At 72.6% G+C, this 50,927-nt stretch carries 44 protein-coding genes, 2 tRNA genes and 2 pseudogenes; 17 read left to right on the top strand and 31 right to left on the bottom strand.

What is annotated here, in order from left to right; genetic code table 11:
• Positions 1–116 precede the first annotated feature (116 nt).
• On the bottom strand, positions 117–824 hold the full coding sequence (locus ACWDAK_RS30840) for a DedA family protein (RefSeq protein ID WP_344639250.1): 708 nt from the start codon (positions 822–824) through the stop codon (positions 117–119).
• Positions 825–1,166: 342 nt separating this feature from the next.
• On the opposite strand from ACWDAK_RS30840, the gene fbaA reads away from it, so the two are divergent.
• Complete coding sequence (gene fbaA / locus ACWDAK_RS30835) at positions 1,167–2,189, top strand: class II fructose-bisphosphate aldolase (RefSeq protein ID WP_344639195.1); 1,023 nt, start codon at positions 1,167–1,169, stop codon at positions 2,187–2,189.
• Positions 2,190–2,359: 170 nt separating this feature from the next.
• On the opposite strand, the gene ACWDAK_RS30830 is transcribed toward fbaA, so the two are convergent.
• Positions 2,360–2,779, bottom strand: a complete 420-nt coding sequence (locus ACWDAK_RS30830) for a DUF3151 domain-containing protein (protein WP_344639194.1) — start codon at positions 2,777–2,779, stop codon at positions 2,360–2,362.
• A 192-nt stretch (positions 2,780–2,971) separates the two neighbouring features.
• On the opposite strand from ACWDAK_RS30830, the gene ACWDAK_RS30825 reads away from it, so the two are divergent.
• Positions 2,972–3,889: a DUF3152 domain-containing protein gene (locus ACWDAK_RS30825; RefSeq protein ID WP_344639193.1), complete on the top strand. Its 918-nt coding sequence runs from the start codon at positions 2,972–2,974 to the stop codon at positions 3,887–3,889.
• 69 nt (positions 3,890–3,958) lie between these two features.
• Here ACWDAK_RS30825 and ACWDAK_RS30820 read toward each other — a convergent pair whose 3' ends face one another.
• The 5 genes from ACWDAK_RS30820 to purS all read right to left on the bottom strand — a co-directional run bounded on the left by ACWDAK_RS30820 (position 3,959) and on the right by purS (position 9,992).
• A complete protein-coding gene (locus ACWDAK_RS30820; RefSeq protein WP_427395421.1) occupies positions 3,959–5,722 on the bottom strand; it encodes a hypothetical protein in 1,764 nt (587 codons plus the stop codon).
• 82 nt (positions 5,723–5,804) lie between these two features.
• The gene (locus tag ACWDAK_RS30815) at positions 5,805–6,629 is read right to left on the bottom strand and encodes a maleylpyruvate isomerase family mycothiol-dependent enzyme (protein ID WP_344639191.1); all 825 of its coding nucleotides are present in this window, start codon (positions 6,627–6,629) and stop codon (positions 5,805–5,807) included.
• Between the two features lie 158 nt (positions 6,630–6,787).
• Entirely contained in the window at positions 6,788–9,043 is a 2,256-nt protein-coding gene (gene purL, locus ACWDAK_RS30810) for a phosphoribosylformylglycinamidine synthase subunit PurL (RefSeq protein WP_344639190.1), read from the bottom strand.
• Complete coding sequence (gene purQ, locus ACWDAK_RS30805) at positions 9,043–9,741, bottom strand: phosphoribosylformylglycinamidine synthase subunit PurQ (RefSeq protein ID WP_344639189.1); 699 nt, start codon at positions 9,739–9,741, stop codon at positions 9,043–9,045. Before purQ ends, purL begins: the two co-directional genes overlap by 1 nt.
• Positions 9,738–9,992, bottom strand: coding sequence for a phosphoribosylformylglycinamidine synthase subunit PurS (purS, locus tag ACWDAK_RS30800; RefSeq protein WP_344639188.1), 255 nt, complete (start codon positions 9,990–9,992; stop codon positions 9,738–9,740). The genes purQ and purS overlap by 4 nt, the downstream gene beginning before the upstream one ends.
• A gap of 466 nt (positions 9,993–10,458) precedes the next feature.
• Here purS and ACWDAK_RS30795 point away from each other — a divergent pair, with 466 nt between their 5' ends.
• From ACWDAK_RS30795 to ACWDAK_RS30765, 7 genes are all read left to right on the top strand, one after another.
• On the top strand, positions 10,459–10,776 hold the full coding sequence (locus ACWDAK_RS30795) for a histone-like nucleoid-structuring protein Lsr2 (protein ID WP_030304494.1): 318 nt from the start codon (positions 10,459–10,461) through the stop codon (positions 10,774–10,776).
• Between the two features lie 154 nt (positions 10,777–10,930).
• Positions 10,931–11,003, top strand: a tRNA-Gly gene (locus ACWDAK_RS30790).
• Positions 11,004–11,039: 36 nt separating this feature from the next.
• Positions 11,040–11,112: transfer RNA gene (locus ACWDAK_RS30785), tRNA-Gly, on the top strand.
• A gap of 236 nt (positions 11,113–11,348) precedes the next feature.
• Positions 11,349–12,347 carry an ABC transporter ATP-binding protein gene (locus tag ACWDAK_RS30780; protein ID WP_427395420.1) on the top strand — a complete coding sequence of 333 codons (999 nt, stop codon included), beginning with the start codon at positions 11,349–11,351 and terminating at the stop codon, positions 12,345–12,347.
• Positions 12,344–13,171: an ABC transporter permease gene (locus ACWDAK_RS30775; protein ID WP_344639186.1), complete on the top strand. Its 828-nt coding sequence runs from the start codon at positions 12,344–12,346 to the stop codon at positions 13,169–13,171. Before ACWDAK_RS30780 ends, ACWDAK_RS30775 begins: the two co-directional genes overlap by 4 nt.
• A gap of 101 nt (positions 13,172–13,272) precedes the next feature.
• Positions 13,273–14,526 carry a sensor histidine kinase gene (locus ACWDAK_RS30770; RefSeq protein ID WP_427395419.1) on the top strand — a complete coding sequence of 418 codons (1,254 nt, stop codon included), beginning with the start codon at positions 13,273–13,275 and terminating at the stop codon, positions 14,524–14,526.
• Positions 14,523–15,176 (top strand): response regulator transcription factor, encoded by a 654-nt coding sequence (locus ACWDAK_RS30765; RefSeq protein ID WP_344639184.1) that lies wholly within the window; start codon positions 14,523–14,525, stop codon positions 15,174–15,176. The genes ACWDAK_RS30770 and ACWDAK_RS30765 overlap by 4 nt, the downstream gene beginning before the upstream one ends.
• 145 nt (positions 15,177–15,321) lie before the next feature.
• Here ACWDAK_RS30765 and ACWDAK_RS30760 read toward each other — a convergent pair whose 3' ends face one another.
• The 4 genes from ACWDAK_RS30760 to purD all read right to left on the bottom strand — a co-directional run bounded on the left by ACWDAK_RS30760 (position 15,322) and on the right by purD (position 21,573).
• The gene (locus ACWDAK_RS30760; RefSeq protein ID WP_427395418.1) at positions 15,322–16,221 is read right to left on the bottom strand and encodes a phosphoribosylaminoimidazolesuccinocarboxamide synthase; all 900 of its coding nucleotides are present in this window, start codon (positions 16,219–16,221) and stop codon (positions 15,322–15,324) included.
• Between the two features lie 202 nt (positions 16,222–16,423).
• On the bottom strand, positions 16,424–17,962 hold the full coding sequence (locus tag ACWDAK_RS30755; RefSeq protein ID WP_344639182.1) for a N,N-dimethylformamidase beta subunit family domain-containing protein: 1,539 nt from the start codon (positions 17,960–17,962) through the stop codon (positions 16,424–16,426).
• 179 nt (positions 17,963–18,141) lie between these two features.
• Complete coding sequence (locus ACWDAK_RS30750) at positions 18,142–19,713, bottom strand: hypothetical protein (RefSeq protein ID WP_344639181.1); 1,572 nt, start codon at positions 19,711–19,713, stop codon at positions 18,142–18,144.
• A 609-nt stretch (positions 19,714–20,322) separates the two neighbouring features.
• On the bottom strand, positions 20,323–21,573 hold the full coding sequence (gene purD / locus ACWDAK_RS30745) for a phosphoribosylamine--glycine ligase (RefSeq protein WP_344639180.1): 1,251 nt from the start codon (positions 21,571–21,573) through the stop codon (positions 20,323–20,325).
• A gap of 463 nt (positions 21,574–22,036) precedes the next feature.
• On the opposite strand from purD, the gene ACWDAK_RS30740 reads away from it, so the two are divergent.
• Positions 22,037–22,822: an SLATT domain-containing protein gene (locus tag ACWDAK_RS30740; RefSeq protein WP_425557795.1), complete on the top strand. Its 786-nt coding sequence runs from the start codon at positions 22,037–22,039 to the stop codon at positions 22,820–22,822.
• A 94-nt stretch (positions 22,823–22,916) separates the two neighbouring features.
• Here ACWDAK_RS30740 and ACWDAK_RS30735 read toward each other — a convergent pair whose 3' ends face one another.
• The 3 genes from ACWDAK_RS30735 to ACWDAK_RS30725 all read right to left on the bottom strand — a co-directional run bounded on the left by ACWDAK_RS30735 (position 22,917) and on the right by ACWDAK_RS30725 (position 25,559).
• Positions 22,917–23,564: a hypothetical protein gene (locus tag ACWDAK_RS30735; protein ID WP_344639179.1), complete on the bottom strand. Its 648-nt coding sequence runs from the start codon at positions 23,562–23,564 to the stop codon at positions 22,917–22,919.
• A gap of 44 nt (positions 23,565–23,608) precedes the next feature.
• Positions 23,609–24,556, bottom strand: coding sequence for a GntR family transcriptional regulator (locus tag ACWDAK_RS30730; protein ID WP_344639178.1), 948 nt, complete (start codon positions 24,554–24,556; stop codon positions 23,609–23,611).
• Positions 24,557–24,761: 205 nt separating this feature from the next.
• Positions 24,762–25,559 (bottom strand): carbon-nitrogen family hydrolase, encoded by a 798-nt coding sequence (locus tag ACWDAK_RS30725; RefSeq protein WP_344639248.1) that lies wholly within the window; start codon positions 25,557–25,559, stop codon positions 24,762–24,764.
• 184 nt (positions 25,560–25,743) lie between these two features.
• Between ACWDAK_RS30725 and ACWDAK_RS30720 the strand changes: the two genes are divergently transcribed.
• Together ACWDAK_RS30720 and ACWDAK_RS30715 are read left to right on the top strand one after the other, a co-directional pair.
• On the top strand, positions 25,744–26,565 hold the full coding sequence (locus ACWDAK_RS30720; protein ID WP_344639177.1) for a maleylpyruvate isomerase family mycothiol-dependent enzyme: 822 nt from the start codon (positions 25,744–25,746) through the stop codon (positions 26,563–26,565).
• A 198-nt stretch (positions 26,566–26,763) separates the two neighbouring features.
• The gene (locus ACWDAK_RS30715) at positions 26,764–27,600 is read left to right on the top strand and encodes a BRO-N domain-containing protein (protein ID WP_427395417.1); all 837 of its coding nucleotides are present in this window, start codon (positions 26,764–26,766) and stop codon (positions 27,598–27,600) included.
• A 118-nt stretch (positions 27,601–27,718) separates the two neighbouring features.
• Here the strand turns inward: ACWDAK_RS30715 and ACWDAK_RS30710 are convergent, their stop codons facing one another.
• The 3 genes from ACWDAK_RS30710 to ACWDAK_RS30700 all read right to left on the bottom strand — a co-directional run bounded on the left by ACWDAK_RS30710 (position 27,719) and on the right by ACWDAK_RS30700 (position 31,838).
• Complete coding sequence (locus tag ACWDAK_RS30710; RefSeq protein ID WP_425557794.1) at positions 27,719–29,062, bottom strand: MFS transporter; 1,344 nt, start codon at positions 29,060–29,062, stop codon at positions 27,719–27,721.
• Between the two features lie 98 nt (positions 29,063–29,160).
• Positions 29,161–30,309 carry a M64 family metallopeptidase gene (locus tag ACWDAK_RS30705; RefSeq protein WP_344639175.1) on the bottom strand — a complete coding sequence of 383 codons (1,149 nt, stop codon included), beginning with the start codon at positions 30,307–30,309 and terminating at the stop codon, positions 29,161–29,163.
• Positions 30,310–30,602: 293 nt separating this feature from the next.
• Positions 30,603–31,838, bottom strand: coding sequence for a benzoate/H(+) symporter BenE family transporter (locus ACWDAK_RS30700; RefSeq protein ID WP_344639174.1), 1,236 nt, complete (start codon positions 31,836–31,838; stop codon positions 30,603–30,605).
• 206 nt (positions 31,839–32,044) lie between these two features.
• Here ACWDAK_RS30700 and ACWDAK_RS30695 point away from each other — a divergent pair, with 206 nt between their 5' ends.
• Positions 32,045–32,677, top strand: a complete 633-nt coding sequence (locus tag ACWDAK_RS30695) for a hypothetical protein (protein ID WP_344639173.1) — start codon at positions 32,045–32,047, stop codon at positions 32,675–32,677.
• A gap of 78 nt (positions 32,678–32,755) precedes the next feature.
• Here the strand turns inward: ACWDAK_RS30695 and ACWDAK_RS30690 are convergent, their stop codons facing one another.
• The 3 genes from ACWDAK_RS30690 to pdhA are packed head-to-tail and all read right to left on the bottom strand — an operon-like array spanning position 32,756 to position 36,333.
• Complete coding sequence (locus tag ACWDAK_RS30690; protein WP_427395416.1) at positions 32,756–34,189, bottom strand: dihydrolipoamide acetyltransferase family protein; 1,434 nt, start codon at positions 34,187–34,189, stop codon at positions 32,756–32,758.
• A 15-nt stretch (positions 34,190–34,204) separates the two neighbouring features.
• Positions 34,205–35,179, bottom strand: coding sequence for an alpha-ketoacid dehydrogenase subunit beta (locus ACWDAK_RS30685; protein ID WP_425557793.1), 975 nt, complete (start codon positions 35,177–35,179; stop codon positions 34,205–34,207).
• The gene (gene pdhA / locus ACWDAK_RS30680) at positions 35,179–36,333 is read right to left on the bottom strand and encodes a pyruvate dehydrogenase (acetyl-transferring) E1 component subunit alpha (protein WP_425557792.1); all 1,155 of its coding nucleotides are present in this window, start codon (positions 36,331–36,333) and stop codon (positions 35,179–35,181) included. Before pdhA ends, ACWDAK_RS30685 begins: the two co-directional genes overlap by 1 nt.
• Positions 36,334–36,690: 357 nt before the next feature.
• Here pdhA and ACWDAK_RS30675 point away from each other — a divergent pair, with 357 nt between their 5' ends.
• Together ACWDAK_RS30675 and ACWDAK_RS30670 are read left to right on the top strand one after the other, a co-directional pair.
• Positions 36,691–37,350, top strand: coding sequence for a response regulator (locus ACWDAK_RS30675; protein WP_427395415.1), 660 nt, complete (start codon positions 36,691–36,693; stop codon positions 37,348–37,350).
• A gap of 57 nt (positions 37,351–37,407) precedes the next feature.
• Positions 37,408–38,496 (top strand): phosphotransferase, encoded by a 1,089-nt coding sequence (locus ACWDAK_RS30670; protein ID WP_344639169.1) that lies wholly within the window; start codon positions 37,408–37,410, stop codon positions 38,494–38,496.
• A gap of 174 nt (positions 38,497–38,670) precedes the next feature.
• Here the strand turns inward: ACWDAK_RS30670 and ACWDAK_RS30665 are convergent, their stop codons facing one another.
• The 4 genes from ACWDAK_RS30665 to ACWDAK_RS30650 form a co-directional block, all read right to left on the bottom strand.
• Complete coding sequence (locus tag ACWDAK_RS30665; protein ID WP_344639168.1) at positions 38,671–40,506, bottom strand: protein kinase domain-containing protein; 1,836 nt, start codon at positions 40,504–40,506, stop codon at positions 38,671–38,673.
• A gap of 110 nt (positions 40,507–40,616) precedes the next feature.
• The gene (locus ACWDAK_RS30660) at positions 40,617–42,155 is read right to left on the bottom strand and encodes a protein kinase domain-containing protein (RefSeq protein WP_344639245.1); all 1,539 of its coding nucleotides are present in this window, start codon (positions 42,153–42,155) and stop codon (positions 40,617–40,619) included.
• A 364-nt stretch (positions 42,156–42,519) separates the two neighbouring features.
• On the bottom strand, positions 42,520–43,143 hold the full coding sequence (locus ACWDAK_RS30655; RefSeq protein ID WP_344639167.1) for a bacterial proteasome activator family protein: 624 nt from the start codon (positions 43,141–43,143) through the stop codon (positions 42,520–42,522).
• A 158-nt stretch (positions 43,144–43,301) separates the two neighbouring features.
• The gene (locus ACWDAK_RS30650; RefSeq protein WP_344639166.1) at positions 43,302–44,207 is read right to left on the bottom strand and encodes a hypothetical protein; all 906 of its coding nucleotides are present in this window, start codon (positions 44,205–44,207) and stop codon (positions 43,302–43,304) included.
• 403 nt (positions 44,208–44,610) lie between these two features.
• On the opposite strand from ACWDAK_RS30650, the gene ACWDAK_RS30645 reads away from it, so the two are divergent.
• Both ACWDAK_RS30645 and ACWDAK_RS30640 read left to right on the top strand, forming a co-directional pair.
• Positions 44,611–44,886, top strand: coding sequence for a hypothetical protein (locus ACWDAK_RS30645; RefSeq protein ID WP_427395414.1), 276 nt, complete (start codon positions 44,611–44,613; stop codon positions 44,884–44,886).
• Positions 44,887–45,465: an ATP-grasp domain-containing protein gene (locus tag ACWDAK_RS30640; RefSeq protein WP_427395423.1), complete on the top strand. Its 579-nt coding sequence runs from the start codon at positions 44,887–44,889 to the stop codon at positions 45,463–45,465.
• 105 nt (positions 45,466–45,570) lie between these two features.
• On the opposite strand, the gene ACWDAK_RS30635 is transcribed toward ACWDAK_RS30640, so the two are convergent.
• The 7 genes and pseudogenes from ACWDAK_RS30635 to ACWDAK_RS30605 form a co-directional block, all read right to left on the bottom strand.
• Positions 45,571–46,548 (bottom strand): NAD(P)H-quinone oxidoreductase, encoded by a 978-nt coding sequence (locus tag ACWDAK_RS30635; protein ID WP_344639164.1) that lies wholly within the window; start codon positions 46,546–46,548, stop codon positions 45,571–45,573.
• A gap of 115 nt (positions 46,549–46,663) precedes the next feature.
• Complete coding sequence (locus ACWDAK_RS30630; RefSeq protein ID WP_427395422.1) at positions 46,664–47,947, bottom strand: molybdopterin molybdotransferase MoeA; 1,284 nt, start codon at positions 47,945–47,947, stop codon at positions 46,664–46,666.
• Between the two features lie 5 nt (positions 47,948–47,952).
• The gene (locus ACWDAK_RS30625; protein ID WP_425557791.1) at positions 47,953–48,249 is read right to left on the bottom strand and encodes a DUF6457 domain-containing protein; all 297 of its coding nucleotides are present in this window, start codon (positions 48,247–48,249) and stop codon (positions 47,953–47,955) included.
• Between the two features lie 178 nt (positions 48,250–48,427).
• Positions 48,428–48,991, bottom strand: a pseudogene (mobA, locus tag ACWDAK_RS30620) (molybdenum cofactor guanylyltransferase); the annotation flags it as partial.
• Between the two features lie 33 nt (positions 48,992–49,024).
• Positions 49,025–49,993 carry an MBL fold metallo-hydrolase gene (locus ACWDAK_RS30615; RefSeq protein ID WP_344639163.1) on the bottom strand — a complete coding sequence of 323 codons (969 nt, stop codon included), beginning with the start codon at positions 49,991–49,993 and terminating at the stop codon, positions 49,025–49,027.
• Between the two features lie 194 nt (positions 49,994–50,187).
• Entirely contained in the window at positions 50,188–50,574 is a 387-nt protein-coding gene (locus ACWDAK_RS30610; RefSeq protein WP_344639162.1) for an EamA family transporter, read from the bottom strand.
• Positions 50,575–50,669: 95 nt separating this feature from the next.
• Positions 50,670–50,927: pseudogene (locus tag ACWDAK_RS30605) on the bottom strand (dolichol-phosphate mannosyltransferase); the annotation flags it as partial.

The following is a 50,927-nucleotide window of genomic DNA, read 5'->3' as shown; positions in this document are numbered from 1 at the left end:
GTCAGAGGCAAGGTGGCGACGGCTCCCACCAGCAGCAGAGCCGCGGAAGCTATGAGCCAGCCCCGGACCCCGCTGCGGTGAAACACCGGCCGTCGCCGTCGTCCGGGCCGCCCCGTTCAGACCTTGCGGTGGCGGCCGCCCCCGGTGACCGGCTCGCTGCCCTCGGTGGCCAGGCCGGCCTTCTTCTTCTTGCGCTCCCGCAGCACCTCGACGATGATCGGCGAGACCGAGATCAGGACGATCAGCGCCATCGCCGGGATCAGGTACTTGTCGATCACCGGCGCCATCGCGTCACCGAAGAAGTAGCCGATCGCCAGCATGGACTCGGTCCACAGCACACCGCCGACCACGTTCCAGGCGAAGAAGGTCTTGGCCGGCATCTCCAGCGTGCCCGCGACCGGGTTGAGGAAGGTCCGCACGATCGGGATGAAGCGGGCCATCACCACGGCCTTCGCCGGGCCGAACTTGTCGAAGTACTCCTCCGCCTTGACCACGTACTCCCGGCGGAAGATCTTCGACTCGGGCTTGTCGAACAGCCGTGGTCCGACCTTGGCGCCGATCAGATGGCCGAGCTGCGCTCCGGCGACGGCGCAGATCGGCGCGCCGAGGAAGAGCACCGCGGCCGGGAGCCTGGCGCCCTCGCCCAGCACCGTGGAGGCGGCGCTGGAGGCGGCCACTCCGGCCAGGATCAGCAGGGAGTCGCCGGGGAAGAAAAACCCGACCAGCAGGCCCGTCTCGGCGAAGATGATCGCGAGCAGCCCGATGGCACCCAGCGACGAGATCAGCGACTTTGCGTCGAGCACGTTGACGGCTAGCTGGTTCATGGTGTCCACGCGCGCAGGATAGCGTTCCGGGCTGGCGAAGAGCTGAAGACACCGGTACGGCGGGGCCCCGGCAGCGCCTTCGCGGCCCGCTTCGAAGGGCTCCGTCCCAGGTGGTGGGCCGCTGGGTGACCCCGGGGGACGAGTCTGGGAAGATGGCACGGGTGTCCGCCTCGCGGTCATGGAACCACCCTCGTCCCTCGTACCGCGGTCGGCACCGTCGAACCGGGTGCCGGAGCCGCAGCGCAGCGTCGCGCCGGCCAGCAACTGCCTCATTTCGACCCAGGCGTACCGCGTCTCGGACAGAGTCGTCCGAGCGCCCCACACCGACAGGAGCGGATTCGCATGCCCATCGCAACTCCCGAGGTCTACAACGAGATGCTCGACCGGGCCAAGGCGGGCAAGTTCGCCTACCCGGCCATCAACGTCACCTCGTCGCAGACGCTGCACGCCGCCCTGCGCGGTTTCGCCGAGGCCGAGAGCGACGGCATCATCCAGATCTCCACCGGTGGCGCGGAGTTCCTCGGCGGCCAGCACAAGAAGGACATGGTGACCGGCGCCGTCGCGCTCGCCGAGTTCGCCCACATCGTGGCCGCCAAGTACGACATCACCGTCGCGCTGCACACCGACCACTGCCCGAAGGACAAGCTGGACGGCTACGTCCGCCCGCTGCTGGCGATCTCCGCCGAGCGCGTGGCCAAGGGCCAGAACCCGCTCTTCCAGTCGCACATGTGGGACGGCTCCGCCGAGACCCTGAGCGACAACCTGAGCATCGCCCAGGAGCTGCTCGCCCAGGCCGCCGCCGCCAAGATCATCCTTGAGGTCGAGATCACCCCGACCGGTGGCGAGGAGGACGGCGTCTCGCACGAGATCAACGACGAGCTGTACACCACCGTCAACGACGCCGTCCGCACCGCCGAGGCCCTGGGCCTGGGCGAGAAGGGCCGCTACCTGCTGGCCGCTTCCTTCGGCAACGTCCACGGTGTCTACAAGCCGGGCAACGTGGTGCTGAAGCCGGAGCTGCTGCGCGAGCTGCAGGACGCGATCGGCAAGCAGTACGGCAAGACCGACCCGTTCGACTTCGTCTTCCACGGCGGCTCCGGCTCCACCCCGCAGGAGATCGCCACCGCGCTGGAGAACGGCGTCGTGAAGATGAACCTCGACACCGACACCCAGTACGCGTTCACCCGCCCGGTCGCGGACCACATGTTCAAGAACTACGACGGTGTGCTGAAGGTCGACGGCGAGGTCGGCAAGAAGAGCACCTACGACCCGCGCACCTGGGGCAAGCTGGCCGAGGCGGGCATGGCCGCCCGCGTGCTCGAGGCCGCCCAGCAGCTGCGCTCGGCCGGCAACCGCATCAAGTAAAGGCCCGGCCGAATCGGGTGGGTCCCGGCCCACCAGGCAAGGTCCCTGCCCACCGGGCAAGGCCCCGGCCCACCGGGCAAGGCCCCGGCCCACCGGGCAAGGCCCCGAGAGCACCAGGGGGTGCCCTCCGCGACGGCGGAGGGCACCCCTTCGGCATGAGCGGCGGGCGGCTACTGCTTGAGCTCGGCGTAAGCCTCCGCGCTGCTGTCGCGCAGGAACTGCCAGCAGCGCTCGGCCTCCTCGGTCTCCTTGATCGCGTCCGCCGCGCGGGCCAGGCCGGCGAGGCAGCGCAGGAATCCCCGGTTGCCCCGGTGCTCCCACGGCACCGGGCCGTGGCCCTTCCAGCCGTTGCGGCGCAGCGCGTCCAGGCCCCGGTGGTAACCGGTGCGCGCGTAGGCGTACGACTCCACCACGCGACCGGCGTCGAAGGCGTCGTCGGCGAGCATCGCCCAGGCCAGCGAGAAGGTCGGGAACGCCGCCGCGACCTGGGTCGGGGACGCCGACTCCTCGCCGAGCATCCGGTACGGCTGCTCGTCCTCGGGCAGCAGGGTCGGTTCCGGTCCGCCGAGCAGGTTCTTGTAGTTGGTCATGCAGTGAAGTCTGCCATCCGCGCCCCCGCACACGGTCCGGAGGCGTTCGGGCACCATCCGTGGCATCGGGGGTCTTGCGCTCCGGTCGAATTGAGAGTATGTGGACAGCCCGCCGCGCGGCGTGCAAGGGTGGTCGACACCGTCAACTAGTTGACGGTGCATCACCCTGTCGGGCGACCAGAGAGCGTACGCGTGCGAGCAACCACGAAGGGCCGTTCCCAGGCCGCCCCGAACCGCCGGCAGGCCAGACGCCGCCGACAGGCCAAGCGACGCAGACTGGCCATTCAGCTCGCACTGCTGGGCGGAGGCCTCGCCGCGGCCGCCGCACTGGTGGTACCCGGCGGCGGCAGCGACAGGCCGACCGCCGGTCCGACCGCCCAGGCCCGGGCGGTCCCGTCGATGAGCGAGTCGCCCGCCGCCGGCGGTTCGGACAGCCCCAGCGGCCGCGTGGAGACGCCGAGTTCACCCGGCGCCACGTCCTCGTCCTCCTCGTCGCCGTCCTCGCCCTCGGCCCCGCCCCCGGCGAGCAGTTCGGCCGACCCCGGACCGGCCAAGGGCAAGGGCACCTTCACCACGGCCGTCGCCGACGGCGCCGCCGCCGGGCAGGGCAACATCCGCCGCTACAAGGTCGAGGTCGAGGACGGCATCGGGATCGACGCCCAGGCCGCCGCCAAGCAGATCCACAACATCCTTTCCGACAAGCGGAGTTGGACCACCAACGGCAAGGACGGCTTCCAGCTGGTGTCCGACGGCAAGTACGACTTCACCATCAAGATCGCCTCACCGGCCACCGTCGACGCGATCTGCGCGACCGGTGGACTGAACACCGGCGGCGAGGTGAACTGCGACGTCGGCCCGCAGGTCGTGGTCAACCTCAAGCGCTGGAACACCGGTTCGCCGCAGTTCACCGGATCGATCGACGACTACCGCGCCCTGATCATCAATCACGAGGTCGGCCACCGGATCGGCCACGGCCACGAAGGCTGCCCCGGCAAGGGCAAGCTCGCCCCGGCGATGATGCAGCAGATCTACGGCCTCAACGGCTGCCTGCCCAACGCCTGGCCGTACACCGCCGACGGCACCTACATCAGCGGTCCGAGCGTGCCGTAACCGCGGGGCCCCGTCCCACCGGGCCGCGCGAGCGGCCCCGGCAGCCCACGCGGTCCCCCGCGCTTCGGGTCAGTACTCGATCGCGGCGATGCCGTCCGAGGTGCCGAGGACCAGTCGGCCGTCGGCCAGGGTGAGGGCCCAGACCTGGGAGCCAAGGCGCAGGTCCAGCGGCTCGGAACGGTGCGGCGCGCTGATCCGGACCAGGCCGTCGGCCCAGGCGGCGGCGAGCACCAGGCCGGCCGGGGTCCCGGCCGCGGCGACCGCGTTGACCGGCCCCTGACGACGGGCCGACGGCTCGGCCTGCGGCGCCGTTCCGGGCCACCAGGCCCGGACGGTCCCGTCGAAGCCACCGCAGACCAGCACCGGGCGCCCGTCCACGACGGCACCCGCGAGGGCCGTCACCGGGCCGGTGTGCAGCCGCTCGGTGAGTACCGTGCCGTCCTGGTACCAGTGCACCGAACCGGACTCGTCGGCCACCGCCGGCGCCGAGCCGGGCAAACCGGGGACGGTGGCCAGCGCGCTCAGGCCGCCCTCGGCCGCACCGCGCAGCGCGTCCAGCGGACCCGCCGTCGCCGAGGGCTGTTCGGCAGTACCCCCGGGAGCCGGTACCGCCTCCAGGCCGCCCGAGGCGTCCAGCAGCAGCACCTCGCCGTCGGCGGTGACGGCGAGCGCCCGCAACGGCTCGGGACCCGGCGTGGCCACCCGGGCCAGCGGGACACCGGTCTCCGCCTGGACGGTGCGGATGGTGCCCCCCGGGTCGGCGAGCAGCAGCTGGCCCGCGTAGGCGCCCGCGCCGAGAGCCAGCGAGGCCACCGGACCGGGCCAACCGATCGAGGAGTTGGGCCAGAGCGCCCAGGCCCCGCGCCAGGGCGCGGGCACGGTGGCGAGCCGCTCGGCGGCCCGGTCGTCCAAGCCGATCAGCCGGGTGCGCAGCAGGGTGGCCCGTACGCCGGGGTCGGGTTCGGCGATCAGCGCCGGCCCGGCCGCGTCCCAGGCGGCCGGGATCGGGCCGCCGATGTCCTCCAGGGCGGCGGTCACCGCGACCGGCCCCGCACAGGTGAGCATGGCCGGATCGGCCAGCAGCCCGACGGTGCCGCCCTCGCGGGTGGTCGCCGTCCAGAGTTCGGAGAGCACCCGCTCGTCGGCGGTGGTCGGGTCGAGGCCGCCGTCACCGCGGCGCGGCACCCGGGCGGCCAGTTGGGCCACGGTGACGGGGGCTTCGGGCCGGGTGTGGCCGAGCGCGGCACCCGGGCTCGGGTAGCCGGCGGAGTCGGCGTTCAGGCCCGCGCACCAGTGCTGGTAGCGGGCCTGGTCGGTCCACTGCGGCAGATCGAGGTCGAGGACGGCGGGCTGCTCGACGGCGGTGAGGCCGAGCGCCCCGGGGCTGCCCTCCGGGGCCTCCACGATCAGCCGGACCCGGGGCAGGCGCAGCAGCGGGTCGAGGAGTTCGGCGACCAGCCGGGCGGGGTCGGCGGCCCGGTTGAGGCCGGGCAGGCAGACGACCGTCCGACCGTCGCTCTCGGCCAGCGCGCTGAGCAGGTCGCCGGGAGTGCGGGCGACCACGCCGAGTCGGCGGCCGAGCGCCCAGACCACGCCCCGTACGCTCGTGCCGTCGGCCGGGACCACGGCGTGCAGCCGCCGCCGCTCCGGGGCCCCTTCACCGCCGCAGGCCTGGACCAGCCACTCCAGCAGGTGGGTCTTGCCCGAGCCGGGTGCTCCGGCGATCCGGCAGAGCCGGGGGGCGCGGTCGTCGTCCAGCCAGCCCAGCAGCGCGGCCCCGGCCGGGCGTCGTCCGGCCCGCAGCGGCGGTATCGCGTGGCCCTGCCCGGTCATGCCCACTCCCCCATCGTCCTTGCCTCTCCGGCCGGTTGGTGAGCTTACTTGGCCCTCCGCGACGGCTCGGCGCAGGCGTCCGTCAGCCCATGACGGGCAGGTACCCGGAGAGGTCGCTGCGCTCCCCGCTGGCCGAGACCGCGGTGGACTCGACCGCGGCGGCCCAGTCGGTGCGTCCGGTGGCGAGGCGGATCCAGCTGAGCGGGTCGGTCTCGACGACGTTCGGCGGGGTGCCCCGGGTGTGCCTCGGCCCGGGTACGGCCTGCACCACGGCGTACGGGGGGATCCTCAACTCCACTGATCCTCCGGGGACCTGCGCGGCGAACGCGTCGGCCAGCAGCCGGGTGACGGCGGCCACCGCTTGCTTGACGTGCGGGAAGCCGGCCAGGCCGAGCGCGTCCGCGAGGTCGTCCGCGTGCACCACGGCCTCGACCAGGCGGGTGACCAGTACGTCGGTCATCAGTATCGGGCCGAAGCGGCTCGCGAACTTCCGTCCGGGCTCGGCGACTTCGGGGCGGTCCAGGGCGCTCAGCAGTGCGTCGGCGGCCCGGTCGAACTCCCGGGCCACCTCCTCGGGAGTGCCCCCGAAGGCCTTCCGCGCGTGCTCCTCGACCATCTCCTCGACCGCCGCGGCCGCGGTCCGCGTCAGGCCCACCCACTCGACCAGGGGCAGCGGATCGCCCCCCGGCACCGGGCCGTCGAGCCGCCCGGGCAGCATCTCCAGCGCCTGGCCGAGGTGCGCGACCAACTGCCGGACCTTCCAGTCCCCCAGCCTGGTAGGCCGGTTGAGCATCTCCTCGGCATCGGGACGGGCGCAGAGCTCGCGGACCGCGCCGCGCAGCACCTCGGCCTGCCCGGCGAGGGCGGCGCGGACCTTGACGGGGTCGTACACACGGGGCTTGGTCATACCCGGCAGGCTAACGAAGCGCCGGTGTACGGAACAGCGGCCCGGCCGAGCGGGCGCACGGCGGGGTTGAGTACCGGCCGCGACAGTGGTCAGGGGCGCGGTTCCCCGCGCCCCTGACCACTGTCGCGCCGCCCCGGACGGGGCCGCGTGCGAACGGACTAGGCGAGCAGCGCCTCGATGACGCCGGTGTGCGCGTCCTTGAGCTCGGTCAGCGAGACGCTGAACTGGCCCTGGACGTCGAGGGTTTCGCCGTCCACGACACCGATGCGGGTGGCCGGGAGACCGCGCGCACCGCACATGTCGTTGAACCGGACCTCCTCGCTGCGCGGCACCGCGACCACCGCGCGCCCAGCCGACTCGGAGAACAGGAACACGAACGGGTCCATGCCCTCCGGCACCACGACCCGGGCACCGTTGCCGCCCTTGAGGCAGCTCTCCACCAGCGCCATGCCCAGACCGCCGTCCGAGAGGTCGTGCGCGGCGTCGATCATGCCGTCGCGCGAGGCGGCGATCAGGATCTCGCCGAGCAGCCGCTCGCGCTCCAGGTCCACCTTGGGCGGCAGGCCGCCGAGGTGGTCGTGGATGACCTGCGACCAGGCGGAGCCGCCCAGTTCGTCGGCGGTGTCACCGAGCAGGTAGAGCAGCTGGCCGGACTCGCCGAAGCCGATCGGGGTGCGCCGGTTGACGTCGTCGATGACGCCGAGCACCGCGACCACGGGGGTCGGGTGGATGGCGACCTCGCCGGTCTGGTTGTAGAGCGAGACGTTGCCGCCCGTGACCGGGGTGCCGAGCACCTGGCAGGCGTCGGCCAGGCCGCGGGTGGCCTCGGCGAACTGCCACATCACGTCCGGGTCCTCGGGGGAGCCGAAGTTGAGGCAGTCGGAGACGGCGAGCGGCTTGGCGCCGCCGGCCGCGACGTTGCGGTACGCCTCGGCCAGAGCCAGCTGGGCACCGGTGTACGGGTCCAGCTTGGTGTAGCGGCCGTTGCCGTCGGTGGCGAGGGAGACACCGAGGTCGGTCTCCTCGTCGATCCGGATCATGCCGGAGTCCTCGGGCGAGGCGAGCACCGTGTTGCCGAGCACGAAGCGGTCGTACTGGTCGGTGATCCACGCCTTGGAGGCCTGGTTCGGCGAACCGACGACCTTCAGCAGGTCCGCCTTCAGCGCCTCGCCATCGGCGGGCCGGGCGAGCCGGGACCCCGTCGGCGCGTCGGCCTGAAGCGCGTCCTGCCAGCTCGGGCGGGCGTACGGGCGGTGGTAGGTCGGACCCTCGTGGGCAACGGTGCGCGGCGGTACGTCCACCACCAGCTCACCGTGCCAGAAGATCTCCAGGCGCTCGCCGTCGGTCACCTCACCGATCACGGTGGCGATGACGTCCCACTTCTCGCAGATCTCCAGGAAGCGGTCGACCTTGTCGGGCTCGACGATCGCGCACATGCGCTCCTGCGACTCGCTCATGAGGATCTCCTCCGGCGAGAGCGTGTGGTCGCGCAGCGGCACGGTGTCCAGCTCGATCCGCATACCGCCCGAGCCGGCCGAGGCCAGCTCGCTGGTGGCGCAGGACAGCCCGGCGCCGCCGAGGTCCTGGATGCCCTTGACCAGCTTCTCGGCGAAGATCTCCAGGGTGCACTCGATGAGCAGCTTCTCCTGGAACGGGTCGCCGACCTGGACGGCGGGGCGCTTGGCCGGGCCGGTCGCGTCGAAGGTCTCCGAGGCCAGCACCGAGACACCGCCGATGCCGTCGCCGCCCGTCCGGGCGCCGTACAGGATGACCTTGTTGCCGGCGCCGGAGGCCTGCGCGAGGTGGATGTCCTCGTGCTTCATCACGCCCACGCAGAGCGCGTTGACCAGCGGGTTTCCCTGGTAGCAGGAATCGAAGACGACCTCGCCGCCGATGTTTGGCAGGCCCAGGCAGTTGCCGTATCCGCCGATGCCCGAGACGATCCCGGGCAGCACGCGCCGGGTGTCCGGGTGGTCGGCCGCGCCGAAGCGCAGCGGGTCCATCACGGCGACCGGCCGGGCGCCCATCGCCAGGATGTCGCGGACGATGCCGCCGATACCCGTGGCCGCGCCCTGGTAGGGCTCGATGTACGACGGGTGGTTGTGCGACTCGACCTTGAAGGTGACCGCGTAACCCTGGCCGACGTCCACAACGCCGGCGTTCTCGCCGATACCGACCAGCATCGCGTCGCTGTCCGGCTTCTTCTCGCCGAACTGCTTCAGGTGCACCTTGGAGCTCTTGTACGAGCAGTGCTCCGACCACATGACGGAGTACATCGCCAGCTCGGCGCCGGTGGGGCGGCGGCCGAGGATCTCCCGGATCCGGGCGTACTCGTCTTCCTTCAGACCGAGCTCGGCCCAGGGCTGGGCGGCGTCCGGGGTCTGCTCGGCGTTCTTGACGGTGTCGAGGGACATCAGGTGTTCACCAGCTGCTTCAGAACGGAAGTGAAGAAGCCCAGACCATCGGTTCCGCCGGTGCCGACCAGCGGTTCGACGGCGTGCTCCGGGTGCGGCATCAGACCGACGACGTTGCCGGCGGCGTTGCAGATGCCGGCAATGTCATTGAGCGAACCGTTCGGGTTACCCACCTCGCCCGGGCCACTGGCCAGGTAGCGGAAAACGACCCGGCCCTCGGCCTCGAGCTCGTCGATGGTGCGGGCGTCGGCGGTGTAGCGGCCGTCCATGTTCTTCAGCGGGATGTAAATCTCCTGTCCCGCCTGGTAATCAGACGTCCACGCGGTACCCGCATTCTCCACGCGCAGCTTCTGCTCACGGCAGATGAAGTGCAGGTGGTTGTTGCGGAGCATCGCACCGGGCAGCAAGTGCGACTCGGTGAGCACCTGGAAGCCGTTGCAGATGCCGAGGACCGGCATTCCCAGCTTCGCCTGCTCGATGATGGTCTGCATCACGGGCGAGAAGCGGGAGATGGCACCGGCCCGGAGATAGTCGCCGTAACTGAATCCGCCCGGCAGGACGACCGCGTCGACCTGGTGGAGATCCTTGTCACGGTGCCAGAGGGCAACCGGCTCGGCGCCGGCCAGGCGGACCGCGCGCTGGGCGTCGCGGTCGTCGAGAGAGCCGGGGAAAGTGACTACGCCTACGCGGGTCGTCACTTCGCCTCCTCCTCGATGCGGACGGTGAAGTCCTCGATCACGGTGTTGGCGAGGAAGGTCTCGGCGGCTTCGCGGATGCGGGCGAGCGCGGCGTCGTCCACCGGCCCTTCCAGCTCCAGTTCGAAACGCTTGCCCTGACGGACATCGGCGATCCCGTCGAATCCCAGACGGGGCAGTGCACGCTGCACCGCCTGTCCCTGGGGGTCGAGGATCTCCGGCTTGAGCATGACGTCGACTACGACGCGTGCCACTTGCACTCCCGGTGGTGTGGTGCGTGAAGGCGGGGGACCTTCAGACTACCGGGGCTTTCGGCCGAGTTTGCCTGCCGGTCAGGGCAACGCGCGTAGACCAACGCCCCTTACGTACCAAGGGTTCCAGGGCGCTCAGCCACCTCTTGGAGTGCCCGCTTTCAGCGGCTTAAATCCCCCTTGTGGAGCATCCACGGGAACGTCCGAATACCGGCACTCCGGACAGATCGACCACCCGTATCGGGACTATCCGCCAAGCGTGAAGACCGATGAAAATTCGGAAAAAGAAAGCATGGAGGCCTTCGATTTCCACCCGCTTCGGGTGCAGAATAGGGCGACCGGCAACGGAGAGTCGGGCGTATCGGCATGGGCCGATGCCGTCCGCCTGCTCATCATTCCCAGCCGGTGCACGGGGTCGGCGAGCGCAGCCCGCGCCCGACGGCCGAATTGCCCGAGAGGATTGACACCCATGGCTCAGCGTGTAGTTGTCACGCTCTCCGACGACCTGGACGGCGGCGCCGCGGCGGAAACCGTCCACTTCGGCGTAGACGGGAAGTCGTACGAGATCGACCTGTCCGTGGACAACGCGGAGAAGCTGCGGGAGGCCCTCGCTCCGTTCGTCGCCGCCGGGCGGCGCCAGAGCCGTACCGGCAAGTCCTTCCGTCGCACCGCGCTCACCCCCGACCCGGCCGCGGTCCGCGCCTGGGCCCAGTCGCGCGGCATGGAGCTGCCCGCCCGCGGCCGCATCCCCAAGCACGTCTACGAGGCTTTCGCCGAGGCGAACTGACCCGCCCCGGCAGACCCGTCGCCCCCGCCCCGACCGCGTCGGCGGGAAGGGTGGGGCGACCACCCCGAAAGATGGGGTAGAGTATTCCTCGTCGCCGCAACGGGGAACCGGAGAGGCGGCTGGTGCACCAGACGGAAACGTCGAAACGCACCGTGCGGACGTGGCTCAGTTGGTAGAGCATCACCTTGCCAAGGTGAGGGTCGCGAGTTCGAATCTCGTCGTCCGCTCGTAGTACTCTCGCAGTACTCATAATTGAAGATCGTGCGGACGTGGCTCAGTTGGTAGAGCATCACCTTGCCAAGGTGAGGGTCGCGAGTTCGAATCTCGTCGTCCGCTCCGGTTGCGAAGGCCCCCTCAAGCGAGGGGGCCTTCGCCGTCTCCGTCTCCCGCCGCCCCGTCCGTGGCCGTCGTCTCCACCCCGGCCGGCTTTTCCCAGGCGTTCTCCGCCGGCCGCGCGCATCTCCACCGTTCCTCCACTCATGACATTTGTCATCGCCGGTCCGTGGATCCGCACCGGCCTTCGATGACGGCACGCACTGCCCCCGCAGCCCGGCCGACGGGAGGCTGAGGGCATGAAGAACAGCAGCTCCTCCGAGCAGCAGCCCGCCATCGAGGTCCGCGGCCTGCAGCGCCGCTACGGTCCCGCCGGACCGGCCGGTTTCGACGCCGTCCGCGGCATCGACCTCACCGTCCGCCGGGGTGAGCTCTTCGCCCTGCTCGGCACCAACGGCGCGGGAAAGACCTCCACCATGGAGCTGATCGAGGGCCTGGCCGCCCCGACCGGGGGAACGGTCCAGGTGCTCGGCCACGACCCGTACCGGGCGCGGGCGCTGGTCCGGCCCCGGATCGGGATCATGCTGCAGGAAGGCGGCTTCCCCTCCGAGCTCACCGTCGCCGAGACCGGCCGCACCTGGTCCGGGCTCACCAGCGGTGCCCGCCCGGTGGACGAGGCGCTCGACCTGGTCGGCCTGCTGGACCGGCGCCGGGTACGGGTCAAGCAGCTCTCCGGCGGCGAGCGGCGCCGGCTCGACCTGGCCATGGCGCTGCTCGGCCGTCCCGAGGTGCTCTTCCTGGACGAACCCTCCACCGGCCTGGACCCGGAGGCCCGGGCCGCCGTCTGGCGGCTGGTCCGCGAGCTGCGGGCCCAGGGCACCACGGTGCTGCTGACCACGCACTACCTGGAGGAGGCGCAGGAGCTCGCCGACCGCCTCGCCATCATGCACCGGGGCCGGGTGGTCACCGGCGGCACCGTCGCCCAGGTGATCGCCGACCGCCCGTCCAGGATCACCTTCGAACTGCCCGAGCGGCACGGCCGCCACCAGGACCTCAGCCTGCCGCCGCTGGACGCCGAGGTCAGCGCCGAGGGCCGCCGGATCACCCTGCGCACCCCGCGACTCCAGGCCACCCTCACCGAGTTGCTCGGCTGGGCGGCACACCACCAGATCGAGCTCGGTGGGCTGGACGCCCGCAGCGCCTCGCTCGAGGAGGCCTTCCTGGCGATCGCCGCGGAGGCCGACAACGACAACGACAACGACACCGACACCCCCGCTCTGATCGGATCTGCCCGATGACCACCCTGACCGCCACCGCCGCTCCGGCCCGGACCTCGTCCTTCGGCCGGCTGATCGCGCTCGGCCGCGCCGAGACCACCCTGCTGCTGCGCAACCGCACCGCGCTGTACATGGCCCTGGCGATGCCGGCGGCGATGGTCCTCGTGGTGCACTCCATGCTCAAGCAGATGGCCACCCACAAGCCGGATCTCGACCAGCACGCCACCTTGATCAGCGCGGTGGCGGGGATGATCCTGATGTTCGTCGTCTACTACAACCTGACCGCCGCGTACGTCGGCCGCCGCATCGCCCTGGTGCTCAAGCGGATGCGCACCGGCGAGGCGACCGATCTGGAGATCCTCGGCGGGACGGCCGTACCCTCGGTGATCCTCGCGCTCGTGGAGTGCGTCGTCCTGGGCGTCGGCGGGGCCGTGGTGCTGAAGCTGCCGGCGCCGGTGAACCCGGTCCTGCTGGTGCTCGGGCTGGTGCTCGGCATAGCCCTGATGGTCGTTCTGGCAGCCGCCACCAGCGCCTTCACCAAGACCGTCGAGAGCGCCGGGATCAGCACCCTGCCGATCATGCTGCTCGCACAGCTCGGCTCCGGAATGATGATCCCCCTGGAGATCCTGCCGCACCAGCTCGCCACCTTCTGCCGCGCGCTGCCCACCACCCCGGCCTTCCAGCTGGTGCGGATCGGCTGGTTCGGCACCGACGGCAGCTCCGCCGCCACCGACTTCCTCGGTACCTGGGCCAAGGCCCTCCCGCACCTCGGGCTGGCCGTGCTCTGGATCGCCGTCGCCGTCTGGGCCGCCCGCCGCTGGTTCCGCTGGGAGCCGCGCGGCTGAGGCCGGTTCATTTCGCCCGCCCCCCAGTTCAGTTCGCCCACGCCCTTGACTGATAGGAAGACAGCACAATCATTGATTCGGGGGAACGGGGCGAGAAGAACGTGGATCTGAGCAGACCGGTGCGACGCTGGCGGGCCACCGGGAAACCGCAGCGCACGGAGATCTACTTCCGCTGGTCGATGTATCTGACCGAGCTGATCCAGCCGCTGATCGCACTGAACTCCGTCACCAGCCTGCACCCCCGCTCCCCGGTCCTGCTTCCGGCCGCGATGACGGCCTCCATAGCCGGCGCCGTGCTGGCCATCTGCACCCTGCGCGCCACCCTGGAGCACTACGTCGGCCGCCGCGGCAGGCCCACCGGGTGGCTGGTCGCCAACGGACTGCTGCTGACCGCCGCCGTCCCGGTGCTCCTGCTGGCCGCCCCGGCCCACGCGTACGACCGGCTCCCGGCCACCGCCACCGCGATCGCCTACCTGGTGACCTACAGCCTCGCTCCGGTGTTCGTCGCACTGCCGCTCCGCTCCGGCATCCTGACCTGCGCGGCGGCCGTGGCGCTGATCGGCCCGGTGGGGTACTTCACCGGGTGCTCCCTCCCCGCCACCATCGGGGTGTTGATCATCACCGCCCTGTGGACCGCCTTCATGGCCGCCGCCTGGCGCATCTCGGCCTGGGTCATCAAGGTGGTCTGGGAGCTGGACGCCGCGCGGGAGAGCCAGGCGCAGCTGGCGGTGGCCGAGGAGCGGCTGCGGTTCTCGCGCGACCTGCACGATGTGATGGGCCGCAACCTGACCACCATCGCGCTGAAGAGCGAGCTCGCCGTCCAACTGGCCCGCCGGGGCCGCCCGGAGGCCGCCGACCAGATGGCCGAGGTGCAGCGGATCGCCCAGGAGTCGCAGCGCGAGGTCCGCGAGGTGGTGCGCGGCTACCGGGCCGCGGACCTCCGGGTCGAACTGGCTGGCGCGCGCTCGGTGTTGCGCTCCGCCCAGGTCGAGTGCACCGCCGAGCTGGCCCCGGACACCGGCGCCCTGCCGCCCACCGACCAGTCGGTGCTCGGCTGGGTGATCCGCGAGGCGACCACCAACGTGCTGCGGCACAGCGACGCCAGGTACTGCTCGATCCGGCTGGAACTGACCGGTGGACAGGCCGTGCTGGAGATCGAGAACGACGGTGTGCCCACGGTCCCCAAGCCCAGTACGGGCAGCGGCACCGGGCTGGCCGGACTCCGCGAACGGCTGACCGCACTCGGCGGCGAACTCACCTGCCGCAAGCCCGGCACCGGGCGGCACCGGCTCACCGCGATCCTGCCCCTTGCCGACGGCCGTACCGACACCGCCCTGGAGGAGACCACCGGATGACCAGGCCCACCACCGGAGCCCCAGCCTACGCAACGCCGCCGCCGGGCATCTGCGTCCTGCTCGCCGACGACGAGCACCTGATCCGGGGCGCGATGGCCGCCCTGCTGGCGCTGGAGGAGGACATCACCGTGGTCGCCCAGGCCGCCTCCGGGCCCGAGGCGCTGGCGATGGCCGAGGCGCACCGGCCTGACGTCGCCGTGCTCGACCTCCAGATGCCCGGTCTGGACGGTATCGAGGTGGCGGCCGAGCTGCGCCGGCGGCTGCCGGGCTGCCGCGCCATGATCGTCACCGGTCACGGCCGCCCCGGCTACCTGAAGCGCGCGCTGGAGGTCGGGGCGCGCGCCTTCCTGCCCAAGACCGTCTCGGCCGAGGAGCTGGCCGGGATCATCCGCACCGTCCGGGCCGGCGGCCGGTACGTGGATCCCGAGCTGGCCGCCGACGCGATCAGCGCCGGGGAGAGCCCGCTGACGCCCCGGGAGACCGACGTGCTGGAGCTGGCCGCCGACGGCACCTCGATCGCCGAGATCGCCGAACGGGCCTCGCTCTCCCCCGGCACGGTACGCAACTACCTCTCCTCCGCCGCCACCAAGCTGGGTGCGGAGAACCGCCACGCGGCGGTCCGGGTGGCGCGCGAGCACGGCTGGATCTGACCGCCGGTCAGGGCGGCGGCGCGACGGGGGTGTGCCGTCCGGCCGCCCCGGCGCACGCCGTCGGGCCGTTCGCGCCCCTGGGGCAGGGGGGACTCCAGGAGCGCGAACGGCCCGGAGTGCGCGGGACTCCGGCGGCCTTCGGCCCTCAGGCCCAGTTGAGACCGGTCAGGCGCTCGTAGGCTTCGACGTACTTGGCGCGGCTGCGCTCGACGACGTCGGCGGGCAGCGCGGGCGGCGGGAGCTCGCTCCCACGGTCCCAACCGGACTCGGGCGAGGTCAGCCAGTCGCGGATGAACTGCTTGTCGAAGGACGGCTGGGCGCGGCCCGGCTCCCACTGGTCGACGGGCCAGAAGCGGGAGGAGTCCGGGGTGAGCACCTCGTCGCCGATCACCAGTTCGCCGTTGCGCAGGCCGAACTCGAACTTGGTGTCGGCGAGGATGATCCCCCGCTCGCGGGCGATGTCCCGGGCCCGGGAGTACACGGCCAGCGTGGTCTGCCGCAGGGTGGCGGCCAGCTCGGAGCCGATCCGGCGGGCGGTCTCCTCGTAGGAGACGTTCTCGTCGTGCTCGCCGACCTCGGCCTTCAGCGCCGGGGTGTAGATCGGCGCGGGCAGTTCGGAGCCGTTCTCGAGCCCCTCGGGCAGCGCGATGCCGCAGACCGTACGGTCCGCCTGGTACTCCACCAGACCGGAACCGGCCAGGTAGCCGCGGGCCACGCACTCCACCGGGACCATGTCCAGGGCACGGCAGACCAGGGTGCGGCCCTTCCAGTCGGCGGGCGCGCCGGCCGGGACCTCGGTAGAGATCACGTGGTTGGGCACGATGTCGGCGATCCGCTCGAACCACCACAGCGAGAGCTGGGTGAGGATCCGGCCCTTGTCGGGGATGTCGGTCGGCAGCACCCAGTCGAAGGCGGAGGTCCGGTCACTGGCCACCATCACCAGGTCGCCGTTCTCCGCACGGTAGAGATCGCGCACCTTGCCGGTGTGCAGGTGGACCAGGCCGGGTACCTGGACCGGCTCGGGCTTGGTGACAAATCCGCTCAAGGTGTCTCAGTCCTCAGGGTGGTTCTCGCCCCGGTTCGGCGAGAAAGGGGAGGTCACTGGCCCCGAGTCTGTCACGAAGCCCCCTCCCAGCCTGTTCCACGCGCGTAGCTCCCACCCCTTACCAGCACGGGCCCCGCCGGCGTGGAAAACCCCCGTGACGGCGCACCGCGGACGCCCTCCCGCCCGCCCCACCGGACAGGCCCTAGCCCTCCTTGCAGACGTGGTCGAGCAGGTTGGCCGTCGCCCGCTGGATGCGCTCGTCGGTGTGGCCGGGGCGGTCGAGGGCCGGGGACCAGGCGAAGGTGCCGGCCGCGAAGACGTACGCGCCGCTGGGGGCCCGGTAGAGCGAAGTCTCCTGGTGGCGGGGTTTGCCGAGGACGTCGCGGTACGGGGAGTGGGCGAGCAGGATCCGCTCGGTGTTCTCCGGCAGGGCGACCCTCGGGAAGTAGCAGTCCGCCTCGCCCGCGACCAGCCCGGGCAGCTGCTCCCCCTCCCGCAGACCGGTTCCCTCCCAGAGCCAGTGCGAGGTGTTCCGGGCCACCAGCGGAACGGGCGTGGGCACGCTCCCCGCGTACTGGACGCCGAGGAGGTGCTGCTCCGGCTCGCCCGCGTCCCGCCACAGCGCGCTCTGGCTGCCGGGCACCCCGGCTGCCGGCTGCCCGGCCGGAACCCGTTGGCGCTTGCGGCAGTTGAGCAGCCGGTTCGGCTCACCGGACGGACCGGCCGTCAGCTCGACCCGCCAGTACATGGTGTTGGCGGAGAGGAAGACCAGCGAAGTCCCGTTGTCCCTGGCCCGCTCGACCGTACGGCGCATCGGCTCGGACCAGTACTCGTCGTGCCCGGGGAAGATCAGCGCCTTGTGCCGGGCCGGTTCGACCAGGCCGGCGTGCAGGTCCGAGGCGGTGGCGTAGGAGAGGTCGTAGCCGTAGCGCTCCGCCCAGCGGATGAAGTCGTAGGCGTGGCCGACGTGCAGCGGCAGCCCGGCACCCGCGTGCGGCCGGTCGAAGGAGACCGTGACGGCGGCCTCCCGCTCGCCCAGCAGCCGGCCCCCGTCGTCCCAGGCGTGGTAGAGGCTGGCACCGCGGTGGCCGTCCTCCGGGAAGAGGTTGTACGCCTGCCAGGTCACGTCGGGCAGCACCAGCAGCAGCTCGCACGGGTGCCCGGACCCGGCGAAGTCCCGCACGGTGAAAGGGATGTGGCTGCGGTGCAGGTTGTCGGCGGTGGTGAGCACCGCGACGTACGCGCCCGGTCTCCAGGCCTGCGGGATCTGCAGCCGCCAGGACTGCCACCAGTGGTGGCATGAGACGGTGCGGCTGACCACCAGCGGCGCTGCCTGGGCCACGCCCGCGATCAGCGGGCTCGACGTCATGTGGTGGGCGCCGTCGCCGTTGTAGTGGCCGATCCGGTAGACGTCCACGGTGAACTCGCGCGGCGGGTTCACCGTGACCCGGAAGTCCACCGACCCGCCGGGGCGGACCACACCGGCCGAGGCGAAGCCCTTGATCTGCTGGTTCACGTCCTCCGAGGTGGTCGGGGTGCCGACCGGCGGTTTGGGCGGCGGGGTGGCCAGCGGCTGCTGGCCGGGTGCGTCCACGCTGACGTACCAGGGGATGGTGCCCCCGGCCCCGGCCACGTACTGGTCCGGACTCCGCAGCCAGGGCAGCGGCCCTTGCCCGAAGGGGTCGGAGACACCGTGTGCCAGCGTGCCCGACTCCCAGCGGCGGTTGAGTTCCGTCCCCACGCGCCCCTCCCACAGTTGCCGGGACCGGCCCGGCGCCCCCGCCTGGTGGCATGTGCCACAAGTATGTGCGTGCTGCGGACTAGCACACCACAAATTGCTGGCGCTGCGTCACCCCACGGTAGCAACAAGTGCTGTTGGAGCCCGGTGCTCCGCCGTGACCTCCGGAAACCCCGCCTGACTCACAGACGTACAGGGCGCTCGAGCCGGACCCCCGCGCCCTCCAGCCAGCCGCGCAACGGGGCGTCCTTGCCCTGCTCCACCGCCTGCGCCACCGGGCCGGCAGGGTCGGGCCCGCGCTTGCCGTCCAGCAGCAACACCGGGCCGTCCAGCCAGTCCAGGCCCGGGGTGCCGGTACCCGAGTCCATCGCCTCGCAGCAGACCAGCGCGGTCGCGTGCTCGACCAGCAGATCGCGACCGGTGCGCACGGGCTGCAGCGGGGGCACTCCCCGGCCGCCGCGCGCCAACTGGGTGGCCAGCGCGGCGGACAGCACCTCGCCCCCGCCCTCCGCGAGCCGGGCCAGCAGGCCGGTCAGCGGCGGCCCGTTGGTGCGGCTCCGCCGAGTACCGCCGTGGCGCGCCGCGCCGCGCCCGGCGCCGCCCGCGCCCGGTGCCGCCGTACCGTCCAGCGCGGCCTGCAGGGCGGCGGCCTGGGTACGCCAGCCGAGGTCCACCACCTGCGCGGGGTAGTCCGCCCAATCGAGGTCCTGCCAGTCGGTGGTCGGGGTGCCGAAGAACAGCTCGGCGGCGAGCAGCGAGACGGCCGCGTCCACCTGGCCGGGCTCCTCCAGCAGGTCGCAGGCGGGGCGGTCGCCGAGCCGGGACTCGTACCCGCCCGCGAGGCGGTCGCGGCGGGAGAGCTCGGTCAGCGCGGACACCACGCCGGCGTTCAGGTGGGTGGGCATCCGGCCGAGCCGCCAGGCGGGCAGCGCAACCCGGTTGAGCAGCCGGTCCCAGCCCGCGTAGGCGAGGCCGACCTGCTCCTGGGCGGCGATCCGCAGCCCGTAGTCGACCGCCTTGGCGTGGTCGGAGGCCCAGGCGGCCACCGAGCGCTCCAGCTCCGACGAGTGGTCGCGGCAGGCGGCGAGCAGCCATCGGGTGATCCCGTCCAACAGCGCGGCCGGGCCGGTGCGCCGGCCGGTGCCGGAGGTGTCCAGTGCGGCGTCCAGGCCGCGGACGAAGCGGCGGGCGGCGGCGATCTCGGGATCGGCGGCGGCGGCCGTACCCGCCACCACGGGTGCGAGCAGGGCGCGCAGCTCGCCCGCCCGCATCCACCACAGGAAGGGCGAGCCGATCACCAGCACCGGCGCGGACGGCTCGGCGCGACGGCGGGCGAACAGCCGACCGTCCGGATGGGCCTCCTCCAGCCAGCTGTCGCAGTCGGGGGTGAGCGCGATGCCGGAGGGAGCCGGCACCTCCAGGCGCTCGGCCAGCTCGCCGATCAGTCGGTACAGCTCCGGAGCGGAGGCCGGCGCCACCGGCACGGCCGGAGTACGCGGTGGGACGGCCCTGGCGTGGGACCTGCCGACCAGCGCGGCCAGTGTCAGGACCACCACGGCGACCACCCCGGTGACCCAGCGGGCGGTGTCCCACGCCGCCGTGTCGGCGGCACCCGGTGCGCCGATCCGCCCGGTGAACCGACCGGCCAGCAGCACCACGGCGAGGGCGGCGGGCAGCGCGGCGAGGGCCACCCCGAGCCCCCGCACCCGCAGCAGCGCCTGGGCATGTGCGCGGGCGGCTTCCACAGCGGCCATGCGACGCGGCACCCCCTTCGGAGCCCGAGGTCGGTGATCGCGACGCCCCACGAAGGAGGTCCGCAGCGGTCCGGACACCCGAGCCGACTCGAAATGATCAGTTCAGACCGGGCATCGGCCTGCGCCAACGCCGGTTGTGCATCCTGCCTGGCACTTCTGACAGTCTTGACGCCAGCGTGCGGGCGAGTGTTCCGGGTCGGTCCGCTTTCCACCCGTCCTGGTGACGGTGCACGCCTTCAGCATCCCCCTGACCGCGCCGGACGCCACCCGGCACGGCGCACGGCGGCCCGGACCGGGCCGCCACGATCCGGCACGATCCAGCGCACCATAAGGCCCGGCCGCCGGCCGCGTCAGCCGGATGGCGACTTGGTCACCCGAAGGGCTGGAATCCCGGCTTCTTCCGGTGTGGCGTGGGCCTGCCCTCATCGCGGACGCACTGCCCGAGGGGGATACCTCCGGCCGAGCGCAAAACGCGCCGCGCGCCCCGGGGCCGTGCAGTGAACAGAGACCGGGCAGAACAACAGAGACCGGGCAGCGAACGGGCGCCGGGCAGAAGACGACAGGGGCGCGGTGCTCTGCCCCGCGCCCCTGTCGACCGTCTCCGTCCGGCTACCGCCCGGCGGCCTTGAGAGCGATGTCGCTGCGGTGGTGGGAGCCCTTGAGGGTGATCCGCCCGACGGCCCGGTAGGCGCGCTCGCGGGCCTCGGCGAGGTCGGTGCCGGTCGCGGTGACCGACAGCACCCGGCCGCCGGCGCTGAACACCTGCCCGTCCTCGTCGGCCCGGGTGCCGGCGTGCAGCACGTGGACCGAACCGTCGGCGGACTCGGCCTCGGCCAGGCCGTCGATCGGGTCGCCGGTGCGCGGCGCGGCCGGGTAGCCCTCGGAGGCGATCACCACGGTGACGGCCGCGCCCTCGTCCCAGCGCAGCGGCTCCAGCTCGTCCAGGGTCCCCTCGGCGGCGGCCAGCAGGACACCGGCCAGCGGGGTGCGCAGCCTGGCGAGCACCACCTGGGTCTCCGGATCGCCGAAGCGGGCGTTGAACTCGATCACCCGGGTGCCGCGCGAGGTCAGCGCGAGGCCGGCGTAGAGCAGGCCGGAGAACGGGGTGTCCCGGCGGCGCAGCTCGTCCACGGTGGGCTGCAGGACGGTCCGCAGCACCTCCTCGACCAGGCCCTCGGGGGCCCAGGGCAGCGGCGAGTAGGCGCCCATGCCGCCGGTGTTCGGGCCCTCGTCGCCGTCCAGGGCGCGCTTGAAGTCCTGAGCGGGCACCAGCGGGAGGACGGTGGTGCCGTCGGTGATCGCGAACAGCGAGACCTCGGGGCCGTCCAGGTACTCCTCGACGACCACGCGCTCGCAGGCGGCCGCGTGGGCCAGCGCGGCCTCGCGGTCGGCGGTGACCACGACGCCCTTGCCCGCCGCGAGGCCGTCGTCCTTGACCACGTACGGGGCGCCGAAGGCGTCCAGCGCCTCGGCGGCCTCCTCGGCGGTGGTGCAGACGTAGGAGCGGGCGGTGGGGACGCCGGCTTCGGCCATCACGTCCTTGGCGAAGGCCTTGGAGCCCTCCAGCCGGGCCGCCTCGCCCGAGGGGCCGAAGACCGCGAAGCCGGCCGCGCGCAGCGAGTCGGCGACGCCGGCCACCAGCGGGGCCTCCGGGCCGATCACCACGAGATCGGCGGCCAGTTGCCGGGCCAGTTCGGTGACCTGGTCGCCGTTCAGCTGGTCGACCGGGTGGACCGTCGCCACCCGGGCGATCCCGGCGTTGCCCGGGGCGCAGTGCAGCTCGGTGACGGCAGGATCTTGGGACAGGGAGCGGCACAGGGCGTGTTCGCGGGCGCCGCCGCCGATGACGAGGACCTTCACGCCGCACAGGGTAGTCGGTGACCTCCCGGCGCCCGGCGCCCGACCCCGTCGAAAGCTCCAGATCGGGACGGAGATCGGCGCCATCCCGTTGTAGGAACATCCAAGAATTGGCCCACCTCGGGGGCCTTCCACTGCCGGGTCAGGTCGGAGCGTCGCGGACCGCTCCCTCGGAAGGGTGAAATCTCACCACCCGCCGAAACCCTCCCACCTCGGCATACCGAGGCGAAATCCGATAACGATCACCCCGGAACCGGCCCCACGCTCAGCCATTTGGCGGTAAGAGTTTGTCTTGGAGAACCACCGGCAAAGCCCGGTGCACGGCACCATTGGGCGGCCCAGACCCGCACACGGCGCCGGGCCGGTCCGATGAAACGTCACAGGACCTGGCGTCAGACCGACGCCCGGTCAGTCCCGGCACCCCGCCGGGGCGTCAGCAGTCCGCCCGCCACAGGGAGCCCCACAGGTGAGCCAGCCGGAAATGCAGCCCGAGGAGAGCCCCTGGGGCAAGGAAGTCGGCGAGGAGGACCAGCCCGTCACGCCCTCCCCGGAGCGCACGCCCTCGCGGCGCCGTACCGACCTGAGCGCCCGCCAGTTCCCGCTCGGGGACTGGGGCGAGCCCGCCGAGCGGCTGGAGGAGCTCTACCGGTGGTCCGAGGAGCGGGCCGTCGAGGCGATCGAGTGGTACCGCCAAGACCGGGTGTGGAAGCGCCGCTGGGCCCGGCTGCTGCGGTTCGGCGCGGCCGGTTTCGCGGTCGCCGGGGTGACCGCTCCCCTGGTCTCGCTCACGGGCCTCGCCGGGCAGGCCGCGGACTGGGGGTACATCGGGCTGGTGTTCTCCACCGCCTGCCTGGGCGCGGACCGGGCGTTCGGGCTGACGTCCGGCTGGATGCGCGACATCAGCACCGCGCAGGCGCTGCAGCGACGGCTGGAGGCGTTCCAGTTCGACTGGGCCTCGGAGTGCGTGCGCGAGGTGCTCGGGCCCACCGAGGGCACGGCGGGGGAGGCCGCCGAGCGCTGCCTCGGAGTACTGCGGCGGTTCTGCGAGGACGTCTCGGACATGGTCCGCAGCGAGACCTCCGAGTGGATGCTGGAGTTCCGGGCCGGCATGACCCAACTGCCCACCCAGGCCCCCGGCCCCTGGGGCGGGCGCAGCGAGGGCGGCGCGGGCGCCCAGGTCCGCGTGCTGCCCTCCCCGGGCGCCCGGCCCACCATGCCGCGCCAGCGGCCCCCGGAGGGACCCCTGCGGTGACCCCCGCGCCCGGCGGGCCGGGAAACGGCCCGACAAAGTGCCCGGGGCGCACCCGTCCGCTCCCGAGCGGTGCCGCCGCTCCCCGCGACTGCCGTCAGGCGAAGACGATCATGGCACCCTGAGTGACGCTGCGGGTCGCCGCCGCGTAGAGACCGGCCCAGGCGTGGCGTTCGCGGGCATAGGGGTGGACGTCGTCCAGCGGCGGGCCGAAGGGCTGCTCCAGGCCGGTCGGGCCGAGCGGGCGGGTGGGGGCCGGCGGGTTGTAGACGTCGATGCCCAACACCGGGGCGACGGCCTGGAGTTCGCGCAGCAGCCCCTGCGAGGACCCGAGCGGCCCGCCCGCCTCCAGCAGGTTCTCGGCCACCACCGGAAGCAGGAAGTCGATCGGCACGTACGCCCCGGCATGGTCGAAGTGCCAGACCAGGTGCGACTGCTCGGCCGTGCTCTCGAACATCTCCAGCAGCTGCTCGTAGTCCCCGCCGAGTTCGTCCACCGGCGTGACCTCGAACCCGGTCAGCCCCAACAGGTAGGCGCGGCGCAGGAAGTGGAGCGAGTTGTAGTCGAACGCCGCCACCGGTTCGACCTCGCCGGTTATGCCCGGCGCGTACGCGTACACGGGCACCTCGGGCAGGCCCTGGGCGGTGAGCGCGAGGTTGTAGCGCTGGAGGTCGTCCCGGAACGGGTTCTCGGGGCTGTGGGTCAGCTTGTCCACGAGCGGGACCAGCCAAAGGTCGCAGGCCATCGGCCGGCTCTTCCTCTCCGGAGGGCGGGCAACGACGGCCCACCCTATCGGCCCGGTGCGGGCTCCTCGCTCCCCGGCCGGAACACCCGCACCGGCCCGCCGAACCTTCCGGGTGTCCCCTTCGGCGGGACGAAGCGCGGCAGCGGCACCAACCCGAGGCCGACCTCCGCCACCTCGCGCGCCTGGGTCTGGGGATCTTGACCCGCCGGGGCCGGCGGCGGTGCGGACGAGGAGTCCTCGGCCAGGTGTTCGTGGAGCAGCGACAGCACCGCGACCGACTCCAGCGGCTGCCCGGCGAGCGAGGCCAGCAGTTCGACGGTGAACAGGTTGTACTCGTTGACCAGCCGGTGCGTCCCGCCCAGGTCGCGGGCCTCGATCCGGTCCACCAGTTCGTTGTGCCCGGACCAGCAGACCCCGGCGAGGTTGTCCGCCGAGCGCAGGTAGGGCGCCGCGAACATCCAGGACTGCACCCGCAGCCAGTCCAGGTAGTCGCCGATCCGGCGGTTGCCCGCCAGCAGGCCGACCTCCTGCCAGAACCGCCGGTCGCAGCCGACCAGGACGTCCAGCTGACCGGCCCGCGAGGCGCGGACGGCGGCCTCGGCCCGGCGGCGCAGCGAGGGCAGCCGGGCCCAGTCGTACCCGGGCGCGGCCGCGCCGCCCCGCCGGGTGGCGAGCCGGCGCAGCGAGCTGTCGGTGAGCAGTGTCCTGGCCTCGAAGATCTCCAGGAAGTCGGCCCAGGTGAACTCCGGCACCGTGAACCCCCGGTGGTGCTCCGCGCGGAGCAGCCCCTGGGCGGCCAGGTCGACCAGCGCCTCCCTGGCCGGGGTCGCCGAGACTCCGTACTGCTCGGCGATCTCCTTGACGGTGAAGTTCTGGCCCGCCGCGAGGCGTCCGGCCATCATCTCCTCGCGCAGTGCGCCCGCGATCTGCTCCCGCAGGCTGTTGCGCTGGATGGCGGGGTGGCCGCCCCCGGTCCCGAGGGAGCTGGACATTCCGGCCATGACTCCCCCTTTCGGACTAGGCTGTCGCGACGGCGGCCCATCTTCTCAAAAAACGGCCGTCGGGTGCGCAAGAACCTTGTTCCCGGCCATACCGGGGCAGCGGCGGGGTCCGCCCGCCGCCGGGTGGCCGGTGAACGGTCCCCGCCGTCCGGTGAGCGGTCCCCGACGGGATACGGTCAGCGGCCCCGCCGTCCGGTCAGCGCTGCACCGGCGCCGGGATGCCGAGCAGGCGGTCGCGGTGCACCGGGAACTCGGCACGGGCCCTGGCGACCTCGCCGGGATCGAACTCCACCGTGATCACCTCCTCGTCCGCGCCCGCCTCGGCCAGCACCTTGCCCCACGGGTCGACCACGATGCTGTGGCCCGCCTGCTCCACCCCGCCGTGCGTCCCGGCGTTGTTGCAGGCCAGTACGTAGGCCTGCTCCTCGACCGCGCGGGCGCGGGCGAACAGCGTCCAGTGCTCACGGCGGCGGGCCGGCCAGGCGGCCGGGACGACCAGCAGCTCGGCCCCGGCGTCCAGCAACGCCCGGAACAGCTCGGGGAAGCGCAGGTCGTAGCAGGTGGCCAGGCCCAGGGTGCCGAAGTCGGTGGCGGCGGTGACGATCTCCTGGCCGGCGCCCATCGCGACCGCCTCACCGCTGTCGAAGCCGAAGCGGTGGATCTTGCGGTAGGTGTGCTGCAGCTCGCCGTCGGGGGCGAAGAGGAGCGAGGTGTTGTAGATGGGCCCGTCCGGGTCGCGCTCGACGATCGAACCCGCGTGCAGCCACACCCCGGCCGCCTTGGCGGCGGCCGACATCACCTCGGCGGTCGGGCCGTCCAGCGGCTCGGCACCGCCGGACCAGGCGTCGTACGAGAATCCCCCGAGCGGCCACAGTTCGGGGAGGACGACCAGGTCGGCCCCCTCCTGCGCCCGTACCAGCGCGGCGACCCTGGCCCGCCGCTCCTGAGGCGGCTCGGCGTCGGAGACCGCGAGTTGGATCAATGAAGCGCGCACACTACCACCGTCCATGGCACCCGTCCTACGATCGTCACCCGAAAGCGCTGCCCAGCTGTCATCCGGCAGCGTAACGTGCGGGTAGCGCGTCCGCCCGGAAGCCTGGACACCTCGTCCACCGGACTCCGGTCCACCCGGAGGCGGACGAGCGTGGCGAGAACCTGACGGAGAGCCGGAGATACCCGTGACGGACAATCAGACCGTGCAGGCCTGCATCGACGCCTGGACGCAGTCCATCGAGTCGATATCCGAACTGCTGGCCGCACTGCCGACGGACTCCTGGAACCGGGCCACCGAGTGTCCCGGCTGGTCCGTCCGCGACGTCGTCTCACACGTCATCGCGGTCGAGTCCGAGCTGCTCGGCGATCCCCGGCCGATCCACTCGCTGCCGCGCGATCTGCGGCACGTCACCACCGAGTTCGCCCGCTACGTCGAGCTGCCGGTCGACAAGCGGCGCTGCCACACCCCCATCGAGCTGACCAGCGAGCTGGACTACATCGTCATCCGCCGCTCGCGCGCGCTGCGCGACTCCAGGTACGAGCCGGGCGACCTCGTCCGCACGCCCGCCGGGCCGCTCGCCCGCGACCTGCCGTACTGGGCGCTGCTGCGCGAGCGGGTGCTCGACGTCTGGGTGCACGAGCAGGATCTGCGGCGCGCCATCGGCGTCCCCGGCAACCTCGCCTCCCCGGCCGCCTTGATCACCCGCGACCTCCTGCTGGAGGGACTCCCCAAGGCCGTCGCCCGGCTGGCCGGCGCCCCCGCCGGGACGGTGGTCTCCTTCGACGTGACCGGTGAGGTGGAGTTCCTGCGCACCGTCCGGGTGGACGCCGACGGCCGCGGCACCCTGGACGAGCGGGTCAGCCTCGCCCCCGGCGTCCAGTTCACGATGGACTGGGAAACGTACGCCAGGCTCGCCTGCGGCCGCGGCCGCCCGGGCCCGGTCAAGGCCGAGGGCGACCAGGAGCTGGCCGCCCGGGTGCTGGCCAACTTCGCACTGACGCCGTGACGGTCCGTGAGCTTCCCGATGGCCTTCTTGACCACTTGATGTACACGGAGAAGCGTTACAGCTGAGCGGAAGCACGTCTCCGTGGCGTACGCGGGTGGCGCGCGTCGCGCTTCCGTGTGTCCGACTGGCACCGGCACATCACCCGTTCGGCCTCGTAGTCCAGGGCGGCCCATCACCGAGAGTGAAGGAGCGGCGGTCATGGACGACGAAGCCGGCATGGTGCTGGTGCGGTCCAGCTTCCCGGTCACCGGCCAGCCGATCAGGGTGGTCATGATCAACGGCGAACCGTGGTTCGTCACGGCGGACGTGTGCAGGATCCTGGGGCGGGAGAACCCGAGCCGTGCGAACAAGACTGTCGGCTCGGGGAACGCACGAGTCGTCAACAGCCAGCAGATTTCACGTACTTTCAGTACGTGTAATGACGTTTCCGCAGGTGGTAAGCCCTACAACCCCGGCAACCCAATGATCAACCTGATCAACGAGGCCGGCCTCTACACGCTCGTCATGCGCTCGAACAAGCCAGCCGCGCGCCCGTTCCAGGAGTGGGGCACCGGAGAGCTGCTCCCGTCGATCCGACGCGGTGACACCGACGTCCCCAAGCAGCAGCAGCGGATGGCGGAGACCCTCGCCGAGGCGATCGGACAGCAGGTGCAGATCCTGGCCCAAATCGACCAGGAGGACGGGCCGGGCGTCCACATCCGCTCGGACGGGACGGTGCACTGCCGGCACGGCGAGATGGAGTTCCGCGTCCCGAGCAGGCAGGACGACAGCGGACCGCCGTTCGGCGCGTACTTCCAGTGCCCGAGCGTCGAGCACGTGGGGATCCGTGGTGGCAAGGCGATCCCGCGCTGCCCGAGGCTCAAGCTGGTCGACCTGATCCGCAGCCTCGCCAACCACCCGACCGACCCGGAGAATCCGCAGCCGCAGCCGCCCTCGGCCTCCTCCGACGGCCTGGTGTGCGAGGTCGGCTCCGCCCGGATCCACGGAACGGTCCAGCAGATCGCCGACCTGCTGCGCGCACTCGGCGACAGATGAGCACGAGACCGTCGTAACCCTATGCCTGGCATAGGGTTACGACACTTATGACCTCGGTAACCCTCACTTCGAGTGAGGGTTGCGCGCGTTTTCACAGGTCAGAACCCCTACAAAAACCCTACGCCCGCCCCAGCTCCCGCCTCAGCCGGACGATCATCCCCGTCCCCACCGCCAGCGGCACGTACTGCCAGCAGAAGGCCCACCGGTACGTCTCGGCCGTGTGCCCGGCGGGCCCGGAGAGGGAGTCGAGCAGCAGGCCGATGCCGAAGAGGGTGATCACCGTGCCGATGAAGCCGCCCATGTTGGCGATGCCGGAGGCCGTGCCGAGGCGCTCGGGCGGGTTGTGGGCGCGGGCGTAGTCGAGGCCGACCAGGGATGCGGGGCCGTTGCTGCCCATGACGACGAGCAGCACCACCAGCAGCCAGAGCGGCGGCCGCCCGCCGGGCCAGGCGAGCACCGCGGCCCAGCAGGCGGCCGTGGCGCCGATGACCGTGAAGGTCACCGGGATCCGGGCGGCGGGGTACCGGGAGACCAGCCGCCCGAAGACCAGGCCGAAGGCCATGTTGCTGAGGACGAGCAGGGTCAGCAGCCCGCCCGCCTCGTCCCGGCTCATGCCCTGGCCCTCGACCAGGAAGGGCATGCCCCAGAGCAGGCCGAAGGCCGCGCCCGGGAGGGCGGTGGTGAAGTGCACCCACAGGCCGAGCCGGGTGCCGGGCTGCCGCCAGGCCTGCCGGATCTGCTCGCGTGCGGGCGGCCGCCCTCCGGTCGCCGGCACGACGGTGACGCCCGCCGGGGCCTCCTTGAGCAGCAGTGCGACCATCCCGAAGGCGCCCACGCCGAGCAGGGCGATCAGGGCGAAGGTGAAGGTCCAGCCCTCGCGGTGCAGCGCCTGGGCGAGAACGGCGGTGGTCACCAGGTTGCCGCCGGTACCGACCAGTCCGGTGAGCTGGGCGACCAGCGGGTTCCTGGCCGCCGGGAACCAGCGGGCGGCGACCCGCAGCACGCTGATGAAGGTCATCGCGTCGCCGCAGCCGAGCACCGCACGGGCGGCCAGCGCGGGTCCGAACGAGGAGCTGAAGGCGAAGGCGAGCTGTCCCGTACTCAGCAGCAGGATGCCGAGCAGCAGTACCCGGCGCGGCCCGAACCGGTCGATCAGCAGGCCGACCGGCACCTGCATGGCCGCGTAGACCAGCACCTGCAGGACGGCGAAGGTGGAGAGCGCCGAGGCGCCGATGCCGAACCTGGCCACCGCGTCCAGGCCGGCCACACCGAGGCTGGTGCGGTGGATCACCGCGAGGACGTAGACGCCGACACCGATCGACCACGCGGCCCAGGCGGCCCGGCCGCCGGGTGGTGCGGGGGCGTGCTCGGAGCGCTCGGAGGGTTCGGATCCGGGTTGTGGCGGGAGTCGAGGACCGGGAACTGGACGGGATGCGACTGGGCTGTCTGGGTCCACGGGCACGACGACCAGACTAGTCATCCCATCAAATGACCAATCTGCCCGGGTTGCCTGCCGGGAGCGGGGGCAGGGACTCGAAGGAACCCCGTGCCCCAAGGGGCTCAGCCCTTGAGCGTCCAGGTCACCGTCCTGGTCATGCGCTGCTCGCGGAACGCCTCGTCGCGCACCCAGTCGGTGGTGTCCCGCACGGTCGCGGTGACCTTCACGTCCTTGCCGGAGGGGATCTGCAGCAAGGAGGTGTCCAGCCAGGTCGGATCCGCTCCCTGCGGAGTGGTCAGCACGCCGTCGACCTTCCACACCACGTCCAGCTGCCGGTCGCCGGCCAGCGGCAGCGGGCGGACGTGCAGCCGGGGTCGCCCGGCCACCGTGCCCGCGGCGGGCTCCGGCGGGTCCATCGGGCCGACCCGGCGGTAGATCTGTTCGAGGATCGCCTCCCGGGAGGGGAGGTTGTAGCTGCCGCCGAGGGTCCGCATGACCGAGTCGACGGTCGGCCGGTAGATGCCGTTGGCGCTGCGGTACGCCCCGACGGTGCCACCGCCGTCCGGGGACTCGGCGCCGAGCCAGCGCCACCACTTCACACGGGTGCGGGCCATCTCGTCGGCGTTCACCGTGGAGAGGTTGGGGTAGTCGGCGTCGTCGGGGGCGCTGTCGTACTCGTCGCCGAGGTCGCCGACGGTGTGGCCGATCTCGTGCTGGATGATCCGTCCGGCGTCCGGGCTGCCGCCCGCGAGGGTGGTCACCGCGGTACCGCCGGCGCCGCCGTACTCGCTGGAGTTGGCGAGGGCGATCACGTACTGCGGTCCGTCGCCGTTGCCCGCGTACCGAGCGGTGGTGGGCTCGTCCGCACAGAGCAGCCGGGCGGTGCCGTCGCACCAGAAGTGCATCCCCAGCGGGGTGCCCGTCCGGTGGCTCTGGCCCTCCGACTCGGCTATCCCGGCGACCGGGGAGACCACGTCGACCCGCCTTATGTTGAAGTAGCCCTGGTAGCTGCGGAACGGCTCTATCTCCATCAGCGCGTGCCAGGCCCGGTCCGCCTGTTCCTGGAACAGCTCCTGCTGGTCGGCGGTGTAGCCGTCGCCTATCAGCACCAACGTGATCCGGTCGGCGGGGTCTCCGGTGCGGCGTATGTCCACCGTGGGCGCGGGCTGGGGCGACCGCGGCGCGGCACCGCCGGTGCCGTGCAGAGGTAGGGCACGGTCCGGGGAGGGCGCCGGAGCGCCGATCGTTCCGAAGGGTGGCGGGGATGCCACCTCGAGAACGGTCGGCAGAGCCGCGACCGAGAGCAGGCTGAGCGCCGCCGCGCTCCGGACGATTCGGCCAGACCTACCGTTCGGCATACGGTGCGTCCTCCGGACTCCGGTCACCCGGCCTGGAGCTCGGGTGGGGGGTCGCCAAGACGTACCCGGCCCGCCGGACAGACCCGACCTCGTGGGGAGCGACTTCGCCGGACCGGGCCACCGCGGCGGGGCATCCGGCGCAATCCGCAGGCGCGTCACCCGCAACGGCCGTACAGGGGCCGGGCCGCTCGCCCGACCGGGGCGGCTCAGCGGCGACGCAGCAGCAGGTGCGTACCGATTCCCAAGAGCAGGCCCCAGAAGGCCGAGCCGATGCCGAACAGGCTCATCCCGGAGGCGGTGGCGAGGAAGGTCACCACGGCGCCGTCACGGCCGCCTTCATCGGCGAGCGCGCCGGCCAGGCTGCCCTGGAAGGACGCCAGCAGCGCGACCCCCGCGATCACCGCGATGAGCGCCGCCGGCAGGCCGGTGAACAGGCTCACCAGTACTCCGCCGAAGCTGCCGACCAGCAGGTAGAGGAATCCGGCCGACATCCCGGCGACGTAGCGGCGGTCGGGGTCGGGGTGGCTCTCCGGGCTGGTGCAGATCGCGGCGGTGATGGCGGCCAGGTTGATCCCGGGCGAGCCGAACGGCGCCAGCAGGACGGAGAGCGCGCCGGTGGCTCCGATCAGCAGCCGGTCGTCCGTCCGGTAGCCGGAGGCGTGCATGATGGCGAGGCCGGGCGCGTTCTGCGAGGCCAGCACCACGATGGTGAGCGGCAGCGCCAGTCCGACCATCGCGTGCCAGCCGAAGGCGGGTGCGGTCAGCACCGGACGGACCAGCCCGCCGTCCCCGAGGTGCAGCGGCAGTCCGACGGTGCCGGCCGCCAGCACCCCGCCGGCCAGCAGGGCCACGGGTACCGCGTACCGGGGCAGGTAGCGCTTGGCGAGCAGGAAGGCGGCGAAGCTGCCGAGCACCAGCACGGGCGCCTTGTGCAGCGAGCCGAAGACCCCGGTGCCGAAGGAGAACAGGATTCCGGCCAGCATCGCGTTGACGATCCCGGTCGGCACCGCGCTGATCAGCCGCCCGAACAGACCGGTCGCACCGAACACCGCGACCGCCACGTTGCTCACCAGGAACGCCCCCACCGCCTCCCGGTACGGGTACGCGCCCAGGCTGGTCACCAGCAGCGCCGCACCGGGAGTGGACCAGGCGGTGATCACCGGCGTCCTGGTCCACCAGCTCAGCAGGAGGCAGGTGAGTCCGCTGCCGATGGACACCGCCCAGATCCAGGAGGCGGTGTGCGCGGCGTCCAGGTGTCCCGCGGACGCCGCCGCGAGGACGATCACCAGTGGCCCGGAGAAGGAGACGGCTATACAGACCAGTCCGGCCAGCAGGGCGGGCAGCGAGACGTCCCGGCGCAGCGAGCGCCGGGTGGAGGACCCCGGCGCGGCCTCGGTGTCCGGCCCTGTCTGCTGCGGCAGTTCAACGCGATGTTCGGCCATCCGAGCAGTATTCTGGATTACCCTCTGCGGCACTCCGGAAATATCTTCAGAACGGCTGCCACCAGCTGACGGCAGGCGTGTGCGCAGGTGCGAAGGCACGGAGAACCGGTCCGGCGGGCCGCCGGGGGTGCAGCTACCGGCCGATCTCTTCCACCACGAAGTCCGCGACAGGCCCCCTGGGGGAACCCATAATGCGAGCATCCGCTGTGCCCGGCTTTGCGAAGAACGTCCTGTCCGCCTTCGCCACCCGCAGGGCTCTCGCCCTGGGCGCCCTCGCCGTCACCGTCAGCGCCGCCGCCCCGCTGCTGCCGAGTGCCCCCGCCGCCTGGGCGTGCGGTGACGACACCGGCTCGGCCGCCGGCGTCACGGCCGCCTCCGCCCCCGGCGCGACCCACCACGGCGACCCGGCGTCGGCCTTCGTCCCGGTGGTGCCGACCTCACTGACCGCCGGCGGCCCGCCGGTCGAACTCGGCGTCGAGATGGCCAACTTCACCGGCGCGGACTACCCGAGGATCGCGCCGTCGTTCGCGCTCTATAACCCGAGCTCCGACTCCGACTACGCCACTCCCGGGACCAATCTGCGGCTCCAGGACCTGAAGGTGGAGGTGCTGAAGGGCGGCCGGTGGCAGGTCCTGCCGCTGCACCACAGCTGCGACCCGACGCTGGTCGCCGACACCTCCGCCCTGGCCGGCTCGCTGACGGACCAGCACGCCCACCGCTACCTGTTCCGCCTCTCGCTGTCGGCCGACGCCCCCAGGCAGCAGAGGGAGATCCAGGTCTTCAGCGGCTTCGGCCTGGACGGCAGGAGCAACTCGACCGTCCTCGAGGTGCTCCGCTGAGCCCCTGCTGAGCGCGTTGGGCCCTGCCTCGGCCGAGGCAGGGCCCAACGGGCTCACGGGGAGCGTCACTTGACCGGGTCAGCCCCAGGTGATCAGGCGCTTCGGGCGCTCCAGGATCGCGGCGACGTCCGCCAGGACCTTGGAGCCGAGCTCGCCGTCGACCAGGCGGTGGTCGAAGGAGAGCGCGAGGGTGGTGACCTGACGCGGCACCACCTTGCCCTTGTGCACCCACGGGAGTTCCCGCACCGCGCCGAAGGCCAGGATGGCGGCCTCGCCGGGGTTGAGGATCGGGGTGCCGGTGTCGACGCCGAAGACGCCGACGTTGGTGATGGTGATGCTGCCGCCCTGCATGTCGGCCGGCGAGGTCTTGCCCTGACGCGCGGTATCGATCAACTCGCCGAGCGAGACCGCCAGTTGCGGCAGGGTCTGGGATCCGGCGTCCTTGATGTTGGGCACGATCAGACCGCGTGGGGTGGCCGCCGCGATACCGAGGTTGACCTGACCCTTGATCACGATCTCCTGGGTGGCCTCGTCCCAGGCGGCATTGATCTCCGGGTAGCGCCGGACCGCGGTCAGCAGCGCCTTGGCGACAAGCAGCAACGGGCTGACCCGAACGCCCGCGCCCAGCTCGCCGCTCTCCTTGAGCTTGCGGACCAGCTTCATCGTCCGGGTCACGTCGACCTGGACGAACTCGGTGACGTGCGGCGCGGTGAAGGCCGAGGCCACCATCGCCTGCGCGGTGGCCTTCCGGACACCCTTGACCGGCACCCGGACGTCACCCAGCCCAGCGGGCACCGGCTGCGCCACCGCCACCACGGCCTCCTCGGCCGGAGCCGGCGCGACGGCCGGAGCCACCGGGGCCTGGGCCGGGGCGGCCGCCGCCTGGGCCGCCGCGTGGACGTCCTCGCGGGTGATCACACCCTCGGGGCCGGTCGGAACGACGGCCCGCAGGTCGATCCCGAGGTCCTTGGCCAGCTTGCGCACCGGCGGCTTGGCCAGCGGCCGCTCGGCCACCGCCGGGGCGGCCACCGGAGCGACCGGGGCTACCGGCGCCGGCTCCTGCGGCGGTGCGTAAGCCGCGGGAGCCGGCGCCTCGGCCGGTCTGGCCGGGGCGGCCGCGGCGCTGCGCCGGGCCCGGCGCTGGGTGCCCCCGGTCCGCGGCCCGTAGCCGACGAGCACCTCGCGGCGCTCGGGCACGGCCTCCTCCTCTGCCGCGGCGGCCGCCACCGGGGCCGGAGCGGCCTCACCGGCGCCAGCGCCGACCGCGACCGAGATGATCGCCGTACCGACGTCCACCGTGGTCCCGGCGGGGAAGAAGAGCTGCTCCACCACCCCGTTGAACGGGATCGGCAGCTCGACCGCGGCCTTGGCGGTCTCCACCTCGCAGACGACCTGACCGTCCGTCACCTCGTCGCCGGGCTTGACGTACCAGGTCAGGATCTCGGCCTCGGTGAGGCCCTCGCCGACGTCCGGCATCTTGAACTCGCGGAGCGAGCGAACTTCAGTGGTCATCATCGCTCCCGGTGATCAGAACGCCAGCGCGCGGTCGACGGCGTCGAGTACGCGGTCCAGGTCGGGCAGGAAGGCCTCCTCGACCCGGGACGGCGGGTACGGCGCGAAGTAGCCGCCGACCCGCAGCACCGGAGCCTCCAGGTGGTAGAAGCACCGCTCGGTGAGCCGGGCGGCGAGCTCGGCGCCCATGCCCATGAAGACCGGCGCCTCGTGCACCACGATGCCGCGCCCGGTGCGCTTGAGCGAGGCCTCCAGGGTGCCGAAGTCGACCGGGGAGAGCGAGCGAAGGTCGATGACCTCCAGCTGCCGGCCCTCCTCCTCGGCGGCCGCGGCGGCCTCCAGGCAGACCTTCACCATCGGGCCGTAGGCGATCAGGGTGGCGTCCGTGCCGGGCCGCACCACCCGGGCGGCGTGCAGCGGCAGGTCGGGCGCGTCCAGGACCTCGCCCTTGTCCCAGTACCGGCGCTTGGGCTCCAGGAAGATCACCGGGTCGTCGGACTCGATGGACTGGCGGAGCATCCAGTGCGCGTCCTGGGCGCTGGACGGGGAGACCACCCGCAGGCCCGCGGTGTGCGCGAAGTACGCCTCGTGGGACTCGCTGTGGTGCTCGACCGCGCCGATGCCGCCCGCGTACGGGATGCGGACGGTGACCGGCATCTTCACGTGACCCAGCGCACGGGCGTGCATCTTCGCCAGCTGGGAGACGATCTGGTCGAAGGCCGGGTAGACGAAGCCGTCGAACTGGATCTCCACGACCGGCCGATAGCCTCTGAGCGCGAGGCCGATCGCGGTGCCCATGATCCCGGACTCGGCGAGCGGGGTGTCGATGACCCGGCTCTCGCCGAAGTCCTTCTGCAGGCCGTCGGTGATCCGGAAGACGCCGCCGAGCTTCCCGATGTCCTCGCCCATCAGGACGGTCTTCGGGTCACTCTCCAGTGACTTGCGCAGGGCCTCGTTGAGCGCCTTGGCAATGCTGAGCTGACCTGCCATCAGTGGTTCTCCCCGCCCTCGAAGGACGCCGCGTACGCCTCGTACTCAGCCCGCTCTTCCTCGACCAGCGTGTGCGGCTCGGCGTACACGTGGTCGAAGATCAGGGTTGGGTCCGGGTCCGGCATGCCGCGCACGCCCTCGCGCACCCGCAGCCCCAACTCCTCGCTCTCCGCGTCGATTCCGGCGAAGAACGCCTCGTCCGCCAGGCCCTGCTTCTCCAGGTGGGCCCTGAGCCGGGTGATCGGGTCCTTGGCCTTCCAGGCCTCGGTCTCCTCGCTCATCCGGTAGCGGGTCGGGTCGTCGGAGGTGGTGTGCGCGCCCATCCGGTAGGTGAACGCCTCGATCAGCACCGGGCCGTTGCCGCTGCGGGCGTGGTCGAGCGCCCAGCGGGTGACCGCGAGGCAGGCCAGCACGTCGTTGCCGTCCACCCGCACGCCCGGGAAGCCGAAGCCGGAGGCGCGGCGGTAGAGCGGGATCCGGGTCTGCACGGTGGTGGGCTCGGAGATCGCCCACTGGTTGTTCTGGCAGAAGAAGACGACCGGGGAGTTGTAGACCGAGGCGAAGGTGAAGGCCTCGTTGACATCACCCTGGCTGGAGGCGCCGTCGCCGAAGTACGCGATCACCGCGTCGTCGGCACCGTCCTTGGTGATGCCCATCGCGTAGCCGGTGGCGTGCAGCGTCTGCGAGCCGATCACGATGGTGTAGAGGTGGAAGTTCTTCTCGTTCGGGTCCCAACCGCCGTGGTTCACACCGCGGAACATGCCGAGCAGGTTCAGCGGGTCCACGTCGCGGCACCAGGCGACGCCGTGCTCGCGGTAGGTCGGGAAGGCGTAGTCACCGGGGCGCATCGCGCGGCCCGAGCCGACCTGGGCGGCCTCCTGGCCCAGCAGCGAGGCCCACAGGCCCAATTCGCCCTGGCGCTGCAGCGAGGTGGCCTCGGCGTCGAAGCGCCGGACCAGCACCAGGTCCCGGTAGAGCGAGCGGAGCTCGTCATCGGTGATCGCCAGCGGGAATTCCGGGTTCTCGACCCGCTCCCCTTCGGGCGTGAGTAGCTGCACGAGCTCCGGCGGGGCGTCCGAACCCTTTGTGCGGAGGTTGTCAGGGACGCCGGGGGCGGCCTTCTTGCGCGCCCTCGCCGTGCTTTTGACGGTCACGTTCACTCCTCGGTCTGTCCGGCCGCCCGGGGTCGCCGGTGACCGGTCCGGTCACCGCCTCGCAGGCACGCGTGGGTGTGCGCACCGACTGCTAGGCAGGTGGTGTTCCCTTTCCGACGGCGTCCCTCACGAGAACGTTACCCAGCGGAGCCCCTTGGCGCGCTTGCGCTAGGACGTCCTACTTGTTCACGCCCGAGAGCGGCAGGTGTGGTGCAGCTCTCACGCGGTGGCCGTCAGGACACCTGCGCACGCTATCCGGGCGGAGCCTTTCGCGTAAGGGGGTAATCGGCACCGATTCTGTGCCGGGACCGACACAGGCGATATGTCTTCCATCACCCGATATGGGAGCATTTGACCGTGACTGGAAACGGACAAATCAGGGTTTTCCTACTAGATGATCATGAGGTCGTCCGGCGCGGTGTACACGACCTCCTGTCCACGGAGGACGACATCGTGGTCGTCGGCGAGGCCGGCACCGTCGCCGAGGCACTGACCCGGATCCCGGCCACGAGCCCCGACGTGGCGATCCTCGACGTCCGCCTGCCGGACGGCAACGGCGTCGAGGTCTGCCGCGAAGTCCGCTCGCACCAGCCCGAGACCAGGTGCCTGATGCTGACCTCCTTCTCGGATGACGAGGCGCTTTTCGACGCGATCATGGCCGGAGCATCCGGGTACGTACTGAAGGCGATCCGCGGCACCGATCTGGTTTCGGCGGTCCGCGACGTGGCGGCGGGAAAGTCACTGCTCGATCCGGTCGCCACCAGCCGGGTGCTGGAGCGGCTGCGCGACGGCGGCGAGAAGGAGGACGAGCGGCTCGCCCAGCTGACCAAGCAGGAACGGCGCATTCTCGACCTGATCGGCGAGGGAATGACGAATCGTCAGATCGGCAACGAACTGCACCTGGCCGAGAAGACCGTCAAGAACTACGTCTCAAGTCTGCTGGCCAAGATGGGAATGGAGCGCCGCACCCAGGCGGCCGCCTATGTGGCCCGACGGCAGGCCGATCATCTGCATTAACCACACTCCCAACACAATGTCAAGTACCTGTGTAGGACTTCATTACGCTCCTGTTCCGTGACAACGCAAGGCCAGATCATCGTGTGCGCGCCGCCTCGCCCGGACCGCACCGCACCCCCCTTCGGCACCCTCAGCCCCCCGGTCGCACACGAGGACGCGACCGGGGTGCTGCGTTCCTACCGGCTCGGCAGGCCCAGCGAGATACGGCCGGTGGCCGAAGGGCTGCTCAACCGGGGCTACCGGATCACCACCGGATCCGGCCGCTACTTCCTCAAGTGCTACGTCGACCACGTCACCGCCACCCGCACCGCGATCACCGCCCAGCACCGCGCCACCCGTGACCTGCACGCCCTCGGACTGCCCACCCCGCCGCCGCTGCCGGCCCTCGGCGGCCGGACCGTGACCTCCTACGGTGGGCGGCTGTTCGCCCTCTACCCCTGGGTCGTCGGCAGGCACCGGCACGGCACCGACCTGAGCTGTGAGCAGTCCGCCGAGCTCGGCGCGCTGCTCGCGCGGATCCACGGCGCACTCAAGGAAGTCTGCGCCCCCGTACGGCAGCCCGCCGGGCACGCCACCGCCGACCCGGCCGAGACCGTACGGCTGGTCGGCGAGCTGCGCCGCCGGATCGCCCGTGCCGAGTCCTACGACCCCTTCGACGAGCTCGCCGAACAGCACCTGGCCGAACGGCTGGAACTGGTCGCCCTCTACCGGCACCGACGGCCCGCAGCGGAGACGGCCCCGCCGACCGGGTGGACCCACGGCGACTTCCACGGCCTCAACCTGCTCTACCGCGGCGAGCGGCCGGCGGCCGTCCTGGACTGGGACAAGCTCGGCGTCCGGCCGCAGGCCGAGGAGGCCGTACGGGCCGCCACCCTGATCTTCAACGACCGGAAGACCGGTGTCCTCGACCTCGTCCGGGTCCGCCGCTACTCCCAGGCGTACCGGGCCTACGGCGCCGCTTCCCCGGCCCAACTGGCCGCCGCCGTGCACCGGGTGTGGTGGGAACGCCTCAACGACCTCTGGATGCTCCAGTGGCACTACCAGCGCGGTGACCACCGCGCCGACCCGCTCTTCCCCGCCTCGGCCGGCCAACTCGCCTGGTGGTGCCAGGAGTACGAACAGATCCTGGACACCTTCACCAACTGACCGTCCGCAGAAGCCTCGGAGCCCCGCTCGATCAACTGCGTGCGCGCACCGAAGGCACCCGCCCGCACTCGCCCCCAGAAGCACGTTGCACCGCCCGACCACGAGGCCGAGCGGTGCAACGTGCCAGGCGGGCTTGGCCGGAGACCGGGAAACCCTCCCCCTGCCCCGGAAGACTCAGGGGGTCGTGCCCGTGCCCCCGCCCGAGCCACCGGGACCCTTGCCGGGGTCCGGCGGGGTGCTCTGGCCGCCGGAGGAGCTGGGGCCGGGGTTCGGCTTGCTGTGCGTGGGGGCCGGCGAGTCGGTCGGCGAGTCCACCGGCGGGGTGACCGGTGCCGAGGCCGATGCCGACGGGGCCGGCGACATGGAGGCCCCGGCGGAGTGCCCGGGCGTCGGCGACGGCGGCCAGTTGTCCTGCGTCTCCGGCGGCTGCGAGCTGCGGCCCGGGTTGGTGTTGCCGCCCGGGTTGCGGCTCGGCAGGGTCACCGGCGACGACGTGTCGGCCGTCGGGGCCGGCTCCGCGGACTGGCTCTGCGACGTGTCGGGCTTGGGCGACTTCTTGTCGTAGTCGTGCGTCTTGGTGGTCGGGCTCAGCGCCATCGCGGCACCGATCGCCACCACCGTCAGCAGCACCACGAGCCCGCCCAGCAGCGCCCACGGCTTGCGCTTGCGCCCGCCGTCCTCGTCGCCGTAGCCGTCGTCGTAACCGCCGTGCCCGCCGTCGTACGAACCGCCCTGGTACTGGCCGGCCGGGGTGTTGTACTGCGCGGCGGCCGGGTACGGCAGCATCGCCGTCTGGTCGTTCGGGGTACCGGCGGCAACACCCGGCCCGTCGACCGAACCCAGCGGCTTGGTGACGGCGGTGGCACCGGCCGACCCGTCGCCGTAGCCCTGGTAGCCGCCCGAACCGCCGTGGCCCGGAGCGCCGGGAACGATGGCGGTCGGCCCGGTCGCGAACCCCGCACCGGCCGCGCTGTGCATCTCCCGCAGGGCGTGCTGGAGGTGGGCCCGGAACTCGTCCGCGCTCTGGTAGCGGTCGTCCGGGTCCTTGGCCAGCGAGCGCAGCACCAGATCGTCGAGTTGGGCGGACACCCGGCCGTTGGCCTGCGAGGGCGGCACCGGCATGTCCTGGACGTGCTGGTAGACCACTGAGAGCGGGGTGTCGCCGGTGAACGGCGGACGGAGCGTCAGCAGCTCGTAGAGCATGCAGCCGGCCGCGTACAGGTCCGACCGGTGGTCGACCGGCTTGCCCAGGGCCTGTTCCGGCGACAGGTACTGCGGAGTGCCCATCACCATGCCGGTCTGGGTCATGGTGGTGGCGCCGCCGGTCAGCGCGCGGGCGATGCCGAAGTCCATCACCTTGACCGCGCCGGTGCTGGTGATGATGACGTTGGCGGGCTTGATGTCGCGGTGCACGATGCCGTTGCGGTGGCTGTAGGCGAGCGCCTCCAGCACCCCGGCGGTGATGATCAACGCCTGGTCGACCGGCGGCGCCTCCTCGTCGATCAGGAGCTCGCGGACGGTGCGGCCCTCGACCAGCTCCATCACGATGTACGGGGTCGAGTCCCCCGCGAGCTCCTCCTCGCCGGTGTCGTACACCGAGACGATCGAGTGGTGGTTGAGTGCCGCGACCGCGTGCGCCTCGCGGGTGAAGCGCAGCCGGGCCACATCGTCCTGGGCCAGCTCGGAGCGGAGCAGCTTCACCGCGACGGTCCGGCCGAGCCGTACGTCCTGTGCGGCGTAGACCTCCGCCATGCCGCCCCGGCCGAGCCGGTGGGTGACGCGGTAGCGGCCGTCGCCGAGGGTGCCCAGCGGGGCCGCGGTGCCACGGCTCGGGGTGAACGTCTGGTCGGCCGGCAGCAGCGGTGTCTCGTCCGCCTCCGGGCCGGCATCCGGCAGCTGGGGTGTCTGCTGGGTGCTCTCGTCCGCGTACCTCCGGCCGCCGGAACCGTGGCCACCGGCACCCTGAGCGCGCTCCGCCTCGCCGTCTCCCGGCTGCTGTGTCTGTGCCATCACTCCTCGCCCCGGGCTGTCGCTCGGTGCGCGGTCGCCCTTCGGTTACGTCCTCCGAACGCTACCGCTTCGCCGCGCCGAGCGTGGAACCGCAGGCCTGGCAATGCGGTTCAGAACGTACCGTTCCGACCCTGATCGAGTTGGACCACGGACAGTGACCGAGCACCGGTCGTGTCGAAGTTCGAAATCTTCTGCTTCTCCTTCTTGGCCGCCACGATACCGACGATGATCACGGCCAGCACGATCAGGCCGACGATCACGCCGATCACCACCAGCGCCGTCCCGCAGCCGTTGCCGCTGCTGTTGTTCGCCGGACGCGGCGCGAACGGCTGCGGCTGCGGGGCCGGGAAGGGCTGCGGCGTGGGCGCCACCTGCTGCGGGAACGACGGCGGGGTCTGCGCCTGCTGCGGGAACGGCGGCGGGGTCTGCGCCTGCTGCGGGAACGGCGGCGGGGTCTGCGCCTGCTGCGGGAACGGCGTCGGCGTGCCGTACTGCGGCGGGAAGGGCGCCGGCGTCTGCTGGAACCCCTGGGCCGGCTGCTGGTGCGGCGGCGCCTGGGGGAACGGCTGCGGCGTCTGCGGCGTCTGCTGATACGGAGGCTGCGGTCCCGGCGGGGTCCGCGGGCCCGGCGGGAAGGAGGGCTGCTGCTGGTACTGCGGCTGCACCTGCGGGAAGTTGGCCATCGAGGGCGTGGCGCTCACCGAGCGCGGCCCCTCGCTGATCACCAGCGGGGTGCTCGCCTGGAGCGGCGTGCCGCCCTGCGTCCCGGAGGCGATCCGCTCGACCTCGGCGCGCATCGCCTCCGCGCTCGGGAACCGGTGCGCCGGATCCTTGCGCAGCGCCCGGGCCACCAGCTCGTCCACTGCGGGCGTCACCGCCCGGTTCACCGTGGACGGCGCCGGGGGCTCCTCCTGCACGTGCTTGTACGCGATCGAGAAGGCGGTGTCCCCGTCGAACGGCAGACTTCCGGTGAGCAGCTCGAAGAGCATGCAGCCCACCGAGTACAGGTCGGAGCGCGCGTCCACGCTCTTGCCGAGCGCCTGCTCGGGCGAGAGGTACTGCGGGGTGCCGACCACCATGCCGGTCTGGGTCATCGAGGTCACGTCGGACTGCAGCGCACGCGCGATGCCGAAGTCCATCACCTTGACGACGCCCTTGGTGCTGACCATGACGTTGCCCGGCTTGATGTCGCGGTGCACCAGGCCCTGGTCGTGCGAGGCGTCCAGCGCCGACAGCACGGCGGCGGTCATCTTCAGCGCCTGCTCGACGGGCATCGCGCCGTACTGCGCGATCGCGTCGTTGAGCACGTCGCGCAGCGACTTGCCCTCGACGTACTCCATGACGATGTACGGGGTCACCGAGCCGTCCGGGCCGATGTCCTCACCGCTGTCGAAGACCGAGACGATGTTGATGTGCTGGAGCTTGGCGACCGCCTGCGCCTCGCGACGGAACCGCAGCTTGAAGGAGTCCTCGCGGCCGAGCTCGGTGTGCAGCGTCTTCACCGCGACCTGGCGGTCCAGCACCGTGTCGTGCGCCAGGTGCACGGCGGCCATGCCGCCCTGGCCGAGCGGGCGCTGCAGCACGTACCGGCCGCGTCCCAGAGAGGATCCCACCGCAGGCCCGCCCGTCGCGGTGCCGTCCTCGCTCATGGTCATCCACTCCCCCTCGGCGCGTCGGTCCGCAGCCGTGTCGTCTCGTCCGGGCCCCGGGGCCCGCCGGTCGGCGGCCAGGGCCGACAACAGGGGTCAGAGTAGCGGCAAAACACCACGGCTTCGGGCCGGGGGCACATCGGGCGGCGGCCGGTTGCCATGGGGTGCGCACCGAGCCCGGCCCGGGCGGAGGGCGCCCAGTACCGCTCCGCGATCCCGCACCTGCGAGACGGCGTGACCCCGCGGGCGGGCCGGTCGGGCGGCTCCGCCTCGGTCACGCCAGGCCGGTCGCGCGGTTCCCCGCGCCGCTGCCGGGCGTGCTCCCGGGCGGAGCCCGCCGACGAGAAGGCCTGGGCGAGAAGGCCTAGAGGTACGGGCCCGAGCGGATGCCGCGTCCGGGCACGGACTCCTCGTCCTCCGGCTCCATGCCGTGGCTGCCCGGCGGCAGTGCCCGTCGCATCTGCTCCAGCTGTGCCCGCGCGGCCATCTGCTGCGCGAACAGCGCGGTCTGGATCCCGTGGAACAGGCCCTCCAGCCAGCCCACCAGCTGGGCCTGGGCGATCCGCAGCTCGGCCTCGGTGGGGATGGAGTCCTCGGTGAAGGGCAGCGAGAGCCGCTCCAGCTCCTCGACCAGCTCGGGGGCCAGCCCCAGTTCCAGTTCCTTGATCGAGCTGGCGTGGATGTCCTTCAGCCGGGCACGGCTGGCCTCGTCCAGAGGCGCCGCCCTGACCTCCTCGAGCAGCTGCTTGATCATGCTGCCGATGCGCATGACCTTGGCCGGCTGCTCGACCATCTCGGTCACCGGAAGCTCCCGGGACTCCGCGCTCGCACCCTCGCCGTCGCCGAACCGGCCCGCGAGAGGGCCGGGGACCGCGCCGATGGGCAGCCCGTCCGGGCCGACGATCAACACCTTCGCGCCCTCGTCCGCTCCCTGGGCCGCCGCCTGGTACGACTCCGACTGCGACCGTTCGTTCATCGGCTTCGTCATAGCTCCTTCATATGCTTCGGGCGGCGAGGGGGTCAACTGACCGACCATGATGCCCCGCCAGGACCGGCCACCCGCCACCCCGCCCCCACCCCGCTGACCACCCGTCACCACCCCGGCGCCAGAACGATCCCGCCCCATCGGCCGCGGTGGCCGTACCCTCAGCGCCCGCGCAGCCGCAGTCCGATCAGCGCCAGTCCGCATCCGATCATGGTCAGCCCGGCTCCGAGCGGGAACTGGAGGTTGGACGGGTCCGTCCACCGGATCGGCCCGGACAGCCCGCCGGCGCCCTGCGCCTGGGCGTGCGCCGTGGCCGGGAGGCTCGTGCCGGCGGTCGGCGAGGGCTCATCGCCCGGCTCCGGGTCCTGCGGCCCGTCCTCCGGGGTGTCCCACCCGTACGGACCGTCGCCGTCATCCGGGCCGGGCCGGTGGGCGGGGGCGGGATGGCGCAGGCCGCCCCTGGCCCAGCGGTGCACCACCCATGGCGGTGCGCCGGGGGCACCGTCCCAGTACGTGCCCCACGGCCGGTCGCCGGAGCCGCCCGCGCCGTCGGACGCGCCGCCTCCGGAACCGTCCGCGGAGGGTGCGGCGCTCGGCTCGGCGGTCTTCCCGGTCTCCCCACCGGCTTGCGCACCGGCAGCACCCGCGGCACCGGCCGTTCCGCTCGGGGCGGTCGCTGGAGCGGAGCCGGCCGCGGACGGCACCGAGGGCGCCGGCGAGGCCCCGCCCGAAGGCGAGGCGGAGCGGCCCGGCACGGCTCCGGCCGGCTCCGCGGTCGGCCGGACGGCGCTCCCGGCGGGGGACGGCTCCGGCGGCGGAGCGGTACGGTGCCGGACCTCGGGCACACCGGCCCCGGCGGCGGCCAGCGCACCCGTCGGCCGTACCGGAGCCGCACCCATCGAAGCCGCCAGGGGGGCCGCACCACCGCCGACCGCCAGGGCCGGACCGGCCAGCAGCAGCGGAACGGCCACCCCGGCGGCGGCGACCGCCGCCCACCGGCGCGGCCCGGCGCAGCAGGGCGGCAGCGCGGCGCAGAGCGTGGAGAACGCGTTCGTTAGTGCGGCCACGGACGGAGGTCCTTCCGACGGCCGAGCGCGCTCGGGACGCGGTCGGCGGCGGGACAGCTCCGGACCAGCGTCACACATTCCGACATCTCAGGCATTTCGGACACCCCGATCACTTGGCGTCACCCACTACTTGGCGCCACCAGGGCCCACCGCACCACCCCGCCCGGCCGCCCGGCCTACCGCGGCCCGGTCCACGACCTCGAAGACCGCGACCGGCACGTCCGCGGCTGCGTCAACTGCCGCTTCCGCCAAGGGCGTCGGAGCCCACCCGGATGCCCTGATGACCCGTCAGCTGACGAACCGCCGTGACGTGCGAAGGCACCGGCCATCGGATCCGGCCCCCTGGCTGTCCGCCGGACACCGGACGGCTAGGGTGTCCGACCGACCGCACCAGGGGGCAGCGATGAGCGAAGCAGACGTCACGACGAGATCCCGGAACGACCGCGCCCGAGCCGGAGCGCTCCCGCCGGTGCTGGTGACCTCGGCCCAGCAGAGCGGCACCCGCGAGCTGCTGGTGCGGGCGGCCCTGGAGTCCGGCCTGGAGCACGTCGTACTGGAGGGGCCCGGGACCGTGGCGGCGATGGCCGGACGTGCCGTGCACTGGTACGGCGGACCGCTCGCGGCGGACCGGGTCGCCGCCCGCCTCGGCCTGGGGCTGCTGGAACCGGCGGACGCGTGACTGGCGGAGCTGCCCGAGGGGTTCACCGGTCGCCGGATCGAACTGACCACGCTCTCGGAGGCCTGGGCGGGCCGCCGCCCGATGTTCCTGAAGCCGCCCGGCGACAAGCAGTTCCCCGCCGCCGTCTACGCCGACGGCACCCGGCTGCCGCGCGGCGGGGAGCGGATCGGACCGGACACCCCGGTGCTCGTGTCGGAGGTGGTGACCTTCGCGGTCGAGTACCGCCTCTTCGTACTCGACGGACGGATCGCCACCGGCAGCCGCTACGCCCGCTACGGCCGGCTCGACGTCGCCGCACTGGAGCAGGACCCCGAGGAGCCGGCGGTGCGCGCGTTCGCCGAGGAGTTGCTGAGCTCCCGGCCCGGCACCGTGCCCAGCGCCGTGGTCATCGACGTCGGCCGCATCCAGGACCCGGACACCGGAGCGGAGCGGTGGGCCGTGGTCGAGGCCAACATGCCCTGGTTCGCGCACGGTTACGCGGCCCGGCCGAACCTGGTCCTCCCCGTCGTGCTCCGCTCCGCCGGGCCGCGGGACCAGGTCCTCGCCCGCGACCACCGCTTCCTGCGGCCGACCGCGTAGACCGGCCGGCGCCAGCGAGCACGGACGGCCCCGCGGCCGCAGGCGGCCCGGCCGCCTGCGCGGCGGTCCGCCGAGGAGCACCGCGCCACCGGCGCCGACCGCCGTTCATGCCTGGAGGACGACCTTGCCGACCTGCTCGCCCGCCTCGACCACCTGGTGGGCGGCGCCGGCGTCGGCCATCGGCAGCACCCGGTCGATCACGGGCTTGACCACACCGCTCTCGACCAGCGGCCAGACGTGCTCGCGCACGGCCGCGACGATCGCAGCCTTCTCCCCCAGCGGGCGGCCGCGCAGGTTGGTGGCGGCCACGGCGGCGCGCTTGCGCAGCAGGGTGTTGAGGTTGATCTCGCCCTTCACACCGCCCTGCAGGCCGATGATCACCAGACGGCCGTTGACCGCCAGCGCGTCCACGTTCCGCTGCAGGTACTTGGCGCCGATGATGTCCAGGATCACGTCCGCCCCGGCACCGTCGGTGGCCTCGCGCAGCGCCGCCACGAAGTCCTGTTCGCGGTAGTCGATCGTGATGTCCGCGCCCAGCTCCGCGCAGCGCGCCAGCTTCGCCGCGCTGCCCGCCGTCACCGCCACCCTGGCACCGACCGCCTTGCCCAGCTGGATCGCCATCGTGCCGATCCCGCTCGCACCGCCCTGCACCAACAGCGTCTCGCCGGGGCGCAGATGGGCCACCTGGAACACGTTGGACCAGACCGTGCAGACCGCCTCGGGCAGTGCGGCCGCCTCGATGGGGCTCAACCCCTTGGGCACCGGCAGCAGTTGACCGGCCGGCACCGCCACCCGCTGGGCGTGCCCGCCGCCGCTGAGCAGGGCGCACACCTCGTCCCCGACCGCCCAGCCCGCCACACCCGGGCCGAGCGCGACGATCCGTCCGGCGCACTCGAGACCGGGGTACGGAGACGAGCCCGGCGGCGGGTCGTAGAACCCCTGCCGCTGCAGCAGATCCGCTCGGTTGACGGCACTGGCCACCACCTCGACCAGCACCTCTCCCGCCGCGGGCACCGGGTCCGGCACCTCCGCCCAGGCCAGCACTTCCGGACCGCCGGGCTCAGGAATCGTGATCGCATACATGTCCCCGACGCTACCTCCCGGCCCGGGCACCCCGCCGCCCATCCGGGCGGGTCACGGCAGGTGGCTGACGCGGATTCAGCCCGTTGCGCGCTGCCGGGACACCGCCGCTCGGCACCTACGGCGCTGCGAGCAGCTCCACCCGGGCACCAGCCGGGACACCGCCCGGCGGGACCACCACGAGTGCCTCGGCGAGCGCCAGGCCCCGGAGCATCGCGGGACCATCGAAGGCCAGCGGCACCACACCCCGGTCGGTACGGACCACCGGCAGCAGCCGGGTGTCCGCCGGATGCCCGGGAAAGTCCCTCGCCGTGACGGCCGACCGGGGGGTGTCGGGCGCACGGCCCAAGAGGGCGTGCAGCAGCGGCAGGGCGAGTGTGACCGTCCCCGCGACGGCTGCCAGCGGATTGCCGGGCAGGCCCACCAGGTGCCGTCCGCCGGGGAGTTCGGCCAGCAGCATCGGATGCCCGGGGCGGACCGCGACACCGTCGACCAGCAGCCGCGCCCCGACCGCCGCCAGCGCCTCGTGCAGGAAATCCACCGGCCCGGCCGCGGTACCGCCCGTGGTGACCACGACGTCGGCGGCCGAGAACCGCACGGCGTCCCGGAGCAGTCCGAAGTCGTCCCCGACCCGGCGCACCCCGGTCACCTCCGCCCCCGCCGCGGTCAGCCACGGCGGCAGCAGCGGGCCGAGCGCGTCCCGGACCCGTCCGTCCGCCGGAATCCCCGAGTCGAGCAACTCGTCCCCGAGCAGCAGCAGTTCGACGGTGGGACGACGGTGCACGGCGAGCCGGTCGTGGCCGCAGGCGGCGGCCAACCCGAGTACCGCGGGGGTGACGGGCGTACCCGCGGGCAGCAGCGGCTCGTCCCTTCGGCACTCCTGGCCGCGCGGCCGGACGTCCTGCCCGGGCGCCAGGTCGTACAGCGGGTGCAGCAGGCCGCGGTCGACCCGGCCGTGCTCCCGGCGCAGCACCCCGGTGGCACCGGCCGGGACCCGCGCCCCGGTCGCGATCTCCACGGCCTCGCCGTCGGCGAGCGTGCCAGGGTGCCGTTCCCCGGACCGGTCCGCGGCGTCCGAGGTGTCCGGAGCCTCGCGACGGCCCGCCGGATCGCCTGCCAGGATCCGGCCCGAGGTACGCCAGGGGCCGGGGCCGGCGACCGCCCAGCCGTCCATCGCCGAGGTGTCGAAGGCGGGCAGGTCGGTGAGCGCGGCCAGCGGCGCCGCCAGGGTGCTGCCGAGGGCCTCGGCGAGTGGGACCTCCACCTCGGGCAGGGGCCCGTGCACCGCCAGCCGGGCCACCCGGCGTGCCTGCGGCCACCCGCTGCGGCTCAGCGGCGCGGTTCCCGCCCTGGCGCCGCTTCCCGTCCGCTCCGTACCGGCCGCCCCGGGCGCATCGGTCAGCGCGTTCACGCCGACCCCGTCCCCGGTCCGCCGCCCGCCTCGGCGGAGGCCTCCTGCGCGGCCGCGGCCCAGCGCTCGGCCAGCGCGGCGGTCCGGGCACCGGCCTCGGCAACGGCCTGCGGCCCACCACCCTGCTGGGCGGCGGCGTAGCCGATCAGGAAGGTGGTCAGCGGGGCCGCCGGACGGTCCACGCCGTGCGCGACCACCCGGGCGAGGTCCAGCAGGCCGCGTACGTCCACCTCCAGGTCGATCCCCAGCTCGGTGCTGACTTCCGCGATCCAGTCATCCAGCGTGCGCTCCATAGGGCCCATGCTGCCCGATCCGGCGCCCACCGGGCCCGTCGGCAGGTGAGGATCGCGAGTCGTTTCGCTCACCACCGCCCCTGACCGCCGGTGAGCCACTGGCGCACCGGCGGCCGGCGCTCCGCCCGGGCGCACGGAGGAGCCCCTTCAGTACTCACCCGTCCGGCGCCCGCTCCGCGCGCTCCCGCGCCCGGGCCAGCTCCTCCCAGGTGTCGCAGTCGTGGGACGCGCCCCGCCGGTCGGCCAGCCGTACCAGGTCCAGCGGGGCGAGCAGGCGGCGCAGCGGCAGCCCGTCCGGATCGCCCAGGCCGGCGAGCGTGCGTCGCAGCGCGGCGGTGCGGTACGCGGCGGCCAGCGGCTGGTCGCGGCCCTCGGCGTCGACCAGCAGCGCACCCTCGCAGCCGCTCCCCTCCAGCGCGGCGAGCAGCCGGCGGACGGTCGGCGGGTCGAGGAACGGCAGGTCGGCGGCGAGCAGCAGGACGCGTTCGGCGGTGATCCGCCCGAGTCCGGCGGCGACGGCGGCGACCGGGCCGCCACCGGGCGGCTGCTCCCTGGTCCAGGTCACGCCGTCACGCACGGTGTCCCTGGGCGGGCCGACCACCACCGTGCTGCCGGCGCCGGCGCAGGCGGCGAGCACCCGGTCGAGCAGGGTCCGTCCGCCGACCTGGAGTGCCGGCTTGTCCACCCCGCCGAGTCTGCGGGCTGCACCCCCGGCCAGCACCAGCGCGTCGTACTCCGTCATGCCGCCAGTATCCGCCGCCGCCACCGCAGTTGCTCAGGGCTCGTCGACGATCTCCGCCTCGACGATCCCGGTCTCGTCGTGCCGCTCCGTGGCGACGGGCCCGACCGGCTCGCCGGTCTCCGGCGGGACCGCGGCGAGCCGGGCGATGTTGGCGGCCGCGCTGCGCTCCAGGAACGCCGGCAGCGTGAGGCCCCCGTGGCGTTCGTTGACCGCGGCGGCGAGGCCCTCGGGATCGTCGGGGTGCTCGGCGAGGGCGCGGTCGAAGTCCTGGAGGTACTCGCCGGTGAAGGCGAGCACCCTGATGGGGTCGTCGTCGTACCCGGGCGCACGGTGTCCGGCGATCACCCGGTCCACGTCCAAATCGGCGATCCGGGCCAGGTTGTGGGCCCAGTCCAGGCGCTGGGCCTCGTCGGTGTCGGCGGTCCAGACGTGGGTGCCGTGGTAGGCGTAGTCGCCCGCCACGACGGTACGGGCGCTGGGGACGTAGACGAGGGTGGATGCCTCGCAGTCGCTCTGGCCGAGGTTCAGGACCCGGATCAGCTGCCGGTCGACCATCAGCGGCTGCGGCAGCAGCGGCACGGGCAGCAGCGGGTGGTCGGGGATGTCGTCGCCGTACACCGGCTTCCACTCGGCGACCTTGGCGGCGGCGGTCCGGGCGATCGCCTCCACCACGGACGGCGCGGCCAGCAGCTGCGCCTTGGGGAAGAGCTTCAGCACCTCCTCGGCGCCGAAGTAGTGGTCGGGGTGCTGGTGCGTGACCACCACGGCCAGCAACTGGAGCTGCTTGCCCGCGACCCACTCGGCGAGCTCGCGTCCGGCGCTGCGGGTGAGCTGGGCGTCGATCAGGATCGCGGCCCGCTCACCCATGATCAGGGAGGAGGTCGCGAAGAAGCCGGCCTCCGGGCCGGTGAAGACCTCGATCCGGAGCGGACGGGCGGCTGGGGTCCCCGTGCCTCGGTCGGCCGGCTGGGCTCCGGTCTCGTCGGACGGGGACGGCGTCACTTCTGCTCCCTGGTCGGTGTGGCGGGCCCGGTCCGGGTCCCGTGCGGTACCAGCTTGGGAGCAGCGGCCGACGAATGCCGGGTAGGCGCGCCCAGGCGGGTGATCAACCACAGCACGCCAGTACGCCGCTCCCCCGGCCCGCGGACTCCCCCTCCCAGGCCCGCTGCGCACGGTACCCGGCGTTCACCGCCCTGTCAGGCGGATGACCGCTCCGACGGTGTCCGCACCGGCTCCGGCCCCGCCGCCTCGACCGGCTCCCCCGCCGGCCGGCGCCGCGCCACAACCGGCAGCACGCCCTGGGCCACGGCCACGCCGAGCAGCACCACCAGGGTGAAGGGGGCGACGTTCACCAGCGGCGCGGTCACCGCCGAGTGCCCCCAGACCTCCTTGCCGCGCGGCAGCCGCTGTCCGGTGGCGGCCAGGACGGCCAGCAGGGTCACCGCACCGGTCGCCAGCCGCGCCAGTGCCACGTATCCGGGCGGCATCACCTGGACCGCGATTTCGACGAAGAGGAAACTGCTGCCCCAGATCAGGGCGAGCAGCAGCAGAGCGTCCCACCATCGGGCGTCGGGTTCGGTCATGGCCGCACCCTAGGGGCGGGACGCTTCGCCGCCGGGCGAACTGTCCGCCGTCCCGGCAGGACGGGACGGCCGCGTCAACTCGGCTCGGCCGAGGGTTACTTCTTCTTTCCGGTGAGCTGCTGGAGGCGGGTCTCGACGCCCCAGGCGGTGACCCGCAGCAGGGCCTCGACGACGATGTTGCGGCTCATCTTGGAGGCGCCCAGCTCGCGCTCGATGAAGGTGATCGGGACCTCGGTGACCTTGAAGCCCGCCTTGACCGCGCGCCAGGCGAGGTCGACCTGGAAGCAGTAGCCGGCCGAGGCGACCTGGTCCATGCCCAGACCCAGCAGGGTCTCCTTGCGGAAGGCGCGGTA

The organism is Kitasatospora sp. NPDC001175, from assembly GCF_053598215.1.
Note: the sequence above shows the minus strand (reverse complement) of the source record. Positions and strands in the feature narration are given on the sequence as shown.

Excerpts from the sequence above, each read along its gene's own strand:
- ACWDAK_RS30840 (WP_344639250.1), bottom strand. The coding sequence starts at position 824 with ATGAACCAGCTAGCCGTCAACGTGCTCGACGCAAAGTCGCTGATCTCG.
- fbaA (WP_344639195.1), top strand. The coding sequence starts at position 1,167 with ATGCCCATCGCAACTCCCGAGGTCTACAACGAGATGCTCGACCGGGCC.
- ACWDAK_RS30830 (WP_344639194.1), bottom strand. The coding sequence starts at position 2,779 with ATGACCAACTACAAGAACCTGCTCGGCGGACCGGAACCGACCCTGCTG.
- ACWDAK_RS30820 (WP_427395421.1), bottom strand. The coding sequence starts at position 5,722 with ATGACCGGGCAGGGCCACGCGATACCGCCGCTGCGGGCCGGACGACGC.
- ACWDAK_RS30815 (WP_344639191.1), bottom strand. The coding sequence starts at position 6,629 with ATGACCAAGCCCCGTGTGTACGACCCCGTCAAGGTCCGCGCCGCCCTC.
- purL (WP_344639190.1), bottom strand. The coding sequence starts at position 9,043 with ATGTCCCTCGACACCGTCAAGAACGCCGAGCAGACCCCGGACGCCGCC.
- ACWDAK_RS30795 (WP_030304494.1), top strand. The coding sequence starts at position 10,459 with ATGGCTCAGCGTGTAGTTGTCACGCTCTCCGACGACCTGGACGGCGGC.
- ACWDAK_RS30780 (WP_427395420.1), top strand. The coding sequence starts at position 11,349 with ATGAAGAACAGCAGCTCCTCCGAGCAGCAGCCCGCCATCGAGGTCCGC.
- ACWDAK_RS30775 (WP_344639186.1), top strand. The coding sequence starts at position 12,344 with ATGACCACCCTGACCGCCACCGCCGCTCCGGCCCGGACCTCGTCCTTC.
- ACWDAK_RS30765 (WP_344639184.1), top strand. The coding sequence starts at position 14,523 with ATGACCAGGCCCACCACCGGAGCCCCAGCCTACGCAACGCCGCCGCCG.
- ACWDAK_RS30750 (WP_344639181.1), bottom strand. The coding sequence starts at position 19,713 with ATGGCCGCTGTGGAAGCCGCCCGCGCACATGCCCAGGCGCTGCTGCGG.
- ACWDAK_RS30735 (WP_344639179.1), bottom strand. The coding sequence starts at position 23,564 with ATGGCCTGCGACCTTTGGCTGGTCCCGCTCGTGGACAAGCTGACCCAC.
- ACWDAK_RS30730 (WP_344639178.1), bottom strand. The coding sequence starts at position 24,556 with ATGTCCAGCTCCCTCGGGACCGGGGGCGGCCACCCCGCCATCCAGCGC.
- ACWDAK_RS30715 (WP_427395417.1), top strand. The coding sequence starts at position 26,764 with ATGGACGACGAAGCCGGCATGGTGCTGGTGCGGTCCAGCTTCCCGGTC.
- ACWDAK_RS30700 (WP_344639174.1), bottom strand. The coding sequence starts at position 31,838 with ATGGCCGAACATCGCGTTGAACTGCCGCAGCAGACAGGGCCGGACACC.
- ACWDAK_RS30690 (WP_427395416.1), bottom strand. The coding sequence starts at position 34,189 with ATGACCACTGAAGTTCGCTCGCTCCGCGAGTTCAAGATGCCGGACGTC.
- ACWDAK_RS30685 (WP_425557793.1), bottom strand. The coding sequence starts at position 35,179 with ATGGCAGGTCAGCTCAGCATTGCCAAGGCGCTCAACGAGGCCCTGCGC.
- ACWDAK_RS30665 (WP_344639168.1), bottom strand. The coding sequence starts at position 40,506 with ATGGCACAGACACAGCAGCCGGGAGACGGCGAGGCGGAGCGCGCTCAG.
- ACWDAK_RS30660 (WP_344639245.1), bottom strand. The coding sequence starts at position 42,155 with ATGAGCGAGGACGGCACCGCGACGGGCGGGCCTGCGGTGGGATCCTCT.
- ACWDAK_RS30655 (WP_344639167.1), bottom strand. The coding sequence starts at position 43,143 with ATGACGAAGCCGATGAACGAACGGTCGCAGTCGGAGTCGTACCAGGCG.
- ACWDAK_RS30645 (WP_427395414.1), top strand. The coding sequence starts at position 44,611 with ATGAGCGAAGCAGACGTCACGACGAGATCCCGGAACGACCGCGCCCGA.
- ACWDAK_RS30635 (WP_344639164.1), bottom strand. The coding sequence starts at position 46,548 with ATGTATGCGATCACGATTCCTGAGCCCGGCGGTCCGGAAGTGCTGGCC.
- ACWDAK_RS30625 (WP_425557791.1), bottom strand. The coding sequence starts at position 48,249 with ATGGAGCGCACGCTGGATGACTGGATCGCGGAAGTCAGCACCGAGCTG.
- ACWDAK_RS30610 (WP_344639162.1), bottom strand. The coding sequence starts at position 50,574 with ATGACCGAACCCGACGCCCGATGGTGGGACGCTCTGCTGCTGCTCGCC.